Source organism: Photorhabdus sp. RM71S, from assembly GCF_042879355.1.
Classification (GTDB): Bacteria; Pseudomonadota; Gammaproteobacteria; order Enterobacterales; family Enterobacteriaceae; genus Photorhabdus; species Photorhabdus kayaii.
Map to the genome: position 1 here is coordinate 1 of NZ_JBHFKV010000011.1, position 57,671 is coordinate 57,671.

Sequence of the window (57,671 nt, forward strand, 5' to 3'; positions counted from 1 at the left end):
AAGCGTCGCGGCGACGTTTGAGCAAGCCATTTTCAATTAACTGTTGATGCCAGAGAGGAATAAATTTTTGGCAAAAGTCATCGACGCAGCAGTAAAGTTCTTCTAAATTAGACATGCCTGAGGAGCTCCACGATTTTGTTTTCTTTGACAAAAACTTTGATCGTGCCTCAGGCACTTAGTTCCCTTCTTAAGCAAATCTCAGGTTTATTAGGGTCAAGGAATGTAATAACCGGAGTAAATACACAATATTTATCACCATTGATATCAACTACCGGCGTAATACGTTTACGAGTTAGCTCCATTTCTCCTGTTGAAGTCAGTGGAACAATTAATTTTGTTGAAAAGTTACGATAAACATCAAAGGCCCCCAAAAAATTCATCATCCGTAATTATCCCTGCACGCTCCAAAAATGCGTTGATTGCCTGCATATCTTGTTTATCTTCTTTCTGACCGCGCTTTTTAGCTTCTACAGCCTGTGTCAGAAGCCCATCCAACATAGACGATAAGTTCATATTTAAGCTACGAGCCGCATCCACCAGATCAGCAGTGAGGTATACATTAGTATTTTTCTTGGTTCCAGCCCGTGTAGCAATTGTAGACCTCATAGTATTACACCCTATACGCAAAATTATGAGCGTAATTATAATCTAATGAACCTGCAAGAGATAAGAGATTCTCAATATAGAATTGAACTTCTTTCTCCAATAGAGCAAATTTATCTTATACAATTCTTTTATCGTTCATACCTACTTACCAAAATCAATAATCATTAAAATTACTCTTAACTCATTATCTTAAATACTTATATTTACAAAAATATTACTATTTTTACAAAATTATGCTTTTAAAAATGTTTATTAAGTTTAAAGTTAAATTTCTTAATATTTACTAATGGAAACAAGTATGACGTGGAAATATTCACAAAGCACTGGCGAGCTAACACATAACGGCTCTTTTATTGCAAAAGGTTATAGCGGTCACGGAACAGGGATAAATAACCCATCTATGGAACAGGTTGAAGGTGAAGGACCAATTCCCCGCGGTTATTACAGAATCAACGGTTACTCTAACTCAATAACCAGGGTCACCGTAATATTAGACCCTATTATGGGAACTAATACGTTTGGACGCTCTCTTTTCAGAATACATGGTGATAGACGGGATGGCACATACCGGCAAGCATCACATGGTTGCATCATTATAAATGGCTCTAATCTCAGAAAAGAGATAGCCAACTCTAGCGATACAATCCTGGTGGTCGAATGAAAAAACTGGTTTTGCTTTTAATACTGGTATCATTTAGCTCATTGGCCGTGGATCATCATATTACGGCTAAAAATCCATATCCGAATTTAACGCCAAAGCAATTGACCCTACAAATAAAACAGCAAGGTGCAAGAGCAGTAATTGCAAATATGCCAGAAGGAGACAACGGAGAATGGGATTATATAACAGATCATATTGCAAGTGGAGATATAGCGTGGCTCAAAGTAGCTCCTTTACTTGCAAAGGGAAGTGATGCCCATTCATCAGAAATGCTATCAACAGCGTTAGCTACTGCATTACCGAAAAACGTAAACGGAGTATTATCTATTCTTGATGATTCCAATGTTTCAATTAGCACTGACTCTGTCTGCTCACTGCCTTTTTATCAAGGAACAGAAGCAGAATTAAATCAGTATGTTGTTGATAGTATTCGTGTACTGTACAAAAGTAAAAGTGGTGAAAAATGCTTACAAAAGCTTATTTCTGCCACCGGTAATTCAAAATCGTTTTCTGAAGGAGATTAATAATGGCTATTCCTCTATATATGTATATAAAAGACGACGGTGGAGCAGATATTAAAGGTTCCGTTGATATCTATGGTAGAGAAGGCAGTATTGAGATTTTAGGTCTTCATCATAGCGTCAGTACCGCCACTGATGATAATACAGGAAAATTAACTGGAACGAGGAAACACCTTCCATTTATGATTGAGAAAGAAATTGATTCGTCATCCCCATATCTTTATAAGGCATTAACTACGGGGCAAACACTAAAATCAGCAGAGCTTAAATGGTATAAAATAGACGATCATGGTCAAGAAAAGGAATATTTTAATACCTTAATGGAAAATGTGAAAATAGTGAATATTGTTCCCGTTATGCTGGATATCAAGGATACATCAAAAGAGAAATTCAATCATATGGAAATCATTGAGCTTCGCTACGAAAAAATTACCTGGAAAAACAATGATGGAAATATAGTCCATTCTGATAGTTGGAATGAAAGGATATAACTACTTATCCCTATAACCGATAACATTAACAGGCTTGTATAATACAGGAAATCAGGGTATTGGAATTCCCAAATATCATTCTTGAAATGATATTTTTCGAAGGGTATCTTTACAATGATCAGAACAAAGATGATTATATTAAAGAATCCAGAGTATGAAGATTTAGGAGGAGGCGATTATGTTGTTAAAACGTGCTACAGCAACCAAGAAGAAGGCAACTCAGGCTGACTACGCTCGTAACCGCAAAAATAAAACCGCTATGGTTAATGCTTTCGTTGAGGCTAACAAAACCAAACATACGGAAAGTACCTGCTAACCAGTTCATTCGTTTCAGTCTAAGTAAAAAGCCACCTTTAGAATAGGTGACTTTCAGTTTGACGATTTAACTGACCGATAAAAAACTGCATCACAAATGTAAAACTTGATACGCAGTTTAGAATATGCTCTTCCTCTTTAATCAAGAAGCAATTTGCTCCATCGTTTGTAAAATTCTCTTATCAGAAACTGGATATGGCGTACCCAATTGCTGAGCAAACAAGCTGATCCGCAGTTCTTCAATCATCCAACGAATCTCTTGCACCTCAGGCAACTGTTTCTGTTGCAGTGATAATTTCGCCAGCCATTGTTGCCACTGTTGCTGAACATTTTCGACTCGCCCCATTTGCGCTCTATCTCTGTGCGGATCAATCGCCAATTTTTCAAGACGGCGCTCAATGCCTTGCAGATAACGCAGGACATCCGGCAAACGTTTCCAACCATTAGTGGTGACAAATCCTTTGAAAACCAGACCAGAAAGCTGCTCTTTGATATCCGATAATGCCAAGGCAAATGAAATATCCACTCTCCCCTTGAGACGTTTATTGATAGCAAAAATAGTGGTGAGTATCTGTTCCACCTGCTTGGCTATTTCCACAACAGTATCATTCAACTCAGCCCGAACCTTGTCCTGTAGCTGAATAAAATTCTGTTCATTCCAAGCCGGCCCACCATTCCCTGCCATCAATTTATCCACACCACATGAGATACAATCGTCAATCAAATCCAATACCTTGCCATAAGGGTTAAAATAGAGTCCCAATTTGGATTTATTCGGCAATTTCTCATGTAAGTATTTAATTGGTGAAGGAATATTGAGCAACAACAGACGACGGGTACCTTCCCACATGGCAATTTGTTGCTCCGGTTCGGTTTCAAACAATTTGATACCGATACTCTCTTTTTCATCCACCAGCGCTGGAAATGCTTTAACAGAGTAACCACCACGTTTCTGTTCATACCGTCCCGGTAATTCTCCGAAACTCCAAATATGCAGCCCACTCTGTTCAATCCCATCATCGGCAACAGAGGAAAGTGTCTCCTGAACTTTCTCTTTCAAGCGTAATTTCAGCGCAGATAAATCTTTACTTTCAGCGATAGTCCGGTTCTTCTCTCCTACCACTCGAAATGTCATTTTGAGGTGATCGGGTACTTGCTCTAACTGCCAATCATCACGTGACACCGTAACACCAGTCATCCGCCGTAACTCTTTCTCAAAGCTATCTAATAAGGTCGATTGTGGTTGAGGTACCCGCTCCATAAATGCCTGAGCATAGTTTGGTGCAGGGACAAAATTACGACGAACCGGTTTCGGCAATGATTTAATCAGCGCAACAACCAGATCATAACGAATACCGGGGATCTGCCAATCAAACCCTTCATCCTTAACCTGATTCAACACCGGCAGCGGAATATGAACTGTCACACCATCAGCTTGCGTGCCCGGTTCAAACTGGTAACTAAGCCGTAATTTCAATGCCCCCTGATACCAGTAATTAGGGTAATTCAGCGCACTGATTTTATCGGCATCGCCTTTGATCAACATATTTTTTTCAAAATTAAGCAAGTCCGGTTGCTCTTTACTTGTCTTCAACCACCAGCGATCAAAATGGCGAGCAGAAACCACATTCTGAGGTATCCGTTGATCATAGAAACTAAACAAGGTTTCATCATCCACCAAAATGTCGCGACGACGGGATTTATGTTCTAGCTCCTCAATTTCCTCACGTAATTTCAGATTCGCTCGGAAAAATGCATGTCGAGTTTGCCAATCGCCTTCCACCAGCGCATGGCGGATAAACAACTCACGGCAGAGCATTGGGTCAATTTTGCTGTAATTAACCAGACGACTAGCCACAATTGACAAACCATATAAAGTGACTTTTTCCCTAGACATTACCGCACCCTGAGATTTCTGCCAGTGCGGCTCGCTATAATGATACTTCACCAGATGCCCGGCTAACGGTTCAACCCATTCAGGTTCGATTCGCGCAGCAATACGCCCCCACAAGCGACTGGTTTCAACCAATTCCGCCGCCATTGACCATTTAGGTGGCTTCTTGAATAAACCAGAACCAGGAAAAATAGCAAAACGGGCATTACGCGCACCGGTATATTCCTGTTTATCTGTATCTTTTTGGCCGATATGAGATAACAGCCCAGAAAGTAACGCAGTATGAATACCACGGTAATCTGCATCCTGACTATTTACCGACAGACCAATTTCTTTCACAACTTGTCGTAACTGGGTATATATATCCTGCCACTCTCTGACTCTCAGGTAGTTAAGATAATCTTGACGGCAAAGTTTGCGAAATTGCGAAGAGGAGAGTGCCTTTTGATGCTCTTTCAAAAAATCCCATAATTTCAGAAATGCAATAAAATCGGAGTCTTTATCAGCAAATCGACGGTGTTTCTCATCAGAAGCCTGCTGTTTCTCCAGTGGCCTCTCTCTTGGGTCCTGAATAGATAGCGCAGAAGTGATAACCATCACTTCACGTACACAACCATGATGACGAGCTTCCAATACCATACGCGCCAGCCGAGGATCAACCGGGAGCTGAGCAAGCTGTCGCCCTATTGATGTAAGACAGTAATTAGCCTTAACCGTTGTGCTCTGGTCAATAGCCCCAAGCTCTTCCAAAAGCCGAACACCATCCTGAATATTACGTTTATCAGGCGGTTGCACAAATGGAAATGCACTGACATCCCCAAGACCAATTGCCGTCATTTGCAGAATGACCGATGCCAAGTTAGTACGCAGGATTTCTGGATCAGTAAACTCTGGCCGAGAAAGGAAATCGTCTTCTGAATACAGCCGGATACAGATCCCGTCAGATACACGTCCGCAACGCCCTTTCCGCTGATTAGCCGACGCCTGTGATATGGGTTCAATCGGTAATCTCTGTACTTTCGTGCGATAACTGTAACGGCTGATACGTGCATACCCGGTATCAATCACATATTTAATTCCCGGTACCGTCAACGAGGTTTCTGCCACGTTAGTTGCCAGCACAATTCTCCGCCCCGTATGTGATTGGAAAATTCGATTCTGATCGCTGTTAGAAAGACGCGCAAATAATGGCAGTACGTCGGTATGACGCAGATTCTGTTTATTCAGCGCATCTGCTGTATCACGAATCTCCCTCTCTCCACTCATAAAGATCAGGATATCTCCAGGCCCTTCACGGTTGAGCTCATCAACAGCATCAATAATTGCCTCAAGCTGATCCCGCTCTCCATCATTATCTTCCCCCATGACAGGACGATAACGCACTTCTACCGGATAGGTTCGACCAGAAACTTCGATAATTGGCGCATGATTAAAATGACGAGAAAAGCGCTCAGGATCGATAGTCGCGGAGGTAATGATCACTTTCAAATCGGGACGTTTTGGCAGTAATTGGCGCAAATAACCCAGAATAAAATCAATATTCAGACTACGTTCATGCGCCTCATCGATAATAAGCGTGTCATACTGTTTAAGTAACCTGTCATTTTGCAGTTCCGCCAGCAAAATACCATCGGTCATCAGTTTAACTAACGTGTTATCGCCCACATGATCACTAAAACGGACTTTATAACCAACAGCAGAACCCACTGAGGTTTCCAATTCTTCCGCCAGACGATTGGCAACCGCACGAGCAGCCAATCGACGGGGTTGAGTATGACCGATAAAGCCTTTTATTCCCCGGCCTAGTTCAAGACAAATTTTCGGTATCTGTGTTGTTTTACCCGAACCGGTTTCACCAGCAATAATGACAACCTGATGGTCACGAATAGCTTTGTAGATATCATCTTTCTTCTGGCTGACGGGCAAGTTTTCTGGATATTTGATCGTTGGACAAGCAGCCTGACGGTTAATGATTTTCTGAGACTCTTTCACTTATATTGATCCTTGTAACTTCTTAACTTTACTGATTAGCCAGCTTTTATTGATGACATGGTTCTTATTGGCAACACATTTTTATTAACAACATATAGTAGCACATCCCATCTATTGGCAATAATTTCGGCGGATATTTCCCCGCTACGCTATATCAACATAGGTAAAAGTTTTTCAATAAATTTGAATGCTAAGCTCTAAATATTGCTCTATTACCAGAAGATAATAACTCATAGAATCACTATACCCGTTATCTTTCAAGTTGCCTCTTTGTTGGCTGCACTCGCTCACCCCGGTCACATAGTTACCTATGCTCCCGGGGATTCGCTCCTTTGCCGTCGCGATGCATCTTGAAATCCATAGGGTATATATCGTGATTAACAAGTAAATTACCAAGAGTTAATTTAAGGAATAAACATGAGTAAAGTTCTGGTTCTTAAATCCAGCATTATGGCGCAGCATTCACATACTAACCAAATGGCAGATTTCTTCATTAAAAAGTGGCAAACCAATCATGCTGATGACCGCATTAAGATACGTGATCTGGCCGCGCAACCCATTCCTGTTCTGGATAATGAACTGGTTCATGCATTACGCCCAAGTGGCAATGAAATGACTGTTCGCCAAAAAGAGGCGTTAGCATTATCTGACGAACTGATTGCGGAATTGCAGAATAATGACATTATTGTTATCACTGCGCCTATGTACAACTTCCACATTCCAACCCAACTGAAAAACTATTTTGACCTGATAGCCCGTGCTGGAGTGACTTTCCGTTATACCGAGAATGGCCCTGAAGGTCTGCTAAAAGGCAAACGAGTAATCATCCTGACCAGCCGGGGCGGCATCCATAAAGACGGCTCCAGTGATCTGTTAGTGCCTTATTTGCGTCTGTTCCTGAGTTTCATTGGGCTCACTGATATAGAGTTCGTATTTACCGAAGGTGTAGCATTAGGCCCTGATGCCGCAAATCAAGCGCAACAAACCGCCCGTGAAGTTTTGCAAGCAATAGCTTCCTGATAGCCACGTTTTTGTCCATAATTCATACATTGCCTATATTTTTATATTGTTGTCTTTTGCGCGTCATTCGACGCGCTTTTATTTCTTCAACCACTTACCATTAATACCAAGCACATACTCACCAAGTTCAGCTCTGTTCACCAATTTTTCGCCAGTAAGTTTAGCCACTTGCTTTGTAGAAATATTATTGCCAGCCGCAATTTCTGCGTATTTTTTCTCACGGGCTCGATTAATTTCTGCCACCAAAGCTTGTGCCTGACTATCTGTTTTCACTATAGCCAGATAACCACTGAAAGTTTCACCGACCAACCCTTTCTGCTTTGCCTCATTCAGGGTCATTCCTACAACGGAAGAGCTGAACAATACACTAGCCAATAACAATATTCCCGTACCTGTTCTCTTCATAATGCCCCCCTAGAATAAACCCGTGTTATTCTTAAGCATCTCTTCAACTTGCCTGTCTACTTTTATCTGAATTTCATGCTCAATTTTGACATTCATATTAATATTAATGGGCTTCTCCGGTGTTGCTACTTCAAGGCGTATACAACCTGACAGCATTAAAGACCCCATTGATAGTAAGAACAGCTTCATTCCAGTTTGTTTTGTCATTTATCACTCCCATTTAATACAGATATATTCTGCTGTAGCCAATCTTCAAGATTGTTGCCAAACCGTAAGCTACGCCATAAGTGAAAGATATTTTCTTCATGATGGTAATTCAGCTTGACTTGCCGTCTTTTATCCCTTAATGAATTAACACCTTGAATTTCAGCATTTAGTGTCAAAATCCCTAAATTATCAAGACTGACTTGCGCCCGTAAGCGACTGATTTCTAAATAGCGTAACCAATCCATAGCGGCACCGGCGGAAATATTATCTTTGTTAATGGAATCTATCGTGTCTTTATCCAGACGTAAGGTCATATGGTCGATATTGGTAATCTGACCTTGCTGAACTATCCAACGCTCATTATTAATAAACAACGGTAATTTTCCGCTGATTTTGCCAGACATCGCAAATTGTTTAACTTTCAACACGGTCAAAAAGCGACTTAGCTCCAATTTATCAAGCGTTAAAATGGCAGGATGCTGCTGAGGAAACCTTAATCTATCTAGGTTAATATGCCCATCCAACATACCTACATTCACATTAATCAGTTCCAGCGGTTTTTGTTCCGATGGCGGATAAAATCCCTGCAAATCCGCCGTTAAGTTACGCATTTCAAACAGGTTATTTATTGTTTTCACTCGTAACTGAACCGGCGATTTAATACCAAATTGCCAGATACTATCTCTCAGTCGCCACGGTAAGATAAAATCAAGTCCACTGATTTCACCATCTTTAAGCCACATGCTGCCATTTTTTACCGCCCAGTGACCACCCGCAACAAAACCTTGCCCTTGTGTGGCAGAAAAAGCAGCCTGTGCATAAAGCTCACCTGCACGCAAGTTTATCCCTAAATCTTTAGGTATCAACGGCTGAAATGCGAGTAAGGATTGAATAGGCCAACGCGCTTCACCACGCAATCTGACGCCATCCCAACGACTGTAAAAAGGGATAGGACCAATATTTCTTGATGAAAGATCACCATTAACAATAAAGTTGTTCGGGCTTTCCCCTATCAATTTTGCTGTCAGTTCAGTGGGAGGCAAAAAGCCACCAGACCGAAACGATATTTTCTTCGTTGCCAGTCGTAACTCACCATTAAAGGCGAGAGATTTCTCTGAACGTTGCCATTCCAATGACTTTGTTAATTGTAAACGCGGCGTATCTACCCGGATCATGCCGTGTTTAATAACATTAAAGCCGGTAGTCATTTCGTTGACGCTGATCAATGTGTCACGCCAGCATCCTTTTCCGGCAATATCCCATTTAGCCTGTAGCGGCGGCAAATAACCATTCCCCCAATAGTTCCAACGCCAATAGCCTTTATCCGGCATAAAATCCTCAGCATGACCATCAAGATGCAAACGGAATTTTCCCCAGTCACGATGTTGTGCGTTAACAATTGCCTGTAACCGGCCAGTAAAACCTTCACGTGTCAGATAAGCTCCCGCTAACGGTGACCGGGCATCTTTAACAATAAACTCATCAGACAAACGCCCCCAAGCCCGAAACAACGAACCTGACTGGAAAGTCATTTTCAGATTAACCAACGGACCATTAATTATCGCAGGCAATGACATAGCCATAATCATATCCTGCACATTAATCTGACCTGTTAATTGAAAAGGAAGTTGCGTATTTAATGAGTTTATCCGGCCCGGTTTTATCGTTAATACAATATTCGCTTTACCACGTTCACCCTGAGTGACCAAATTTATACGGCCACTAATTAGCAGGTTATCCAACCCTTGTTGCCAATGAGCAATCTTAATATTCACGCCACCCGCAAGAGGTTGCCCCGCCCCAGTCCACCGCCATTTACCATCAGTAATATCAAGCTGTTCTTGGTTAAACTGCCAAGGTAATTCAGCCAAAGATAGTGTCGCCCCCTCTTCTCTGATAATAAGCTTGCCGGATTTCCCTCGCCAACCTAACTTGATATTTAGCGGGTGCGCATATTGCCTGGCAATAATTTTACCTTTTACTTCACCATGAGGAGGTAGTTTGTCCACATTAAGAGGTAAAGTCATTTCACCATTAAGGCTGATTTCCTGTTCTGGTAATTTAATTGCCAGTTGGTCAATAACTAGCGATTCCTTACCATAAATATGCGCTGACAATTTAACCTTCTTCCCCTGATAACTTAGTTTTTGCCCCTGAGAAGAGGAATTGAATTTTAGTCTTCCAGCAAAATCTTGCCAGGGATGAAAAGAAAGATTTTCCACGGACAAACTTCCTTGTGGAATATGAGCTAAAATATCAGCAACAGACAATGGAGCAAGACCTTGTGTAGATTCAGGTAACTGATTTAGGCAATTGATATCCCCACTAATATCTGCGGCATTTAATTGCCAATGATAACTGTTATCTATCTCTGAATATGGGTAACTAACAGATAATCGCGATACACGAATAAGCCTGCAATCCTTCACCTGCAATGAAATATCAGCCAGTTGCAAAACTCCATTTTTCCATTCTGGTTGTTTCAATGAAACCGTCATACCTGGAGGTAACCAATGACCGGTAACCTTAGGTAACCAATGAGGAATCGAAAACCATCCCGCCGCCATCAGTAATACCAACAGAATAGGTATGGTAATGAATATTTTTAACCCTTTGGTTATCAAATCCTTGCCTCTCCTTATTAAGCCTTAGATCGGTTACTTCTATACCCGTTATCTTTCAAGTTGCCTCTTTGTTGGCTGCGCTCGCTCACCCCGGTCACATAGTTACCTATGCTCCCGGGGATTCTCTCCCTTGCCGTCGCGATCCATCTTGAAATCCATAGGGTATATTGTTATTCCATAATTTAGCAGACACACCTTAAACTAAGACATTGATTATTAAGAAAATTATGTTGAACATATAGGGGAACAACAAGCAATACACTTATAGAGTTAATTAATTTATTGTTTATTTAACCCTTTACGTCAGCAATAATTTAAGCCCAAAACAATTTATTAGCTACTTAAATTATAGCGGAGATAATTCCATGAAATTAGTCGTTTACAGTACCAAACAGTATGACCATAAACATCTGGAGCAGGTCAATAAAAAGCTCGGATTTGGTTATGATTTCGAGTTTTTCGATTTCCCTCTTAGTTCAAAAACTGCCAAAAATGCTATTGGTGCAGATGCTGTTTGTATTTTCGTCAACGATAATGCTGACCGTAAAGTGCTCGAAGAATTGGCTGAAATGGATATAAAAATCCTCGCATTACGTTGCGCAGGTTTTAATAATGTCGATCTAGATGCAGCTGAAGAATTGGGTATTCAGGTTGTACGGGTTCCAGCCTATTCCCCTGAAGCTGTTGCTGAACATACCGTCGGATTAATGTTGTGCTTAAACCGCCGTATCCACCGAGCTTATCAACGTACCCGTGACGCCAATTTCTCTCTTGAAGGCTTAATTGGCTTCAATATGCACAACCGCACAGCAGGAATTATCGGAACCGGCAAGATTGGTATTGCTACCCTACGTATTCTTAAGGGATTTGGTATGCGTCTGCTAGCTCATGATCCCTACCCCAATCAAGCTGTTTTGAATCTCGGTGCTCAATATGTCGATCTGGATACACTGTATGCTCAATCCGACGTCATATCTCTTCATTGCCCGTTAACACCAGAAAACCATCATCTGCTGAATGAAGTTGCTTTCAGCAAAATGAAAAACGGCGTAATGATCATCAATACCAGCCGAGGGGCTCTAATTGATTCCATCGCAGCCATTGGCGCATTAAAACAACAAAAAATTGGCGCTCTGGGTATGGACGTTTACGAGAATGAACGCGATCTCTTCTTTGAAGATAAATCTAATGACGTAATTCAGGATGATATTTTTCGTCGCTTGTCTTCATGTCATAACGTGCTGTTTACCGGTCATCAGGCATTTCTGACAGAAGAAGCCTTAACCAGTATCAGTGAAACTACGCTGAGAAATATCCAGCAATTAATCAACGGGAAAAATTGCCCAAATATTGTTAGTAAGTACCCTTAAAATAATATATAGGAGATAAACATGAAAAAAATACTACCTTTGGCAACAGCAACTTTATTGTTAGCCACATTCCAAGCGTCTGCGGTAGAAAACGTGTCAGTTGATGATTTACAACGTCACAAATTTGTTCTGGTGAGCGTTAATGGCGAAGGCGTGAAAAATCAAGATGGTCGCGTACCAACCATTCAATTCGGGGAAAAAATGCACGTTTCTGGTTCCATGTGTAATCTCTTTATGGGTCAAGGTAAACTGAAAAATGGTGTACTGACCGTTAAAAACCTGGCCAGCACTCAGATGCTTTGCTCTGATGAAAAATTGAATAGATGGGATTACCTAATTGGTCAAGTGTTAGAAGATGGCGTTAAAGTGAAGTTGAAAGATCAAAAATTGACACTATCTCACCCCGACAATACATTGGTTTATAAAGTTCAGTAATCAAAAAAATCATTTATAAAGTTAGCATTAAACATTTAGCAGAGTGAAATTTCTTGAATGGACTCAAGATTAAACTCTGTTTATCCAAATGTTTTATGTTTTAGGTGCCGGAAATTATTCTCCGGCACTTCCAGATATAATACCTAAGCAATAAATTTACCGCCGACATTAAACTTTTAAACATTATAGGAGAACCAAAATCGACATAAATAAATATAGATAACATCACTTATTTTTAACTTATTCCCTCCAACTTAAATAAAGAGTTTTACACTTTTTACATTTAATAGATAGTTTACTAACTAAATAAAAGGAAATAATTTATGTCCAATATTGTACTGACTGATATTCAATTTATCGACCTCATGAACGAAATGCGCCAACACGCAAAACGGATGTTAAATGATTCTAAAATTGAACCATTTATGCCATCGACACCTGAACTCCAAGCATATGCAAATACGCTTGGGGAACAATATGAAAGTATAGATATTACCGAAAATAAGGAAATAGATGGTATTATTAATGAATTGAAAGATTCTGTGAAATCTGGTGCTAATTCAACAACAAACGTTTCTAAGGCAAGTGTAACTGATAGCACACAGAAATATCAGAAAGCGATTACCGCTGATCCAGACAACGCAGACCAAGACTGGATCGATAACATGAACAAATCTCGTCAAAGAACCAAAGATGAGAACAACAGACAAATTGATACAAGTTACGATAAAGCCATTCAATTCGGGTTACAATTTCCTAACTCTAGAGCAGCAATACAAAGTTTTATGGAAAAAACTAATGCATTCTTCTCCAGTTTATTTGGCAGACTTTCAAATTTTATACTTGATGCAGCCAGGCAACTCTCTGAATGGATAAGCAGAGCGTGGGAATCAATTAAATCGTTCTATGATAAAATTAATGTTTGGATTTCCGGTGCTTTGTAATTAATTGATAATGGTTCGAGTTAGTTCGAACCATTATATTCACCTCAGATATAACATGGAAAAATTAATTACTTATTAGGCAGTTTGATCCTGGAAATAATTGCCAGTCTATCCATATAATATTCCACATTACCCCACAACCAACTCTGCTCTTTACTAACATCATCTTCAGCTAAAATATTTCTTAATTCACAAGTCATAACGTCATAGCCGTAAACATGAAGCCCAAACTGTAACGCCTCATACATTCTGGCTTGCCAAAAAGAGGTGCCTTCTATTATTTGACTCATATTTGAAGCAACAACATCATAGGTTTTAATCAGATAGTGGAAAAAGATTTTAGCGGCCAAATCACTTAATGCCGCTTTATGTTGTGGCTTCCTCGTTCGCCACACAAGTATCTGCGAAGCGAGGCGACAGTTAAGCACCAAGTCACTTAATATAATAACTTTGTTGTAATAAACTACTTCTTTTGTTTCGTCACTAAGTAGCGCTAATTCAAAATAGGGCTCATCTATATCATCCAAATCTAGCCTGTTATCAACCCTGATCAACCGGTAACCAGGTGGAAAAATGAGTTCATCCACATCATGCACAATATTAGTACCAGAGGAATCAAGAGCATCATACAGAACACGATTGAACTCTAACTCACTCAATTGGATGAAATCATTGGTAATCTTTTCTATGTTTCCCACATGTATTGGCATACTTTATGCCTCCTATAATAGACCACAGGTTCAATTACCTAATGGTAATAGTATAGATGCAATTATATACAATCAACCTTTAGTTCATTTTTGGTGGATATACCCACTGGTTAACTTAGCTCTAGAGCAAGCTCCCAACTTGGGAAACACAGAAAATAACTTATTAAATTACAGTTAGTTAAATCATTATCAAGGTTTATTAATAATATGGTCTTCCCATTCCACAACATCAATTTCCCGTACAGCGATATGCCTAACAGAAATTCTTTCGCTATGCATTGCTGATTTCGAACCTTTAATCAGAGGATGCCACGGTAATAATGGCTTCCCTTCTTCAAGCAAACGATATGCACAAGTTATTGGTAACCATGCAAAAGTCGGCAAATTATGACGGGTTAATTTGATACAATCCGGTTCATATCTGAAACGATCTTCGTAATTTTTGCATTGGCACGTTTTTATATTGAGTTGATTGCAAGCAACATTAGTAAAATAAATTTCATCGGTATCATCATCCATCAATTTATGTAAGCAACACTGCCCACAACCATCACATAATGACTCCCATTCTTCATCCGTCATCTGATCTAAGGTTTTTACCTGCCAGAAAGGCTGAGACATAACTCTACTATTCCTTATATTATTCAAATCACCCTGGTAGTGAGTGAATTATCATTCAGAGTAACCTTTAACACATCACCGGGTTTCAGTGCTCCAACACCTTCCGGTGTACCAGTGAGAATGACATCTCCCGGCCGCAAAGTGAAAAAGTGCGACATATGGCTGATCAGGGGAACAATGGGTGTCAACATATCGTTACTATTACCGTTCTGCCGTAGCTCATTATTGACTGTCAGTGAAAACTGGACATTCCGCGGATCACCAAAATGACTTATTCGAATAAACCCAGATATCGGGCAAGAGCCATCGAACGCCTTACTTTTTTCCCACGGTTGACCCGCTTTCTTGAATTTAGATTGCAAATCACGCAAGGTGAGATCCAATGCAACAGCAAAACCCGCGATAGCGGCGCCAACTCGCTCTTCATTTGCTTGTTTCAACGGCGTACCAATCAGTACAGCCAGTTCAACTTCATGATGAACAACACCAAAATCCTTTGGAATTGCAATTGGCTGATGTATATCACACAGTGCAGTTTCCGGCTTAATAAAAATGACTGGCTCTTCCGCTGGCTGAGACCCCATCTCTTTAATATGTTTAGCGTAATTACTACCAACGCAAACCACTTTATTGACAGGAAGATCCAGTAATGCCCCCAGCCAGTCTCTGTGTTGATACATATTCGTTTCTCACTCTGGTTTATTAGGCAACATACCCATAATTATAGCACTTATTGCCCATCTTATCGGCCACCACGCCAAAACTGATCGCAAAATAAGGAAACCTTTCCTTTGAGAGGCAAACCAGATTGTTTCCCTTATAAAAGCACAACTCATTGTGAATATTGTGGTGGTTAATAAAACCGCGCCGACGGTTAATTTTGCTCATCAAGCCCCTGGATTCTTCTTATTTTTCCATCTGGTTCAGATGTGCATTCATTAAGTTTTCAACCGGAGGGGGGATTTGTAGGTAAAAACCCTGTTCAATTAACGATATTTTTACCTTTTCGATATCAGCACCAGCCAAGTTTTTTCTGTCTACCAGAGAGATCGTCATTGTATATTGGGGCTGTCCAAAACTTTTCAGTAACTCTTCGGGAACGCGAGAGAAATTATCTCTTTTTTCAACATAAAGATATGTTTGCTCCCTTTTCGGACTTCTGTAGATCGCACAAATCATTATAATAAACTCTTTTAAATTCAGGTCACAACTTGCTTGAATAATTCAGTAATTATAACATGTTTATTGTATTTCTAAATATCGTATCCCAGAGGGTATTCTGGGGGGATCTCAAATTTGCTGAATCTGAGTCAGGCAGGATAGATGTCACAGTCGCCAATTGAGCTAAAAGGCAGTAATTTTACGCTTTCGGTTGTTCATTTACACAATGACCAACCAGAAATCATTCTACAGGCCCTACAGGAAAAAGTGGAACAAGCACCGGATTTCCTGAAAAATGCGCCTGTTGTCATTAATATCTCCGCTCTGCCGGCAAGCGCTGATCTGAAAGCACTGCATTACGCTATTGATTCAGCAGGATTCCGTATTGTCGGAATAAGTGGTTGTCGTGATGAGCAACAACGCAGGGCGGTAATAAAAGCATCCTTACCACTACTAAGTGAAGGAAAAAAACAAAAAACCTCGGCAAAGGAAGATAAACCGGCCGAACCCGCAATTAAAAAAACCCGTGTAATTAATTTACCTGTTCGCTCAGGTCAAAGGATTTATGCCCAAGGCAGTGATCTTATTGTTACCAGTAATGTAAGCGCCGGTGCCGAATTGATTGCAGACGGCAATATTCACATCTACGGTATGATGCGTGGTCGAGCATTAGCCGGTGCATCCGGTGATCAGGAGTGCCTGGTTTTTTGCACCCATTTAAATGCTGAACTTGTCTCTATCGCAGGGCAATATTGGCTCGGCGATAAAATCCCAACTGAATTAGCAGGAAAAGCCGCAAAACTTAGCCTGGTAAATAATGAATTAACTATTGAACCTTTAATCTAGCCCTTTTAATAAGGAATCACTTCATGGCACGCATTATTGTTGTTACATCAGGTAAAGGTGGCGTTGGCAAAACCACTTCAAGCGCGGCCATTGCTACCGGCCTTGCTCAAAGAGGTAAAAAGACCGTCGTTATCGATTTTGACATCGGCCTGCGTAACCTCGATCTGATTATGGGATGTGAACGCCGCGTAGTTTATGACTTCGTGAACGTTATCCAAGGAGACGTCTCGCTTAATCAGGCATTAATTAAAGATAAACGTACCGAGAATCTTTATATCCTACCAGCATCGCAAACCCGCGATAAAGACGCTCTCACTACTGAAGGCGTTGAGCAAGTTTTAGTTGATCTGGATAAACAAGGTTTCGAGTTTATTATCTGCGACTCCCCAGCAGGGATTGAAAGTGGCGCGTTGATAGCACTCTATTTTGCTGACGAAGCCATTATCACAACAAATCCTGAGGTCTCTTCCGTACGTGATTCAGACCGTATTCTGGGTATCCTGGCCTCAAAATCTCGACGAGCTGAACGGGGTGAAGATCCCATTAAAGAACATCTGCTATTAACCCGCTATAACCCAGGCCGTGTAAGTCGTGGTGATATGCTAAGTATGGAAGACGTTCTGGAAATTTTATGCATTCCTTTAATCGGTGTTATTCCGGAAGATCAATCTGTACTGCGTTCATCTAACCAAGGGGAACCGGTCATTCTGGATACAGAATCTGATGCAGGAAAAGCGTATACAGATACTGTTGAACGTTTATTAGGGGAAGAACGTCCTTTCCGCTTCATTGAAGAAGAGAAAAAAGGCTTCTTAAAACGCCTGTTTGGGGGATAAAACATGGCCTTGCTAGATTTCTTTCTGTCGAGAAAAAAAACGACAGCAAATATCGCTAAAGAACGGCTGCAAATCATCGTGGCAGAGCGTCGCCGCGGTGATTCTGAACCTGCTTATCTGCCTGATATGAAACGGGATATCTTGGCAGTAATCTGTAAGTATATACAGGTCGATCCAGATATGCTCTCTGTACAATTTGAGCAGAAAGGTGATGATATTTCCGTCCTAGAGCTGAATATAACATTACCTGAGGTAGAAGAACCTCAAAAATAACGCGGGTAAACAGTGCTGTTTTATCACTACCGCCATCAAAGTAACCACAAACGAATTATGTGGCAATCTGAGATGGGGAACCCCTAACCGGGAACCCCTTCTCATGCTTTAGACTGGCGTCAGGCTAAGGCTCTGATATGGGTTAATCAGGATAGTTCGCCAGAATCTCTGAGACTGGCTCAGCCAGCAACTCTCCCCGCCACCCACTAAGCAGTTCAGGTTTGCCATTTAATTGTTTCAATTTCCAGTGAACACTGAGTAATTGATTAATCTGACGACGAGATGCCAATAATTCAGAATTAAATCTATGCTGCTCACTTACCTGATGGATCAGCGCTTTAATATCCTTAAATGCTTTACGATAACCAGGTTGATCAATCAGGTTCGTCATTGGCGGCGGGCATTCACTTTCTGGAATATTTCCACTTTCAGCAACCATTGCCAATAGGCGACGACCATGACAACGAATCTCCTGCCCACTTAGCCCTAACGCATCCAACTCTGCCAAAGAAGTTGGCATATAACGCGCTACCTGCCATAGGTTTTCTTCACGAATGACGAAGTTCACGGCTAAATCGCGTTCTCTGGCCTGACTCAAACGCCATGCGGCCAGTTTTTTCAAACACGCAAGCTGTTGGGGACGTAATTGACAGATATTACCTATCTGTTTATAAGCACATTCCGGTGCCAAGATCTCTTTACGGCGTCGACAGATAAGTTGACACTCACCCGTCGCAGCCTCCATATATCCAGCCTGCTCTGTTGCAGTCATTAGGATATCCGCTAAAGGCAACAGATAATAAACATCTGCTGCTGCATATTCGCACTGTTTTTCACTTAACGGACGGGCAAGCCAATCAGTGCGGGATTCGCTTTTATCCAGCTCGACATGGATATATTCAGCCACCAGCGCGGCAAAGCCACATGAAAGCGGGTGCCCAATAAAAGCCGCCAAGACCTGAGTATCAATCATCGGTTCCGGCAAGCATTGAAAAGCATTCAGAAAAACTTCCAAATCTTCACTGCCAGCATGTAACAGCTTCAATATTTGAGGATGAGTAATTAACTCACGGAAAGGTTGCCAGTTGGTGATATTAAGTGGATCAATCAGAGAAAGTTGTTCGCCATCATACAGTTGTATCAAACCTAATTGTGGGTAATACGTCCGTGTGCGTACAAATTCAGTATCCAATGCTACTTTTGAGTATTTTTTTGCCCCTTCGCAAACTTGTTGCAACTGAGCATCTGTGGTGATCAACTGATAATTCAAAACATAGTTCTCTTAGCCATTCATGGAATAAGCACGACAACGCCGGCTAATACCGGCGTTGTCGTGCTTATCAATATTATGAAGAGGATCTCAGGCTATAGCTACATTCCTGACCTTTTCCTCTTCATCACGCAGTTCCCTACGAAGAATCTTACCTACATTAGACTTAGGTAATTCATCCCGGAACTCAATGATCTTTGGTACTTTATACCCTGTTAGATAACGACGACAATGGGTTTTAAGTTCATCCTCGGTCAAACTAGGATCTATCCGAACCACAAATACTTTGACAGTTTCACCGGAACTTTCGCTTGATACCCCTATTGCTGCTGACTCTAGCACTTTAGGGTGAGCTGATACAACATCTTCAACTTCATTAGGATACACATTGAAACCAGAAACCAAAATCATATCTTTTTTACGATCTACGATACGAATGAAACCTTGTTCATTAACATTCGCAATATCACCCGTTGCTACCCAACCATCTTTCAACACTTCTTCTGTTGCATCAGGACGATTCCAATAACCAACCATCACCTGTGGGCCACGTATCCACAATTCTCCCTGCTGGCCCATCTCTACCTCATTACCATCATCACCCATAAGTTTGATTTCCGTTGAAGAGACCGGGAAACCAATACTGCCAGTGTAATGTTTCGAATTATAAGGATTACAGGAAACCAAAGGTGAACATTCTGTTAGACCATAACCTTCAAGCAGGTTGGTGCCTGTCACTTTTGCCCATTTCTCAGCAACCGCTTTCTGTACCGGCATACCACCACCAACAACCAGACGCAGCGTAGAAAAATCAAGCTTCTTAAATTCTTCATTATTCAACCAGGCGTTAAACAATGTATTTACCCCGGTGACAGAAGTGAACGGATAACGACCTAATTCTTTAGCTGTACCCGTAATATCACGCGGGTTAGTGATCAGAAGATTGCACCCACCCAAGTAAATAAGTAACAAGCAATTTACCATTAACGCAAATATGTGATAGAGAGGCAACGCCGTAACAATCAGCTCTTGGCCTACACGTAATAATGGAGAATAAACCGCTTTTGCCTGTTCAAGATTTGCCAAAATATTACGGTGAGTCAGCATAGCCCCCTTAGCTACGCCAGTGGTGCCACCAGTATATTGCAGAAAAGCCAAATCATTACCGTTAATTTCTGGTTTTACATATTGCATGCGATAACCTTTCTGTATCGCACAACGAAATGAAATGGCATCAGGCAGATTATACTTCGGTACCAGCCGTTTAATATATTTCACCGCAAAATCAACCAACGTACCTTTAGGACGAGATAGTTGGTCCCCCATACGCGTCAAAATAACATGCTTAACTTTAGTATTAAAAACGATCTTTTCCAATGTATGGGCAAAATTGGAGACGATCACAATAGCGGAAGTGCCGCTGTCATTAAGCTGATGTTCAAGCTCACGTGGCGTATACAGCGGGTTTACATTTACGACAATCATACCTGCACGTAGAACACCAAACAGTGCAACGGGATATTGCAGCAGGTTTGGCATCATCAGCGCAACGCGATCTCCTTTACTTAATCCCAAGCCATTTTGCAAATATGCTGCAAATGCCCGACTACGCTCTTCCAACTTACGAAAGGTCATAATCTCACCCATATTGATAAATGCAGGTTGATCCGCATAGTGCGCTACGGCATTTTCAAACATTTCAACCAATGATGCATAACGATCCGGGTCAATTTCCGCAGGAACATCCGCCGGATAATGTTTTAGCCAGACTTTCTCCAAGGTAGTACTCCTGAAATTTTAATTGCTATGTTATCACTCGCCTAATAAATAACGCACGCTTTGATTTAACAAATTATTAACTCAGCGTACCAGTTTAAAAAAGAAACATTGTTCAGGTTGAGATACACATCACTAATTTCACGTTAATCCTGATACATAAAAACAAAGAGAATTGTGTTGTCTGTAAATTATTTTTATTTATCAGTATATTATTGCCACAATTAATATTTAACTTTGTAGCTATTGACTATACATTGACCTACTTATTTTTTGCTTAAGATAGCATTTTTGAAATAGCATTTATTGCTTTCGTCTATTCCAATGCATTATTAAAAAAACAATGGTAATAAAAAATGATTATAAATAACATTACGGTCAGAAGGGCAACCTATAAAGATAGTGCTACTATCAGCGACATAGAGCGCCAAGCTGCGTCCCTTTTTCCAGAAGAACTCTTACCAAAAGTACTCGGCGATCAAACCCTACCCGCGTATGAAATTGAATCAAGTATTCAGGAACAACGGCTTTGGGTCGCTGAAAGTGATCAAAAACTGGTTGGATTTGCGCTAATCCGCCGTTTAAATCAATTGATGCTGCTAGCTGAGACTGATGTGTTGCCGAAATATCATGACCAGGGTATTGCCAGTACCCTGCTTAGCTTAATCATTGAGCAATTAGAACAAAACAAAGAAACCGCACTTTACCTCACAACTTTTCGTGATTTTCTACCAAGCCGCAAATTATATGACAAATTTGGTTTTGCCATACTGCATTCGAATGATATTCCTAATGAACTACAGAAAATTCTAGTAGAAGAGATGACTGCGGGTTTGGGTGCAAGAATTGCGATGAAATTAACGATCAATCCAAAGATAGATAGGAAATAACAGATAAATTACCGCCACATATTATTGCGGCGGCTCAAACTGGAAAGAAAGTTACAATGTCACAAAGTGTATATCGACAATCCCGATTGAAATAACTCTATCTGGTCAAAATAGTCTCAACAGGTGTGGGGGCGGGGTAATACCAATTCCATCCCCAACCTGAATAATATGGATAGCCATAATAATTCCAAGGCCCCGGGCCATAAGGCATCAATACTCGCTGAACAACTTTCCAGCGTTGATAACCCATTGCATTAATCACAACATAAGCATAATCCGCACAACCAATTTTTCCCTTTTTCAATCCCACTATCGGACCTACGACAGTGACGTAATTTCCTTTAAAATCGTCAGGATCAAGGAAATCATTAACATAAACATAGATACGGCCAAGGGAAGGCTCATCTAATTCTGGACTGGCATCCGATGCTAATGGCAATGACGATATTTCCAGACGAGTACGGTGATTTTCATTTACTACACCAAGTACCTTGCCGCCGAATCGCCCTTCCTGCCCGATAAACAGCTCAGGCGTACTCTTAACAGAAAGCAGATCTTGAACAGGCGTTGGTGACGTTCCTTTTATTGAATCAGGAACGGTGATACAGCCTGTAAGCATTACAGCACCTAATAAGATTAGCGCGTTAATACTCGTCCGGTAGTTTATTACTCTTAACATAACCACCTTCTCCTGAAAATTGTCCCAATCATGATGTTTAAAATAACTCTGTCTATTTGATACTTTCTTTTACTACAAGTTTCATCAATAGATACTTAACGGCCCGGTAATTTTTTCCAAGTAACTTCATTACGCAAGTATACCGGTTCAGCATGTTCTACGGCCGTCACTTCACCGTTTTGCCACATTTGTATCGCCAGAGGTAACATATCTTCAGCATGAGGTAATGTGATACTACTATCAGTTAACGTTAAATGACTTGCCATCAACTGAGGATAAGCCTGCCAGCCAGTACCAGCAACCACCCAATCGCCACTTAATGAAGCCATGAATGCCTGTACCTGTTCCGGTTTCAACACTGCTTCTGTTTCACTTCCTTGCCATTCACCTTGCTGATTACGGATATATTGCCCCCAATAAACTTCTCCCATCCGGGCATCAATGGCGGTTAATACCTGAGTTGCACCTAGCAGACGAAAAACACCTTGAGCCATTGCATTGAGCGTTGACACACCAATCACCGGCAGTTCAGCCCCCAAAGCCAAGCCCTGAGCAATACCAACACCAATACGCACACCAGTAAAACTCCCCGGCCCACGGCCAAAAGCTAGAGCATCAAGCTGCTGTAAACTAATCCCCGCTTCTGCCAGAACAGATTGAACCATAGGTAAAATACGTTGCGTGTGTTCACGTGGAGAGATTTCAAACTGCGCCAAAACGGCACCATCATTCCAAAGAGCAACAGAACAAGCTTCCGTTGCAGTATCAATAGCCAGAATTCGTACAGGCATGCCTTAAGCACCTCGGCAAGAAATATAATCCAAAATAAGGTGCTATTTTATCATAGCCTAGTCGATTTTACTCAGTTGGCAACCATACTCCATCACTTCCTAGCGTGATCTACTGTTACAAATATCGCGGGCAAAAACAGGCTGTGACAAATGCTCACGAAGAGAATGTATTTCCTCTGGAGATAATGATTCTATGGGAGTCAAACAAGCAGCATCAAACTCACGCATAGTTTGCTTACTGACATCCTCTATTTCGCTTAGTGCCTCCATCGTTTCGTGAATTGCAGCAAACGCATCACTACGATACTTTTTAACCATATTTAATCCCCCCGAAAAATGATCTTTTTCAATTAGCCTGGCTAATTGTTCATCCGATAACCCTAGAACGAGACCATATTTTCTACACTTAACCTTTTTTACCAGAAATGTTAGGAGATTGCCGAGCTTGAAGGAAAGCGACTGCTTTCGTTAAATCTCGGGTCCGTGGTGAAGGTGGCAAACTATTCAAAAACACTTCACCATATGGACGCATCACTAAACGATTATCACAAATGACAACGACGCCATAATCATCAATATCACGAATAAGCCGCCCGACACCTTGTTTCAGACTAATCACCGCATCCGGCAACTGAACTTCATTAAATGCATCACCACCTCTAAGTTGGCAATCTTCAATACGGGCTTTTAGCAGTGGATCATCCGGTGCCGTAAAGGGCAATTTATCGATAATGACACAGGAAAGCACCTCACCGCGCACATCGACACCTTCCCAAAAACTGCTGGTTGCCACCAATAAAGCGTTGCCGGCGGCAATAAATTGCGAAAGTAGCTGGCCTTTGCTGGTTTCACCTTGAACCAAAACCGGCAATGTCATGTTGGCACGGAACGATTCAGCCAGACTGCGCATCATCTGGTGTGAAGTACATAAAAAGAAACATCGACCTTTATTGGCTTCAATGAGTGGTTTGAGCATCTCTGCCAACCATTTTGCACTACCAAGCTGATTTGGTGATGGTAGATGACGGGGAACACAAAGTAGCGTCTGGCTTTGATAATCAAATGGACTTGGCAGTAATAACGTTTTCGCCTCTTTTAAACCTAGTCGTTCAGTGAAATGGGAAAGTTGCTCGTTAACAGAGAGTGTCGCTGAGGTGAATACCCAACAACCGGATTGCTCATTAATTATCTCATTAAATTTATCGGCAACAGACAGCGGTGTAAGTGCTAAAAGAAAATGACGACCATAACTTTCAAACCAATAGCTATAACCGGGGATAGTCACCTCTTTCAAGCGTTTAAGACGATTACGATAAATTGTTGCCCTTTCAAATGCCGCATCCAACATGACTGAACGCCCTAAAGATAATTTTATCACGTCATAACAAAGCTCAAGCGCATCATCAAGCAATACTAATGCTCGCTGGACTTGCGGATTTTGCAATAACTCCCGCAAATTACCCCGATAACCATTCTCTCCCAACGCTAGCCGGAAATCTTGTGTACTCTGACTTAGACGATCTGCGCTCTTTTGTAACTGAACTTGATCTCGGACTTCCGTGCGATACGCCATAGTGATGTCTCTTGAGAGATCCATCAGTTGGCGGCTACTTAATTGCTGACCAAAATATTGACTAGCGATATCAGGGACTTGATGTGCCTCATCAAATATCTTGACTTCTGCTTGCGGGATCAACTCACCAAATCCCGTTTCTTTCACCACCATATCCGCCATAAACAGATGATGGTTAACAACGATAACATCTGCCTCCATTGCCCGACGGCGGGCTTTGAGTACAAAGCATTCCTGATAACGTGGGCAATCACTGCCAAGGCAGTTATCGTTCGTACTGGTGACCAACGGCCAAACCTGGCTATCTTCCGCCACTTGGTGACAAGTACTGATATCACCCTCTTCAGTTTGTGACGACCAGCCTCTTAGCCGAACAATATCTGACAGAATTTCTGCTTCCAATTGCCCGTCCCCAAAAGAGTGCTGTTCCAACCGTTCCAAGCACAGATAATTCGCACGACCTTTCAACAACGCCAATTTACCGGTGAAATTAATTGCTTCAGCGACTGTCGGTAAATCACGATTATAGAGCTGATCCTGTAATGCTTTAGAACCTGTGGAAATGATAACTTTCTGTCCAGAACGCAACGCGGGTGCTAAATAGGCAAATGTCTTACCTGTTCCCGTGCCTGCTTCTACGACCAATCGTTGATGGTTTTTAATCGCACACTCAATAGCCACTGCCATTTCTCTTTGAGCATCACGGGGTTTAAAACCTGTTATTGCTTTAGCAAGGGCACCATTTTTCGCAAAATCGTCTGACACAAACCGTCTCTTTCAATAGAATGGATGGAGATTATGCCAATAGTATGTTCTGATCACCACCCAAAATCAGGCAGATAATCATTCACAGGAAGAGTATCCATGACAATTGAACGTATTGATCCACAGGATCGCTGGTCTGAAGCGGTAGTTTACAATAAAACCATTTACTACACCGCCGTACCAGAAAATCTGGATGGTGATATTACTGAGCAAACAGCGAATACGTTGGCCGCTATTGATATCATGTTACAGCGTCTCGGTTCTAATAAAAGCAAAATTATCGACGCCACTATTTTTCTGGCGGATGGAAAAGAGTTTGCTGGCATGAATGCCGCCTGGGATGCATGGGTTGTTGCAGGAAGCGCACCTGTACGCTGCACAGTTGAAGCTAAACTAATGAATCCCAAATACAAAGTCGAGATAAAAGTTATCGCAGGTATTTAATATTAATTTGGGGATATTCTCTATCGCCTGCATTTATATTTTAATTATATGGAGGTTATTAAGAATATCCCAATAGGTGTTATTAATGTAAATAAGATATAATTTTATCCGTTAATTTAGTTGCAATAACATTTTAAAATAAAATATTAATCGATATTTTCATGAACTACATTATCCATTGTTCCAAGTGGAATATTATAAACCCAACATTTCTAACCTTCCTCCTATGCCTTGAACTATAAGATGACCATTATAATGGTCATAAGGAGGGAGTATGTTAAAACATAGAGCCTATTCAAAATTCTCTAAAGAAGCAGTCATGTTACTCGGAGAACAAATCAAGTTAGGTAGAAAACGGCGCCATTGGTCAGAAAAGAATTTGGCAGAACGTGCTGGTATATCCAGAACCACACTGCAAAAAATTGAAAGCGGAGATATGGGTTGCTCTATAGGATTAGCATTTGAGCTAGCTAACCTTGTAGGTATCAACTTGTTTGATAGTGATAAGCTTCCTATCTCAGCACGTATAGAACAAACGAGAGATAAGCTAGTTTTGTTACCACAACGTATTCAGGAAGAAGAGAGAGAAATGTACGATGATTTCTAACAACAAAGAAGCTTATGTCTGGATATGGTTACCAGAACAAACTAAGCCAGTGATCTAACAATACCTGGCTGTATCCGCGACGCTTCTCCTGATGCGTGGGGTCGCAGAGTTATAATCAACAAAAAATTAGGACTAAAAGGAGCGGATACAGAAACTACTATACCCGTCATCTTTCAAGTTGCCTCTTTGTTGGCTGCACTCACTCACCCCGGTCACATAGTTACCTATGCTCCCGGGGATTCGCTCCCTTGCCGTCGCGATGCATCTTGAAATCCATAGGGTATATATTAAATGAAATAACTTACCTTCTTGAATCAGGATCTGACCGCATAGGTGCTTTAGATTTTCAACTATCTCCATCCAAATATACTCCACGATCTATAAAAAATGTCAGTTTAGAAGAATTAGTTCAATCCGCAGAACGAGTTGAAAATGGTCTATTATTAACGCCAGAATTAGACCAAGCACTTTTTCACGGTAGTTCAATCGGCGGGGCACGGCCTAAAGCACTAATTGAGGATAAAGGAAGAAAATATGTCGCTAAATTTTCTTCAAGTAGTGATCTTTACAGTGTAGTTAAAGCAGAGTTTATTGCCATGAAACTTGCTAAGCAAGTTGGTATTGATGTTGCACCAGTAAAATTAACAACATCCTCAAATAAAAATGTACTATTAATTGAAAGATTTGATCGAGAACATACCCAAAATGGTTGGTTACGGAAATCAATGGTCTCTGCTCTAACCCTATTTAATTTGGATGATATGATGGCTAGATATGCTAGTTATGAAAAATTTGCCGAGATTATACGATATCGTTTCACTAATCCTCAAAAAACATTAGAAGAATTATTTTCACGGTTAGTTTTTAATATATTGTGTGGTAACACAGATGATCACGCTCGAAATCATGCTGCATTTTGGGATGGAAAAAATTTAAGTTTAACCCCTGCTTATGATATATGTCCTCAAGGTAGATCGGGTAATGAAGCATCTCAAGCAATGCTAATAGTCGGAAATAAAAATCTAAGTCAATTACAAATTTGTTTGGAAACTGCGCATAACTTTAATATTTCAGAGAAAAAAGCAAAAGAAATCTTTAATAAACAAATATCAATAATCCAAGATAATTGGAACAGTATCTGTGAAGAAGCTGAATTAAGTGAAATAGATAAAAAGTTGCTCTGGCATAGACAATTTTTAAATCCATTTTCTATAGCTTTTTGAGAATTTTAGGAGCCTGTATATAAACTTATTATAAATCAATCTTACAGGCTAAAACACCTACTTTAGTAATGACCCATTTTAGGAATAATTTTAAATTAGACTATTTTTAATTCGTAGATAAAACTTCGATGATTAAGTGTAATAAAATAGTTTCCAATATTGCTTATCACAAATCGCGTTAATTTCATCTGACAGAGTTAACTCACCAAATGGATTTTCGACTATTTACCTTTTCAATGTTGAATTATACTTATACGTCGTCCATACTTTCTAATAAGCACATCAGTGTCTGGCCACTGTTTAGTGAATATAAACATGGCCTAATCTTCAATAACTTTTATCACTTGGTATGGAGCATGCTATGGATGTTTGTTCAGGTTGTCATGATTCCCTTCATGATTCCGTTGTTGCGGAAGTAGAAGGCAAGATCTATAAAAGTTGCCCATGTTGTTCCGCCTCAATGGGTCAACACGTTTTTTATCGCTATGAAGACTTCGGTATGAGGGATATGGGTGATGGCCGCTATATTGTTCATTCTTGGTGTCCTGGTTGTCGTTTGAAAGATGGTAATAAACCAGACATATGTTTTACCTGCTAGAAAGTCGTTTTACTCATATCTGCTGGTGACTATGCAAAATAGTTGCATGCCAGCAGATAATGATTGGATTACGCTACGGCTTAAGCCATCTTGATTATCACCATGCCCAACAGCAACAAGGCAATTCCACCCCAACCTTTACAATTCAAACGCTGATTAAACATAATCCAACCAGCAGCAACCGTCGCGATAATACCGAAAGCGCCCCATAAGGCATAAGCAACAGAAAGCTCAATTCCCTTCACTGCCTGAGCAAGCGCACTGAACGCCCCAAGGACGGTAATAAGCGAGAGAATACCCATCCAAGGACGTCTAAAACCATTAGAAAGTTTCAGTAAAATATTCGCTAAAATATCCAAAGCGACAGCAAGGAATAAGAACGCCGCATGCCACCATTCAAATTGTTGCAACATGTTATGCCTCCTTTATTTTACTGTTTTTGGTTGTTGCGACACTGACAGCCTTATTTGCCATCTGTTTTACTACCTCTGCCGATTTTTTCACTGCCGCTTTTCTAGTGCCGGATTTAATCAACATAATTCCTGTTATCAGCAGAGCCAAACCACCTACTTTCATCAATGACAGTGATTCATCAAACCACATGACACTAAAAACAGTAATAAATAGAATGCCAACCCCTTCCCACAACGCATACGCAACGCCCAGTGCAACTTTTTTCACCGCCATTGCCAGCAAAATATAGGATGCGGCGATCATAATGTACATAACAGCCATGCCAACTACACCACCAGAAACGCTGGCATGTTTCATTGATAAGGTACCGATAACTTCGGTAACAATTGCCATTGCAAGGAATAACCAATAAATCATTTTCTTTCTCCTGACTACGCAAATACGCACATCAAGACGCAAGCTAATAAATGATCTAACCCACCTATGCATAAGATGAGAAATAATAACCTGACGTTTTGACGAAACAGAAATACCGGTTGAAAACCGGTCAACAGGAGTCAGACGCTATAATGAACTGCACCAGTAATGCTCACTGGATAAAATGGCAGAAAGGAAAAGCATGTGAGTGGAACTTTGAAACTTGACGCTTTTGGCGCTGTTCATGATATCTCATTCTTTCATCGCACCGATATTCTGCACGATATACTAAGAATCCTCATAAATAATGTTAATATTCCTATTACTTCTACCATACGAAATAATAGAAAGCAACCTCTCAATTTTACTTATTTTTTTATCTGATAAACAGAGTTGAATCAAAAAACAACATTGATATCAACACAAGCAGATACCTTGTTGATAATAACCCAAGCCGCTTACAACGCGGCTTGAGCTTCAACGGATAAGGTTTGCCAATTACTCAAACTCATTCCACGAACGACCATCGCGAGTGATCATAGCAACAGAAGCAACCGGCCCCCACGTCCCCGCCTGATAAGGCTTAGGCGCATCATTATCCGCCGCCCATGCATTCATAATAGAATCAACCCATTTCCAAGCTTCTTCCACCTCATCACGACGAACGAATAGCGCCTGAATACCCCGCATAGCTTCCAGCAACAATCTCTCATAAGCATCTGCCAATGGAATATGGTTAAACGTTTCAGAGAAACTGAGATCCAACTTAGTCGTTTGCAAACGATGCTTGTGTTCCAGCCCCGGGGCTTTGTTCAGCACTTCAATATCAATACCTTCATCCGGTTGCAGACGAATCGTCAGCTTGTTTTGTGGCAGTTGTTGATAAGATTCAGAAAACAAATTCAGCGCCGGCTTTTTGAAATAAACTACCACCTCGGAACATTTCGTTGGCAGACGTTTACCCGTTCTCAGATAGAAAGGAACCCCGGCCCAACGCCAGTCGTCAATATCGACGCGGATAGAGACAAAAGTTTCCGTCCGGCTGGACTGGTTCGCCCCCTCTTCTTCCAGATACCCCGGTACCTTATGCCCCTGAACAAAACCAGCGGTGTATTGACCACGCACTGTTTTCTCCCGCACATTCGTGTGATCAATACGGCGCAGAGAACGCAATACTTTTACTTTTTCATCTCGGATACGGTCTGTTGTCAGATCTGCCGGAGGAGACATCGCAATCATGGTCAATATTTGCAACAGATGATTCTGAATCATATCGCGCATTTGCCCAGCTTGGTCAAAATAACCCCAACGGCCTTCAATACCGACTTCTTCAGCTACCGTAATTTGCACATGATCAATTGTCCGGTGATCCCAATTATTCACAAACAGAGAATTGGCAAACCGTAGCGCTAATAGATTCAATACAGTTTCTTTACCCAGATAATGATCGATACGATAAACCTGACGCTCATTGAAATATTTTGCCACTTCATCATTAATAGCTTTAGATGATTCAAGATCGGTGCCTAAAGGTTTTTCCATCACAACCCGGTTTGGCTCTTTATTTAACCCGGCAAGGCCCAACCCATGACAAACCGAACCAAAAGTGCTCGGTGGCATTGCAAAATAATGGATTGCAGGCTGGTGTTCCTGATTAAGAATTGCCTTCAGTTTAGCAAAGTCTTCCTTTTGATTAACATCCAGATTGCAGAACGCCAAACGTTCACTCAATGTCTTCCATAACTCTGGATCTAATTTTTCCGGCAAGAACGTATTTAAAGCTTCTTCAACAACCTTGGTATACGCCTTTTTATCCCAATCAGCCCGGCCAACACCGATAATCCGGGTTTCTGGGTGGATATAACCCGCTTTCTCAAGCTGATAAAGGGAAGGCAATAATTTCCGGCGTGCCAAATCCCCTTTAGCGCCAAAAATGACTAAATCACAAGCCTGAGCTGTAGAAGTAACCGCCATATGTCTCTCCTCGTTGCGGGATATTGTAATTTTGTTACAGCATTAACCAATAATGTACTCTTTTGACCATAGCGCGTAAACAGCGATAACGAATGACCATTACTTCGCGTTAACAATATGTTTCACCACTGATAAAAATGTGATAATTTTATGTAATTTTACAACGCTTATGAAAGATAATTACCAATATGAAAGTTAGACACTAGTCATACTTTTATGAAAAACATTAAATTATTGTGACTTCCTACTGCCAGCTTCAATTTGCTAATAGTATATTTTCATAAAATTTATTATAGATTTCTCCTCTGAATGAAATCGTCAAAAATCACAGGTAACTGCGTTTTATGAATACACTGGAACGAGTCCAAAACAGTATCGAATTCTTGAGTAAGTCAGAAAAAAAAGTGGCGCAGATAATCCTGGCTTCACCGCAAACTGCGATCCATGCCAGTATCGCAACGCTGGCGAAAATGGCGGAAGTCAGTGAGCCCACGGTTAATCGTTTTTGTCGCCGTCTGGATACTAAAGGTTTTCCCGATTTCAAACTCCATCTAGCCCAAAGTCTTGCCAATGGTACGCCTTACGTAAATCGCAATGTTGAAGAGAGCGATACAGTTAGTGCCTACACCAATAAGATATTTGAATCGGTAATGGCAACTCTGGATACCGTGAAAAACAATCTGGATATTACGTCTATTAACCGAGCTGTTGACTTACTAACACAAGCCCGGAAAATCTCATTTTTTGGTTTAGGGGCTTCTGCTGCCGTCGCCCATGACGCAATGAATAAATTTTTCCGGTTCAACATTCCCGTTATCTATTTTAATGACATTGTGATGCAACGGATGAGCTGTATTAACAGTGCCGAAGGTGATGTCGTCGTACTCATCTCCCATACTGGCAGAACTAAAAGTTTGGTTGAAGCAGCACAACTTGCGCGAGAAAATGATGCGACAGTTATCGCAATTACCTCCCAAGATTCTCCCCTCGCCCACGAAGCAACGCTCGCCATTCTTCTGGACGTCCCGGAAGATACAGACATTTATATGCCAATGGTCTCAAGAATCGCTCAATTAACTGTTATTGATGTTTTAGCTACGGGTTTTACCCTGCGCCGTGGTTCAAAATTCAGAGATAACTTGAAAAGAGTCAAAGAAGCGCTGCGGAATTCACGCCTTAATAAAATTGACTTTCCCTCAACCTGAAAGTAATCCTCTTGTTGTTAGGCTGACTCGCAGCAATCGCGTAGTCAGCAATCGTTTATGGATCATTGAGTGCCAGTAAATAATCTACATTGGTCAATATATGAGAAGAATCATATAATTATGGCAAGAAAATCCTATATCACTTAGTTAACTCAATAAAATAATGATAGTTTAAAAAATCAAAAATCAAACCAGAGGGTTATTATAAATAATTCCGAAAAAATCGAAACCGGAAGAAATAGAAAACAGTAATAGCAAAATAACTTTCAGATGTTGAATATAAATTACTTAAATATTTATCCAATCACACAGTTTCGCATTTTTATTCCTATCCATTATACAAAAACAATTAACCCTTTAACTTATAAGAATACTTTATCATGCTTTTTCCGAGCTAAACTACTATTAACATATATTGCGGAAAATGAATTTTACAATAATTCAATATGCTGCTTATAAAATCACATTATTCAATTTTAGGAAAATATATGATTCCCCAGAATGATTTTAAAGCTTTTTCTATCAGTAATAATGCTAATGTAATCAGTCAAGAAGCCTATGAAGAAAACCGAAGTTTGAAAACTGGGTTTCCTCCAAGTGATATTACTATTCATTTGCTAAACAAAGTATTACGCCAATCGTCAACCATATCCTCTGTCGTCGCTAATTTTATCGCGACACAATCTGGCAATGATATTCTGGATGACGGTGATATCGCTAAACTCATTACCCAATTAAATAGCGCGTTAGAACAAAAAATTACAACAACAGTACCAAGTGCCTCACTAACACAACAAGGCGTTATTCAACTCACAGACAATACAGGTAACAGTAATACCCTTGCGGCAACGCAGAAGCTTGTTTCTGATGTTAATCAGAATGCGAATAACCGGCTGGCAAAAGACCAAAACGGTGCCGACATTCCTGATAAAGATGCTTTTGTGAGAAACCTCAGTTTGTTTGAAAAATTGATCCCGGTAGGGGTACCACTTCCCTGGCCGACTACCACCCCACCAGAAGGATGGGCACAATGTAACGGCGCTCCTTTTGATAAAACAAAATATCCGAAATTAGCGCAAGCCTACCCTAATGGGATATTACCCGATTTACGTGGTGAATTTATTCGTGGTTGGGATAGTTGGCGTGGTATTGATAACGGACGTAATATATTGAGTTTTCAATATGATGCATTCAAAAGACATAATCATAATATTAATACCACTAACAGCGATAAAACCTCTCTTGAATATACAGACCCCATGCGTGGCAGTATGACTGGTGGTTCAAACGAACGAGGTAGCTTAGGGGAAAATAAATCCATTGGGATGAATGGTGATAATGAAACACGTCCAAGAAATGTAGCATTTAATTACATTATAAGGACCGCCTAATGAGTAAATCCGTACTGGACAAAAATAATATAGCTATCAGCATTTTTTCAGATATTGAATATAAACGGCTTAGATATTTATTTGATCACACAATTTCGGATTTTTATTTCTATCCATTATACAAAAACAATTAACTTCCTAAGTCACAAGGACAATTTATCATAATTTTTCCAAGCTAAACTATCATTAAAATATATTTATGGAAATTACTTCTACAATAATCTAATACCTTGATTATAAAATAATTTAATTTTAGGTGGAAACATGAACCCAAAAAATGATTTCAAAGCTTTTTCCATTAGTAATAATGCTAATGTAGTCAGCCAAGAAGCCTATGAAGAAAGCCCAAATTTGAAGACTGGATTCCCTCCAGGTGATATTACTATTCATTTGCTAAACAAAGTATTACGTCAGTCGTCAACCATATCCTCTGTCGTCGCTAATTTTATCATGACGCAATCTGGCAATGATATTTTGGATGATGGTAATACCGCCAACCTCATAACACTATTAAATAGAGCATTAGAACAAAAAATTGCAGCAGCAGTGCCAAGCGCCTCATTAACACAACAAGGCATTATTCAACTCACCGACAAAATAGGTAACAGTAATACCCTCGCAGCAACTCAGAAGCTTGTTGCTGATGTAAACGATAACGCTAATAACCGGCTAGCAAAAAACCAAAACGGTGCCGATATTCCTGATAAAAATGCATTTGTGAAAAATCTTGGCTTAATCGAAACCATTATCAACACTCAATATCCTGTAGGCATTGTGGTTTGGTTCGCTCAAAACAAAAACCCCAATGTACTATTTCCGGACACTACCTGGGAATATATTGGTGAAAATAAAACAGTTCGGTTAGCTAGCGCCGATGGTTCCGATCTTTTATCAACCGGCGGCAACGATTCGATAAGTCTGACAGCAGCACAAATGCCAGCACATAATCATACATTTTCTGGGACAACGAGCACATTTGATTATGGCACCAAAACCACTAATACCACTGGAGCTCACCATCATGATAGCGCTTGGGGTGAAGCTTGGGGGGGACGTTACGGCTATTACGACAATTCTAGAAACAATATAGGGTCAGCAAACGTGCCAGATAATGACAACTACAAATTCAACACCAGCACTGATGGCAACCACTCTCATACGGTATCAATAGGATCACACAACCATACAATTTCAGGTAATACCGGAGATACGGGTGCCAATGCAGCGATTACAATTACCAATTCATATATTAAGTTGATGGGATGGCATCGAAAAGCATAAGAACCCTGCATCCCCCAGATCGCTGACAAACCTCACGCAAATAACTGTCTCTTAATCATAAATCTGACTTAAGAGACAGTGTCAACTCGACATACTAAAGTAAAATTTATCATTTTCGTACTTTACAGCCCCCCATCCTGAACGTTTCGTCCCTTGTGACTACTCCCCGCCGTCAACGGCGAAACTACAACTTTTCATTATCAAAATCTCCAAGGCTATTAGATTATTGATAAATCGGGAACAAATCATGATAGGATAGAAATGCGGCAATAAATATCCGTTAAAAAAGGGTTAGCTGATTCGCTAGGGCATAGCGATTGTGTAAAACGTTCCCCCTGTCGTTCCTCTATAGTTGACAACGGTCAATAGGCACTACAGCGAAAAGTATCATGATAAGTTGATACGACGGGTCACAAAAAGCCCCACGGTAGTCGCTTGCGACTTTGCAACGGGGCAAGTTACAAGAGTAATCTATAAGCAGCCTTGATAGTTGGATTGCCGAAGAGTTTTTTTACTCGTTTTATAGGATAATTAATAGATTATTGATTATTTTTATATAACCAATACCAATACTCACAGGTCAACGGAGTAACACATGTCCAGACGGCTCAGAAGAACTAAGATTGTTACTACACTTGGTCCGGCTACCGACCGCGATAATAATCTTGAAAAGATTATTGCTGCGGGTGCAAACGTAGTCCGCCTTAACTTTTCCCACGGTACCGCCGAAGATCATCTCCAGCGAGCCAACAAAGTCCGCGAGATTGCAGCCCGACTCGGGTGCCATGTCGCTATTCTTGGCGATCTTCAAGGACCTAAAATTCGCGTATCAACGTTTAAAGAGGGCAAGATTTTCCTGAATGTCGGAGATAAATTTCTGCTTGATGCCAATCTTGGTAAAGGCGAAGGCGATAAGGAGAAAGTCGGTATCGATTACAAAGGATTACCCACGGATGTTGTACCGGGTGACATTTTGTTACTAGATGATGGCCGTGTTCAACTGAAAGTATTAACAGTTCAGGGCATGAAAGTATTCACTGAAGTGACAGTGGGTGGCCCGCTATCCAACAATAAGGGCATCAACAAACTGGGCGGTGGATTATCCGCTGAAGCCCTGACCGAAAAAGATAGAGAAGACATTATTACGGCGGCCAGAATTGGCGTTGATTACCTTGCTGTCTCTTTCCCCCGCACCGGTGAAGATCTTAATTACGCTCGCCGTCTGGCGCGAGACGCAGGCTGTGAAACACAGATCGTAGCAAAAGTTGAACGCGCAGAAGCCGTTAGCAGTGATAAAACCATTGATGAAATCATTCTGGCTTCTGATGTCGTCATGGTCGCTCGTGGTGACCTTGGCGTAGAAATCGGCGATCCAGAGTTGGTTGGCGTTCAGAAAAAATTAATTCGCCGTGCCCGCCAACTGAATCGTGTAGTTATTACCGCGACTCAGATGATGGAGTCTATGATCACCAACCCAATGCCTACCCGCGCAGAAGTGATGGATGTGGCAAATGCCGTGCTTGATGGCACTGACGCCGTGATGCTCTCCGCTGAAACCGCCGCGGGCCAATACCCTGCCGAAACGGTTGCCGCAATGGCGCGAGTCTGTCTCGGAGCAGAAAAAATGCCCGGGCTAAACGTATCAAAACATCGGCTAGACACAACTTTTGACAGTATCGAAGAAGCCATTGCAATGTCTACCATGTACGCGGCAAACCACCTAAACGGGGTTAAAGCCATTATTGCAATGACCGAATCAGGCCGCACCACTCGTATCATGTCTCGCATTAGTTCTGGTCTCCCCATATTCTCTATGTCTCGTCATGAAAAAACCTTAAACCAAACGGCACTTTACCGTGGCGTTACACCGGTTTATTGCAGCAGTCATACTGACGGCATTACAGCGGCCAATGAAGCGGTTAATCGTCTACGTGACAAAGGTTATCTGGTTTCCGGCGACCTTGTTCTGGTGACTCAAGGTGATCAGATGGGGACAATTGGCAGTACTAATACCTGCCGTATTCTTGAAGTGGAATAAAACTTTATTACATTTAGCGCCAAGTTTTCGACAATCAGGTAAACCTAGAATACTGGCGCGTTTCGCTTATCCAACAACGACCCGACGGTAAAAATAGATTCTTACCGTCTCTATTTCACTCAACTAATACTGTATTTGAAAATATAGAACCACCATTCAACTAATATATCAAAGTACAAATAATATGTTTTTTCACAAAACCCCCTAACATGCCCAACATTAGGGGGACAATAAAAACTTTCAAACTGTGATTATGGTTTTCACATATATCTTGCGATTAGAATCACAGATCTTCTCTGTTATACGGCTCAATATCACCCTCTTTCCGCGTCTTAAGCAATTTAAGTATCCAGGTGTACTGCTCAGGATTTGGTCGCACTAATTGTTCTAATTCTTCATTCATCCGACGAGCAATAAAAGCATCATCTTTGCCATCAATATCATCCATTGGTGGACGAATATAAATATCAAGCTGATGGGTACGGTAATTATAAACCGGAAACAGGGGCACAATAGCGGCACGACAAACCTTCATCAATCGCCCAATGGCTGGTAATGTCGCTTTATAAGTTGCGAAAAAATCAACAAACTCACTGTGTTCTTCACCATGATCCTGATCAGGCAGATAATATCCCCAGAAACCCTGGCGAACAGTGGCGATAAAAGGTTTAATTCCAGCATCACGGGAATGTAAACGACCACCAAATTGACTGCGAGCTTTATTCCACAAATAATCTGATACTGGGTTTTTTTGATGATGAAACATAGCCGCTGCTTTTTGTCCACCCGCCGTCAGCAATATCGCAGGAATATCCACAGCCCAGCCATGAGGAACCATGAAAATAACATTCTTCCCTTGCTCTTTCAGTTGAAGAATAATCTCTTCGCCATGCCAATGAGTCCGGTTTAACGTTGATTTTGTACCACGTAAACAAAGTTCAGCCAACATAACAAAAGGTTGAGGTGCGGTAGAAAACATCTTATCAATCAATGCCTCACGCTGTTGCTCTGTTAGTTCCGGCATACAGTAACACAGATTTATTCTTGCTCTACGACGAGCCCCTTTCGCAAACTTACCCGCCAGCCAGCCTATTTTAGCCAGCAGAGGATCACGCACTTTAACCGGCAGGTAAGCCAGCCCGGCCAACACACCAATGCCCAGCCATAATCCCCAGTAACGAGGATGCAAGTAAGATTTATGAAATGTCGGCACATAACCAACTTTACTGTCTGTATCTGTTTCTTTATACATGAGCTATCTCTTTTAAAACAAAAAGATCATTGTTCATTTCACATGTACAGGGGGTTATATCAACGATATCAACACACCTTTTTCTGAACATAAATAAAACGACAGCGGATGATAGCAATCATCCGCTTTAAAGTCTGTTACTAATGAACAATTAAACTCAATCTAACAGAAGCTGAGGCGTTACCTCTTTTATCGTTGCCAGGAATTCTGTGCGTTCTTTACCACTCAAACCTCCAGAACGCGGTAATTTCGCCGTTAATGGGTTTACCGCCTGCTGATTGATCCAGAATTCATAATGCAAATGTGGGCCCGTAGAACGACCAGTGCTACCGGACAACGCAATACGATCACCCCGTTTTACCTTCTGCCCTGATTTCACCAGCAGCTTTCTCAAGTGCATATAACGCGTGGTATATTGGCGTCCATGGCGAATGGCAATAAAGTTACCTGCTGCTCCATTATATTTGGAGACAATCACCTCACCGTCACCCACCGCCAAAACAGGCGTTCCCACCGGCATGGCAAAATCCACACCTTTATGCGGCGCAACCCGACCAGTAACTGGATTCACACGCCGAGGATTAAATTGGGAAGATACCCGAAATTGCTTGGTGGTTGGAAAACGCAAAAAACCGCGCTCCAGACCGGAACCTTGACGATCATAAAAACGCCCATCTTCCGCCCGGATAGCATAATAATCTTTACCACCACTATTTAGGCGAACACCAAGTAATTGGCTCTGTTCACTGTGACCATCCAACATTTCACGGGACAGCAATACAGAGAAACGATCACCTTCATGTAATTTACGCAAATCAATTTGCCATTGCAGTGCCTTAGTGACTTCACGTGCTTCACTGCTGGTTAAGCCGGCATTTAAAGCACTGCTGGTAAAGTTACTATCAACAACACCAACGACGACGCTGTTTTTCCACTCCCCTTTCTGAAACTCTTTTGTTTCTTTAAACAGATCGCCTTCACGGGTATAAATGCGCATTTCACGGCGGGAAACACCCCAAGTCAGCGTTTGCAAGTCACCCGCTTCATTGACTGTCCATGACAATGGCTGACCAATGTTCAATCCCCGTAACGCTTTATGCTGACTCGCGAGTAACGCTACATCAGAAGAGTCGATACCAAATTGGGTCAGAATATTACTGAGGGTGTCACCGTCGGAGACAATATATTCATGCGGAGTTTGAGCCGTGACCTCTGAGTTCGTCTCTTCATCAGGAATACCCTCGTCCGGTAGCTGTTCACTGCTATCTGCAATAATTTCATCACTATCGACGGGAAGGTTGATGGCGATGCTGCCGACTGTTGTTTCTTCTTGTTCATGATGATAAGCAATAGGTTGCCACATAGTGACAACCAATGTTGCTACAGTCAGCGAACCCAACATAATTTTATGCGGTCGCGGTAACTCCTTATACACCAGAACGATAGTTTTAACTATCTGTTGCACTCATTGAATTCCTTATTACTTTAATTCAGGCAACCCGCGTACTGTTCCGACAACTGAGTTATAAATTTCATATAGCTGTCCTTATCCAATACGATGCGGCCTCCTAACGGATCTAAAGTGCCCATACGCACTCCCGTATCCTTCGCCACAGCATTAATAACGGTCGGCCTGAATTGTGGCTCAGCAAAAATACAGGTTGCTTTCTGCTCAACCAATTGTGTTCGTATATGATGTAATTTTTGTGCGCCAGGTTGTATTTCAGGATTAATCGTAAAATGTCCTAATGGCGTCAGGCCATAATGCTGCTCGAAATAGCCATAAGCATCGTGAAAAACAAAATACCCCTTACCACGCACCAGCTTAAGAATATTAGCAATATTTTTGTCAGTTTGCGCAAGCTGAGTATTGAATTTACGTAGGTTTACGTCCAGCGCTGCTTTTTTATGCGGATAACGCGCTTGTAATTGGTCATAAATCCCCTGTGCGACCTGTTTTGCTATTTCTGGTGATAACCAGATGTGCATATTATATTCACCATGAGAATGATGTTCATGACCATCTTCATGTTTATGTTGATCCGATTTGGGTAAATCTTCATTATTTTTCAGCAATAATGGCCTAATCGTTGGCAATTGCGCTAAAACTAACTGTTTATTTTGTGGAACTTTGGCTAACGGTTTAGACAAAAAGATTTCCATCTCAGGTCCAACCCACACAACTAAATCTGCCTGATTAACTTTCTTAAGATCAGACGGTTTCAATGCATAATCATGCGGTGATGCCCCATCAGGTAACAGTACCTGCGTATCAGTTACACCCTCAGTTATTGCCGCAGCAATAAAACCCAACGGACGGATTGATGTCACAACATCGGCATTAACCGATTGTATCGTTCCTGACATGAAAACAGCAGTAATCGCAGTCTTGCAGAGAAACTTGTGCGCTAGTTTATATGATTTGTGTAACATAATGTAAATATCTCGTGGACAGAAACCAGAATTGTTATATTATAACATCTCAATATTCACGCAAGATATATTTAACATGTCGACACTCATCACTTTAAAAAATATTGCTGTTAATTTCGGCGATCGTCGGGTATTAAACAATATCTCTCTACATTTGCAACGAGGAAATATTCTGACGTTGCTAGGTCCTAATGGTGCCGGTAAATCAACTTTAGTCCGCGTTGTTTTAGGGCTTATTGAGCCATCATCCGGCACTATTGAACATACCGATGGATTGAAAATCGGCTATGTTCCACAGAAGTTGCATCTTGACCCCACCCTGCCATTGACAGTTAAACGCTTCATGATGCTAAAACCCGAGGTAAAATCTGGCGATATATTGCCGGCACTTGAACGAGTAAATGCTGCTCATCTATTGCAACAGCCCATGCAAAAATTATCCGGTGGGGAAAGCCAACGGGTTTTATTAGCCAGAGCACTATTAAATCAACCTCAATTACTCGTCCTTGATGAACCAACACAAGGGGTCGATGTTAATGGTCAATTAGCACTTTATGATTTAATCAATCAAATCAGGACCGAATTACATTGCGCTGTACTGATGGTTTCCCATGATTTGCATCTGGTCATGGCGAAAACAGACGAAGTTTTATGCCTTAATCAACATATTTGTTGTTCCGGCACACCTGAAGTTGTTTCAACTCACCCTGAATTTATCGCGATGTTTGGTCATCATGGTGCTGAACAATTGGCAATATACCGCCACCAACACGACCATCACCATGATCTGAAAGGGAAAATTAGCTTGGAAAATAACAGGGAATGCCACTCATGATCGAATTATTATTCCCCGGTTGGTTGGCCGGCGTATTATTGGCTATTGCTGCCGGGCCATTAGGCTCATTTGTTGTCTGGCGCAGAATGTCCTATTTTGGCGATACTCTGGCTCATGCTTCATTACTGGGCGTTGCTTTCGGATTATTGCTAAATATTAGCCCTTTTTACACAATTATCGCCGTCACTTTGATACTGGCAATTATTTTAGTTTGGCTGGAGAAACGTCCTCAACTGGCAATCGATACTTTGTTGGGGATTATGGCTCACAGCGCATTATCATTAGGGCTAGTGGTTGTCAGTTTAATGTCTAATGTGCGAGTTGATTTGATGGCTTATCTGTTTGGTGATTTGTTATCAGTCACCTATGAAGATATTTGGTTGATTGCCATCGGTGTCACCATGGTCACCACGCTCCTGTTCTGGCAATGGAACGCCTTGCTCTCTATCACCGTCAGTCAAGAAATGGCTTTTGTGGATGGAATTAAAATACAGCGGTTAAGAGTGCTGTTAATGCTGGTAACCGCGTTGACAATCGGCTTGGCAATGAAGTTTGTCGGCGCACTGATTATCACCTCCCTGCTCATTATCCCGGCCGCCACTGCTCGCCGTTTTGCCCGTACACCGGAGCAAATGGCCGGTATTGCTATTGCGGTTGGTACGCTTGCCGTCACCGGTGGATTAGCTTTCTCCGCCGTTTACGACACACCAGCTGGGCCTTCTGTCGTGCTATGTGCTGCGGTGATGTTTATTATCAGCCTGATCAGTAAAGCAAAAAATTGATCCACTGAGTGGGGATAACCCAGTTATCAGGAGAACGGGATAGGTTTCCCTTGCAGGGAGTACCCATCCCGATTTTTCAGGTAATTAAACAAGTCATTCCTGATCTCTGACCATACCAAAATGACGATAAGCATGTTCGGTGGCAATTCGTCCACGGGAAGTGCGTTGAATAAAACCCTGTTGAATCAAAAAGGGTTCCAGCACATCTTCAATCGTTTCCCGCTCTTCACCAATAGCAGCGGCAAGATTATCTACCCCAACCGGCCCGCCCATAAATTTATCAATGATGGCAATCAGTAACTTACGATCCAGATAATCAAAACCGGCAGCATCTACGCTCAACATATCCAGCGCTCTGGTGGCAATATTGCCATCAATCGCACCATTCCCTTTTACTTGAGCAAAATCACGTACCCGGCGCAGTAAACGATTTGTAATCCGCGGCGTTCCACGAGAACGCATGGCAACTTGCCGGGCGCCCTCGTCAGTGATCGACACCCCCATAAAACGAGCGCTGCGAGAAACGATACTTTGCAAATCGTCCACGTTATAAAACTCAAGGCGCTGCACGATACCGAACCGATCACGCAGTGGAGAAGTTAAAGAGCCTGCGCGAGTAGTAGCACCAATCAAGGTAAAAGGTGGCAAATCAATTTTAATCGAACGGGCTGCCGGCCCCTCGCCAATCATAATATCCAGCTGGTAATCTTCCATTGCTGGATAAAGAATTTCTTCCACTACCGGCGATAAGCGGTGAATTTCATCGATAAACAACACATCGTGCGGTTCAAGATTGGTCAGCATTGCCGCCAAATCACCCGCTTTTTCCAACACCGGGCCTGAAGTTGTGCGAAGATTAACACCCATCTCATTGGCAACAATATTCGCCAGCGTTGTTTTCCCCAATCCCGGCGGACCAAAAATCAGTAGATGGTCAAGAGCATCACCACGCTGTCTGGCAGCCTGAATAAAAATCTCCATCTGCTCACAGACCTGCGGTTGTCCGACATATTCAGATAACAATTTAGGTCTGATGGCACGGTCAACGGCTTCATCATCTGGCAAAACTTCCGCAGAAACCAGACGGTCAGCTTCAATCATGGCTTACCCCTGTAACTTAGAGAACAGCGCGAAGCGCTTCGCGGATAAGTGTTTCACAATCCGCGCCCGGTTTAGCAACTTTACTTACCATGCGGCTAGCCTCTTGCGGTTTGTAACCCAGAGAGACTAATGCCGCAGCAGCTTCCGCTTCGCTATCAACGTCAGAAGTTGTCTGTTTGGCCGTTGCCGGCAAATTAATATCACTGCTCTGATTGAAGAGATCGCCATTCAGCCCTTTAAAGCGATCTTTCATTTCAACCACCAGCCGTTCAGCGGTTTTCTTACCCACACCCGGTAGTTTAACCAGAGAAGCGATCGCCTCTTGTTCAATAGCAGAAACAAATTGCTGCGCAGACATGCCCGAAAGAATAGCCAACGCCAATTTAGGCCCTACGCCATTCACTTTAATTAATTCTCGGAATAGTGCCCGCTCCTGCTTATCATTAAAACCATAAAGTAATTGCGCATCTTCACGCACAACAAAGTGAGTAAACAGAACAGTCTCCTGTCCGGCATCAGGCAATTCATAAAAACAGGTCATTGGCATATGGACTTCATAACCAACGCCATTCGTTTCCAGTAAAACCAAGGGTGGTTGTTTTTCCAGCACAATTCCTCTGAGACGCCCTATCACTCGTTTACCCCCTAAAAAATAAAACTGATTGTTCTACTTATGGTTATAACATAAAAAAAGCTGGATGCATATCCAGCCGTTATCTTAAACGTCCACGTGCCAAGATTAATCTGGGATCACCAACCCGCAAAAGATTCTGATTAAAGTGACAATGGGTTATCGCAACGGCCAATGCATCTGCCGCATCGGATTGCGGATTAGCAGACAATTTCAGCACCGAGCGTACCATGTGTTGAACTTGGCTTTTTTCAGCCGCCCCGGTTCCGACAACCGTTTGTTTCACCTGCCGAGCAGCATATTCAAAAACCGGTACCGATTGATTAACGGCAGCAAGAATCGCAACTCCCCGCGCTTGCCCTAATTTCAGCGCTGAATCGGCGTTTTTTGCCATAAAGACCTGCTCGATGGCAAAAGCATCTGGTTGAAACTGCGTAATAATTTCAAAGATACCCGCATAAATACGCTGTAATCGGTTAGGCAGATCATCAACTTTTGTTCGGATACAACCACTACCAAGATAGCTCAAATGACGTCCCTGCTGACGGATCACACCATAGCCAGTGACGCGGGAACCCGGGTCGATACCTAAGATAATCGCCATATTTTATTTATTCGCCTTTGATTATCACCTTTAATATAAGGAGATAAAAACGTTAGAGAAAGTGTCCTGTACCACAGCACACTTTCTCTACGCTATACAACCCGATTGAAATTACAGCAAAGCAGCAACTTCATCAGAGATTTCGCCGTTATGGTAAACCTCTTGTACGTCGTCTGAATCTTCCAACATATCAATCAAGCGCAATAATTTAGGTGCGGTTTCCGCATCCAATTCCGCTTTAGTAGAAGGGATCATCGAAACTTCCGCTGATTCAGCCACAAAACCGGCGGCATCTAACGCATCTTTCACGTCACCAAACGTTTCTGGTGTAGTGTAAACATCAATCGCGCCATCATCATAGGTTTCTACATCATCAGCGCCGGCTTCCAACGCCGCTTCCATAACCGCATCTTCATCCAATCCTGGCGCGTAAGAAATCACCCCTTTCTTGGTGAACAGATAAGCCACCGAGCCATCAGTGCCCAAATTACCACCGGTTTTAGTGAAAGCATGACGAACGTCGGAAACAGTACGATTACGGTTGTCACTCAGACACTCAACCATCACCGCCGTTCCCCCCGGACCATAACCTTCATAAATGATGGTTTCCATGTTATCCGCGTCATCGTTGCCGACACCACGAGCGATAGCACGGTTCAGAGTATCGCGGGTCATGTTGTTGGACAGTGCTTTATCAATTGCAGCGCGCAGACGTGGGTTAGATGCCGGATCTCCACCACCCAAACGGGCTGCCGTTACTAGCTCCCGGATAATTTTGGTGAAAATCTTACCGCGTTTCGCATCCTGCGCAGCTTTGCGGTGCTTGGTGTTGGCCCATTTACTATGACCTGCCATAAGGTTCTCCGATAAAACGTCTAATAAACTTATTCAATAACAAACTCTTCAATCGCCTGCCGATTGCTCCACGACTTAGTGAGCTTTACTGCTTTATCCGCATCCAGCCACTGATAAGCTTGATGTTCAGTCAACAGGCATTCTCGCTCTTCCGGCAATGCCAGACAGAACCAGTACTCTTTATTGCGGGTGACTCCTGGAGCATAGCGATGGCGCAAGTGGGTAAAAATCTCATAATAAAGAGAACGCCGGCAATCTATCAGTTCAAGATTTTCACCTATAATATCAATACCGACTTCTTCTTGCACTTCACGTAATGCTGTCTCCCACGGCGTTTCATCTCCATCAAGGCTGCCAGTGACAGACTGCCAAAAATCAGGATCGTCCCGCCGCTGTAACATTAGCACCCGTCGGCTGGAAAACGCATAAATAACCACCAGTACAGACTCGGGGCGCTTATAAGCCATTATTGACTCTCTTTTCTAGCAACAACAGAGATTGATAACTCTTCAAGGGCCGCCGAATTGGCATAACTTGGCGCTTCCGTCATTAAACAAGCGGCAGCGGTAGTTTTAGGGAATGCGATAACATCACGGATGTTATCCGTTCCTGTCAGCAACATCACCAAACGGTCAAGACCAAATGCCAAACCTGCATGGGGAGGCGTACCAAATTTCAGTGCATCCAGCAAGAAGCCAAATTTCTCCTGCTGTTCCTGCTCATTAATGCCCAAAATACGGAACACCGCTTGTTGCATTTCATTACGGTGAATACGCACTGAGCCACCACCCACTTCGTAGCCGTTAATCACCATATCGTAAGCATTAGCAATAGCCGAAACCGGATCTTGCTCCAACTCCGCCGCTGACATATTACACGGTGAAGTAAACGGATGGTGCATAGCGGTCAGGCCACCTTCCCCATCATTTTCGAACATGGGGAAGTCGATAACCCACAGTGGCCGCCAGCTATCCAATTTTGTCAGGCTCAGATCGCGCCCTAATTTCAGACGCAACGCTCCCAAAGCATCAGTGACCACTTTTACATTACCAGCACCGAAGAACAAAATATCGCCATCCTGTGCATCGGTACGGGAAAGCAGACCTTCAATCACCTCTGCATTCAGGAACTTGGCTATCGGACTTTGAACCCCTTCCAGACCGGCAGCACGCGCATTGACTTTTATCCACGCCAGCCCTTTTGCGCCATAAATCCCAACGAATTTGCCATATTCATCAATCTGCTTACGGCTCAGTTCAGAGCCACCTGGTACCCGAATTACGGCTACGCGGCCTTTACTGTCATTCGCCGGTTCAGCAAAAACACTAAATTCCACATCTTTAACCAGATCAGCAACATCAACCAACTCCAATGGGTTACGCAGATCAGGTTTATCAGAACCGAAACGACGCATCACTTCGGCAAACGTCATCACCGGGAAATGCCCCAGATCAACACCTTCAATTTCAAGCCACAATTCGCGGATCATTTTTTCCATCATTTCCCTTACCTGCTCAGCAGTCATAAAGGAAGTTTCCACATCGATCTGGGTGAATTCTGGCTGACGATCCGCACGCAAATCTTCATCACGGAAGCATTTAACAATTTGATAATAACGGTCAAAACCAGACATCATCAGCAATTGTTTAAATAACTGTGGGGATTGAGGCAGGGCATAAAATTTGCCTTTATGAACACGACTCGGCACCAAATAATCACGAGCACCTTCGGGGGTTGCTTTCGTCAGCATCGGCGTTTCAATATCCAGGAAACCCTGATTATCCATGAAACGACGAACAAAACTGGTGATTTTAGCACGTGCTTTCAGACGATTTGCCATTTCAGGCCGGCGCAGATCAATATAACGATATTTCAGACGCTGCTCTTCACTGTTCGTCTGATTGCTATCCAAAGGCAAAGGTTCGGAGCGGTTGATAATATTTAAACTTTCCGCAAAAACCTCTATTTCACCGGTAGCCATATCTTTATTGATTTGACTGTCAGGACGGGCGCGTACAGTACCGGTGATTTGAATACAGAATTCATTACGCAGTTCAGCAGCCTGAGAAAATGCGGCTTGCTGATCCGGGTCAAAAAACACCTGAACAATCCCTTCACGATCACGCATATCAATAAAAATCAAGCCACCCAGATCACGGCGGCGGTTTACCCAACCACAAAGAGTCACCTTCTGGCCTTCATGGGTCAGATTCAACTGCCCACAATAATCAGTACGCATACAATATCCTTTTACTCGGCTGTTGTGCTGTTGCTGCGGAAATTTTGGCATCGTTCTTGAACTTGAAAAATGTCATGAAGTGTCAAAAAAGGTCGCCATTATAATGGAAATTCTGCTCAGAGATAAGGGCAGGTAATATTCCGATGCTATACCATTGCTTGATGTCTGATAATCGGGCAATTTATTTTCAATTCCCATCTATTTATAGCGACAGTTTTATTTTTGGGGTTTATCATAACTTAATTGGCCAATTTCGGTTAGGCAATGGAGTTAAAAATGGTTAGCTCGCTTTATGTTGTGTTGGGCGCACTATTATTGATTAAGCTGTCTTTTGATGTGGTTAAGTTAAGAACACAATATCGTGTCTCATATGGAGACGGTGGTTTTTACGAATTACAAACAGCGATCCGCATCCACGGTAATGCTGTGGAATATATTCCTATCTCTATGTTATTGCTAGTCATGATGGAGATGAACGGCTCAAATGTCTGGATGATACATGTCTGTGGTTTGATTCTGCTCACCGGCAGAGTCTTGCATTATTATGGTCTGCACCACCGTGAACTCCGCTGGCGACGTTCAGGCATGGTAGCAACTTATCTCTCAATCGTATTAATGGTGATGACAAATATTTACTACTTGCCTTGGGAACAGATATTTTCTCTCTACTAATCTAATAGTACTAGCGCTGAAATAACAGGCAGCAAACTCTGCTGCCTGGAATTATTGCGCTGATTACCCTTGCAGCCTTTTTGTGAATTTCTGTTAGAATGCCACCTTCTATTTTTTCTGATAATTAATGCTGTTATGTCAAATCAAGATCCTTACCATCAAAGGGATAGCCTGTTTGCCACGCCCATTGCCAATCTGGGAGACTGGCGTTTCGATGAACGGGTAGCCGAAGTTTTCCCTGATATGATCCAACGCTCCGTGCCAGGTTATTCAAATATTGTTTCCATGATTGGTATGCTGGCCTGTCGTTTCGTGACATCAAACAGTCAAATTTATGACCTGGGTTGTTCTCTGGGCGCATCAACCTTGGCAATGCGCCGCAATATTGCCGCTGAAAACTGCAAAATTATCGCCGTTGATAATTCCCCGGCAATGGTGGAACGCTGTCGTCGCCATATCGATGCTTTCCGGGCGCAAACACCGGTTGAAGTCATTGAAGCCGATATTCTTAATATCGATATTCAAAATGCTTCGATGGTCGTACTGAATTTCACCTTACAATTCCTCAACCCGCAAGATCGACAAGGTTTACTTAACCGGATTTATCAGGGATTACGTCCGGGGGGTGTTTTAGTTTTATCAGAGAAATTCAGCTTTGAAGATCAACAGATTGGTGAGTTACTGTTTAATATGCACCACGATTTTAAGCGTGCTAACGGATATAGCGAACTGGAAATCAGCCAGAAACGCAGCATGCTTGAAAATGTCATGTTGACTGATTCTGTAGAAACACACAAATCCCGTCTCCACCAATCCGGTTTTAACCACGTTGAAGTCTGGTTTCAGTGTTTTAACTTTGGTTCACTGCTAGCGATAAAAGGAGCCGATAAATGATCGATTTCGGTAATTTTTATCAACTTATTGCAAAAAATAACCTCCAGCATTGGCTTAATTGCCTTCCTGCTCAACTGCAAGAATGGCAAAAAGCGGCCCTGCACGGTAATTTTAAACCATGGGTAAAAACCCTGGAAAACCTACCCGAAATTTCACCGACCCAATTAGATCTGAAAAATGGCGTGATCGCAGAACGCGATCCGCCCCTATCCGAAGGTGAAAAAATTTGCCTTACCAATATATTGCGAGTATTCATGCCGTGGCGCAAAGGCCCATTCTCTCTTTATAGCGTAAATATTGATACTGAATGGCGTTCAGATTGGAAGTGGGATCGGGTACTGCCCCATATTTCTCCATTAACCGGCCGGACAATTCTTGATGTTGGTTGCGGCAGTGGTTATCACCTGTGGCGGATGGTGGGTGAAGGGGCTGAACTTGCCGTTGGTATCGATCCAACTCAGCTCTTCCTCTGCCAATTTGAAGCTGTCAGAAAGTTACTTGGCAATGATCAACGTGCCCATCTTTTACCTCTGGGCATTGAACAATTACCGGCACTAGCCGCTTTCGATACGGTTTTCTCGATGGGCGTTCTCTATCACCGCCGCTCTCCTCTTGACCATCTCTGGCAATTGAAAAACCAACTGGTATCTGAGGGTGAGTTAGTACTGGAAAGTCTGGTTGTTGAAGGAGATAAATATACCTGTTTAATCCCCGGTGAACGTTATGCTCAAATGCGCAACGTCTATTTCATCCCTTCGGCAAAAATGTTAAAAATTTGGCTGGAGAAGTGCGGTTTTGTCGATATAAAAATTGTCGATCAGGCAGTCACAACGACGGAAGAACAACATCGTACAGATTGGATGAAAACTGAATCGCTATCTGACTTCCTCGATCCTGCGGATAGCCGTAAAACCATTGAGGGTTATCCCGCTCCTCTGCGGGCGGTACTCATCGCCCGTAAGCCCTGACTTTAAGAACTGGCCCAACAGGGCCAGTTCACAATAGATTATTCAAATAAAGTCAAACTCAGCATCCCTTTCATCACCTCTACCACGCCACCATCAACACAATAATGTGAAAACTCATCCACTTCATTATCCGCGCTCATCGTCACCCCTGCTTTGCGGTAGGTCATGGTAGAGGGCATAATCCGGCTTGCCGAACTGTGAACTTCCGTTAACCCGATATCGATAAATTTATGAATATTACTCATACGAACACCCGCACCCGCCATAATAATTGGCCCCTGACTGGCTTGATGCAGCTCTTTCAATAAGGGTAATCCCAATTCGGCATTCTGTTGCTGACCGGAAGTCAATATTCGTTTAATACCAAGTTGAGTAAGTTGATCCAATGCCACATAAGGATTAAAACACATATCAAATGCACGGTGAAAAGTGACGGCCATATTGCCAGACAGTACCATCAATTGTTGCATACGGGGCAAATCAATATGTCCTTCTTCATCTAATACACCAAAAACGACGCCCATAAATCCCATATCACGGATCTGAGCAACATCATTTTTCATCACCTCAAAATCTGAGTGACTGTAGCAAAAATCACCACCTCTTGGACGTACAATGGGATGTACAGGAATAGTTAATTGCTCAATAGCCTGCTTCAACGTACCAAAACTCGGTGTTAATCCCCCTTCCGCCTGACTGGCGCAAAGCTCTATCCGGTCAGCACCCGCCTGTTGTGCGATTAATGCGCAACCCACGCTAAAACAACAAATTTCTAACTTTGTCATCAGAAGTTCCTTGGACACCCAGTTATTAACGAGCAATCAATGAATCTACGCGATTCAGTAGTTCAACTCACTAACTATGACACCTAATTATTGCCGATGATTTGTAGGAAATCACAAGGTCAGAATTTTTATCTGGATCACAAGGACGAAAAAGTTAATTTTGCCGACTGGTGCTCATTTTTAACAATTTCACGCAATGTAAATGGGTGAAACTTGACGGTGATCTCACCATCAGTGACAGCTAAAGTAGGATTAGGCAACCGCTCTTGTTCCCCTTTGGGTTGATTCTCTTTGACAAAAAAACCTGTCGGCAAAGGTTGCGGTAATAATGCTTTTGCTGCTGTTGATAAAAGCTCAGGTGCCACGGGCAACACCAGTTCCACATGTTCCCATCCCTGATGCAAGTAAGTTTTCTTACCAGGATAGGGCAGTTCAACACAATCGATTTGCCAATTAAGCACTATGATTGGTTGTTCTAAATCAAACAAACAGATTGGACGCCCATTAATGAGACTTTCTGACATCAAACTGCCACATTGCAAAAAACCTTTACGCCAGCGCTCGGCTACAGCGATGTCGTGACAACGCAGGGAGATATGATCGGCTTGATATTGCTCAACATCCAAATTAAGCCGCTGTTTGAACTGTGCCAATTTTTGCACAAACATTGCCAAATCAGCCACTAGATCCTGTAATTCAATAATAGAAGAAAAATGTGCCATATTATCCCAGTTAAGATGCGAAGATTAATATTCCCTTTGGCTCCTAACAGCCTAAGCGTTTTAAAGGTTTGCCGCCGTTTCAAACCTCGAATGATACTCTCGATTTGTAATAATTGAAATTTTATAGCACCAACACAAGCACTTTTTCAATAACCTTCATGAATTTTCATTACCCTATTTCACTCACAAAAAACCGCAATTAAGCGAAAAAACTTCTCTTGAAACGAGGTTTAATACCTTAACAAACAATTTATTATCCGTCTTTACCACCTCACATTTAGATCTCTCAGGATTTTCTTCTCTAATTCACTCAGAGCGTCCTGTATACCTTTTTTATAAATCAACAATAATCTGATGTGTGAAACGTACACTTTGTAGTAATAAATAACTGCTCCATGCAAAAAATACTATCTATCAATAAATTACTGTAACCATTCTATTTTAACGATTCAGGACAACTATTTAAAATAAAAAACAATTATAACATTAAATTAATCATCGCTCTAAAAATTGTTATTAACGCAAGTCACAACCTATGATGTTTTTCATTGTTCCTGACATCATAAAAATATAAATTTTCTTTCAGTCAAATATGTAAACATCTTTGACAAAACTATTTCTATAAAACATAATTTCAGAGGTAATACTATGTATAATTGGTCAGGAAGTGTTCCAGCTAATGCTGAAAATGGTAAACCTACAGGACTTATTCTCAAACAAGGAGATATAATCTCTGTTGTTGCACATGGATGGGTGAAATATGGCCGTGATAATGTTGAATGGGCATCACCTGATGGCCCTGTACCTAATAATCCACAGCCCCCACAAATAGCCACACTCATCGCTAAAATCGCCAACAGAAAGTTTAAAATTGGCAATGGAGGACTCCATAAAACAGTTCCTGTAGATGGAGAATTAATACTTTTATTCAATGATATACCGGGTACTTTTGGTGATAATTCACATGAATTTCTTGTCGATGTCATAATAGAATCTCGGTATTCCCCTCTAGAGGAAATAAAATAAAAACCACGTAAGCATGTATTACCAATAAAGTAATAAACATTTTCATTGATATAATGCCAAGTGAAAAATCACATCATTTCACTTGGCAGATAAGAAAAAGACCGCATTAAACAGCAGCCTCATCATCATTATTATTACTGTTCTCTACAAATGGATGCTTACTATGTCTTTCTCCAAACGATATATACCCGTCATCTTTCAAGTTGCCTCTTTGTTGGCTGCACTCTCTTACCCCGGTCACCAAAAACCACATACAATCAATCAACTGCAATAAACTGTATATAAAAACAGCACTATCCATCATACCAACTGAAAAGAAGGTTTTGCCTATCAATAAAACAGGCCACGCAATGCGCAGCCCTTAATAAATTGCACTAACGAGCTAAGTCATCAGCGTATTACTTTTCCCGAACACCTTCGATAGAAATCAATAAATCCGCTTCCTGTGATTTAGGCCCTAAATCTTTTTGGAAATTAAAGTCTTTCAGTTTGATTTTGCCGTAAGCATCAAAACCTGCGCGGTAGCCACCCCACGGATCTTTACCTTCACCCAATAGTTCTGCATTCAGTACTACTGGCTTTGTCACACCATTTAAAGTCAGATCACCTGTAACAACATATTTCTCCCCCTCTTTTTTCACTTCAGTTGACGTGAATTTTGCTTCAGGGTATTTCTCTGTATTAAAGTAATCTTTACTACGCAGGTGTTTATCACGTTCGGCGTGGTTAGTGTCCAAACTGGCTATTTTGATCGTCACATTAACTTTATTTGCAGCCGGATTTTGCTCATCAAATGTGAAAGAGCCATCAAAATCTTTAAATGTCCCATATAGCCAGCTATACCCCAAATGCTGAATGCGAAATCCAATAAAGGCGTGCTGGCCGGGTATATCAATTTTATAATTGGCAGCTAATGCAGAACTTGCATTTAGTAACAATGCACCCGCAGTCAGGCCAAGTAACGTCTTCTTCAACATATTCTTCTCCATAATCGTCTTTTATATTATTCAGGACGGAAACCCAGTATCCGCTTTAAGGTTGCATCACGGTCAATAAAATGGTGTTTTAATGCTGCAACAGCATGTAATAACGATAAAATTACCACTGCCCAAGCAAGGTAAAGATGAATCATTCCGGCAGTATCCGCCTGTTCGCCCTGACCGATTAATGTGGCCGGAACAATAAACCAGTCAAAAACAGAAATCGGCTGCCCATCAGCGGTCGAAATTAAATAACCACTAATCAAAATGCCAAACAATAAGATATACAACAAAATATGCATTAAAACAGCACTGACTCTAATCAAGCGGCTATAACTGGCTAATGGCTTGGGTGGTGGAGAAATAAAACGCCAGATAACACGCACAGCCATCATGATAAACAGCAACATCCCGATGCTTTTATGAATTTCAGGTGCTTTGTGATACCACGTATCGTAATACCCTAATGTCACCATCCACAGTCCTAGCGCAAACATGCCATATACGACCAATGCAACCAGCCAATGTAAAAGGACAGATAAGTGACCAAACTGGTTGGAAGTATTCTTCCAAAGCATAACAGTTCCTTTTTTAGGTAAATGTAGACTAGCCATTTTTTGAACTAATTCAATTATGAATGATATTAATCTCTTTTTTATTAAAAATCCCAACAAATAATTTGCAAAAGATTTTCAATTTTAATCAATGAAAACCACTTAAGGAAAAAACCATTATATAACAATAAGATAGGAATACATCACATTAATGATGATGCCGAAAAATATATAATATATATTTTTTTATTATATTTGATTTTAAATTTTAACTAATGTAAAAATCAATTATCTTATTTTCTATTATTTCTTTATAATTTTCCGCTTATAAGAATCATAACCTGATGTGCTCGTATCTGACGAGTCTAACACAAGCCTCAGTAGTCAGAAATGACGAGTCCGGCCGCCTTTATTTCGTATGTTCATTACTGGAACAATAAAAGTGAATAAAACATGAGGAACATCACTATTTACGGTAAAAAATCTTACAGCATTAATCATGCAATAGTGGTAAAAATAACATCAATAAATTATCAAAAATGAGGTTTTTTATGTCAAATAGCATTTTACAAGCGCTCACTTTATTGAAGTCAAAAAAATGGGTCGATTTGACGCATAGCTTCGATAAAGATTCTCCACATTTTTTTATGCTTGATTCAGCAGAGTTTAAAACACTTTTTGATTACAAAGATGGCTTTTTTGTTCAGCAATTTTCTTTTCCCGGCCAATATGGAACTCACATTGATGCTCCCTGCCATTTTGTTCCTAATACCCGTTATGTTGATGAACTGGAATTAAAAGAATTAGTTTTACCTTTAATCGTGCTTGATCAATCAGAAAGAGCAAAACAGGACCCCAACTTTTCACTTTCTAAAGAAGATATTCTTAAATTTGAAGAAGAATATGGAATTATTGAGGCAGGTACTTTCGTTGCGCTCAGAACTGACTGGAGTAAACGCTGGCCATCTCAGGAAAAAATGGACAATAAAGATGATTCTGGCAATAACCAAATACCTGGGTGGGGAATAGATGCCCTTAAATTTTTATTTGAGGAGCGTCATATTAAAGCCATCGGACATGAAACATTTGATACCGACGCCGCTAAAGATTTTAGAAAGAATAATGCCTTGTTGGGCGAAGATTATGTATTAAAGCAAGATACTTATCAGATAGAACTTTTGGCTAATTTGGACCAAGTACCTGTACGTGGCGCAGTTATTTTCAATATTGTAGCCAAACCTAAAAAAGCCTCTGGTTTTCCTGTTCGTTCGTTTGCCATACTGCCATGACTACTCCATCCTTGTGCCGTATATTCATTACGGCATTATATACCCGTTATCTTTCAAGCTGCCTCTTTGTTGGCTGCACTCGCTCACCCCGGTCACATAGTTACCTATGCTCCCGGGGATTCACTCCCTTGCCGTCGCGATCCATCTTGAAATCCATAGGGTATAGTCACCATCATGATTTTTCGATGAAATGCGTTTTTTATCTTCGCAACTTGGCACAAAACAACAGTAAAGTGGTATGTTATGTGTTGAATATGGTATAAAACTCGCCGTTTTTTATTATGAACCATTTTGCAAAGGATATTGTTTGCTACAATATACCTATTTCTTGTTCGTCATTTAAGGTAACCAGGTGAATATTCAGGCGATTCTTTCAGAAAAAGTCAGCCAAGCGCTGATTGCAGCAGGTGCTCCAGCCGACAGCGAAGCTCACATCCGCCAATCCGCGAAAGCGCAATTTGGCGACTATCAGGCCAATGGTGTTATGGCCGCCGCGAAAAAAGTGGGTATGCCTCCCCGACAACTGGCAGAAAAAGTTGTTAACCTGCTAAATCTGCAAGGTATCGCCAGTAAAGTTGAAATCGCTGGCCCCGGCTTTATCAATATTTTCCTTGATAAGGCGTGGATTGCAGCCAATATCGAAACTGCACTGAAAGATGAAAAGCTGGGCGTTACGCCAGCCAAACCACAAACTATTGTTGTCGATTATTCCGCCCCCAATGTTGCGAAACAGATGCACGTTGGTCATTTGCGCTCCACGATTATTGGTGATGCCGCCGTCCGTACACTTGAATTCCTCGGTCATAAGATTATCCGCGCTAACCATGTGGGTGACTGGGGAACCCAGTTCGGTATGCTAATTGCCTATTTGGAAAAAGTGCAAAACGAAAATGCCAGCGATATGGCATTGTCCGATCTGGAAGCTTTCTATCGCGAAGCCAAAAAGCATTACGATGAAGATGAAGCGTTTGCCATCCGTGCCCGTAGCTATGTCGTAAAACTACAAGGCGGTGATGAATATTGCCGTACCATGTGGCGCAAGCTAGTGGATATCACGATGGCCCAAAATCAGCAAACCTATGATCGTCTGAATGTCACGCTGACTAAAGATTCTGTCATGGGTGAAAGTCTGTACAACGATCTGCTACCCAGTATTGTCGCTGATCTGAAACAGCAAGGGCTGGCAGTAGAAAGTGATGGCGCAACCGTGGTTTACCTTGATGAGTATAAAAACAAAGAAGGTGAACCGATGGGCGTTATTATCCAGAAGAAGGATGGGGGTTATCTTTACACCACAACCGATATCGCCTGCGCAAAATACCGTTATGAAACCCTGCACGCGGACCGCGTTCTTTACTACATCGATTCCCGTCAACATCAACATTTGATGCAAGCCTGGACCATCGTTCGTAAAGCTGGTTATGTACCAGAATCCGTGTCACTGGAACACCATATGTTCGGCATGATGTTGGGCAAAGATGGCAAACCATTTAAAACTCGCGCCGGCGGTACTGTCAGATTGACCGATCTATTGGATGAAGCTATTGAACGTGCCAACACCCTTATCCGTGAAAAGAACCCGGATATGCCAGAAGATGAATTAAAAAAAGTGGTTGAAGCTGTCGGTATCGGTGCCGTGAAATACGCTGATCTCTCCAAGAGCCGTACCACAGATTACATCTTCGATTGGGATAATATGCTCGCCTTTGAAGGCAATACCGCGCCTTATATGCAATATGCTTACACCCGTGTTGCTTCCATCTTTAAACGTGCCGAAATCG

The 57,671-nt window shown here is 41.7% G+C and carries 59 protein-coding genes and 1 pseudogene (1 of these 60 running past the window's edge); 28 read left to right on the plus strand and 32 right to left on the minus strand.

Annotation, left to right across the window (positions count from 1 at the left end; translation table 11 throughout):
• Window positions 1-167: 167 nt before the first annotated feature.
• Window positions 168-383, minus strand: coding sequence for a CcdB family protein (locus ACGF5R_RS08350; RefSeq protein ID WP_387690454.1), 216 nt, complete (start codon window positions 381-383; stop codon window positions 168-170).
• Entirely contained in the window at window positions 358-606 is a 249-nt protein-coding gene (locus ACGF5R_RS08355; protein ID WP_112876017.1) for a type II toxin-antitoxin system CcdA family antitoxin, read from the minus strand. Before ACGF5R_RS08355 ends, ACGF5R_RS08350 begins: the two co-directional genes overlap by 26 nt.
• Window positions 607-904: 298 nt before the next feature.
• On the opposite strand from ACGF5R_RS08355, the gene ACGF5R_RS08360 reads away from it, so the two are divergent.
• From ACGF5R_RS08360 to ACGF5R_RS08375, 4 genes are all read left to right on the plus strand, one after another.
• The gene (locus tag ACGF5R_RS08360; RefSeq protein WP_112876018.1) at window positions 905-1,267 is read left to right on the plus strand and encodes a tlde1 domain-containing protein; all 363 of its coding nucleotides are present in this window, start codon (window positions 905-907) and stop codon (window positions 1,265-1,267) included.
• Complete coding sequence (locus ACGF5R_RS08365) at window positions 1,264-1,791, plus strand: hypothetical protein (protein ID WP_112876019.1); 528 nt, start codon at window positions 1,264-1,266, stop codon at window positions 1,789-1,791. The genes ACGF5R_RS08360 and ACGF5R_RS08365 overlap by 4 nt, the downstream gene beginning before the upstream one ends.
• A 2-nt stretch (window positions 1,792-1,793) precedes the next feature.
• On the plus strand, window positions 1,794-2,279 hold the full coding sequence (gene tssD / locus ACGF5R_RS08370) for a type VI secretion system tube protein TssD (RefSeq protein WP_112876020.1): 486 nt from the start codon (window positions 1,794-1,796) through the stop codon (window positions 2,277-2,279).
• A gap of 178 nt (window positions 2,280-2,457) precedes the next feature.
• Window positions 2,458-2,595 carry a hypothetical protein gene (locus tag ACGF5R_RS08375; protein ID WP_158537745.1) on the plus strand — a complete coding sequence of 46 codons (138 nt, stop codon included), beginning with the start codon at window positions 2,458-2,460 and terminating at the stop codon, window positions 2,593-2,595.
• A 141-nt stretch (window positions 2,596-2,736) separates the two neighbouring features.
• Here ACGF5R_RS08375 and hrpA read toward each other — a convergent pair.
• Window positions 2,737-6,468 (minus strand): annotated as a pseudogene (gene hrpA, locus ACGF5R_RS08380) (ATP-dependent RNA helicase HrpA); the annotation flags it as partial.
• Window positions 6,469-6,897: 429 nt separating this feature from the next.
• Here hrpA and ACGF5R_RS08385 point away from each other — a divergent pair.
• Window positions 6,898-7,500, plus strand: coding sequence for an FMN-dependent NADH-azoreductase (locus tag ACGF5R_RS08385; RefSeq protein ID WP_387690456.1), 603 nt, complete (start codon window positions 6,898-6,900; stop codon window positions 7,498-7,500).
• Between the two features lie 78 nt (window positions 7,501-7,578).
• Here ACGF5R_RS08385 and ACGF5R_RS08390 read toward each other — a convergent pair whose 3' ends face one another.
• The 3 genes from ACGF5R_RS08390 to ACGF5R_RS08400 are packed head-to-tail and all read right to left on the minus strand — an operon-like array spanning window position 7,579 to window position 10,736.
• On the minus strand, window positions 7,579-7,905 hold the full coding sequence (locus ACGF5R_RS08390) for a YdbL family protein (protein WP_112876023.1): 327 nt from the start codon (window positions 7,903-7,905) through the stop codon (window positions 7,579-7,581).
• A gap of 9 nt (window positions 7,906-7,914) precedes the next feature.
• Entirely contained in the window at window positions 7,915-8,112 is a 198-nt protein-coding gene (locus tag ACGF5R_RS08395) for a YnbE family lipoprotein (protein WP_112876024.1), read from the minus strand.
• Window positions 8,109-10,736: a YdbH family protein gene (locus ACGF5R_RS08400; protein WP_387690458.1), complete on the minus strand. Its 2,628-nt coding sequence runs from the start codon at window positions 10,734-10,736 to the stop codon at window positions 8,109-8,111. The genes ACGF5R_RS08395 and ACGF5R_RS08400 overlap by 4 nt, the downstream gene beginning before the upstream one ends.
• Window positions 10,737-11,101: 365 nt before the next feature.
• Between ACGF5R_RS08400 and ACGF5R_RS08405 the strand changes: the two genes are divergently transcribed.
• The 3 genes from ACGF5R_RS08405 to ACGF5R_RS08415 all read left to right on the plus strand — a co-directional run bounded on the left by ACGF5R_RS08405 (window position 11,102) and on the right by ACGF5R_RS08415 (window position 13,485).
• On the plus strand, window positions 11,102-12,106 hold the full coding sequence (locus ACGF5R_RS08405; RefSeq protein ID WP_387690460.1) for a 2-hydroxyacid dehydrogenase: 1,005 nt from the start codon (window positions 11,102-11,104) through the stop codon (window positions 12,104-12,106).
• 21 nt (window positions 12,107-12,127) lie between these two features.
• A complete protein-coding gene (gene hslJ, locus ACGF5R_RS08410; RefSeq protein WP_112876026.1) occupies window positions 12,128-12,541 on the plus strand; it encodes a heat shock protein HslJ in 414 nt (137 codons plus the stop codon).
• 323 nt (window positions 12,542-12,864) lie between these two features.
• Complete coding sequence (locus ACGF5R_RS08415; RefSeq protein ID WP_112876027.1) at window positions 12,865-13,485, plus strand: hypothetical protein; 621 nt, start codon at window positions 12,865-12,867, stop codon at window positions 13,483-13,485.
• Window positions 13,486-13,553: 68 nt separating this feature from the next.
• Here the strand turns inward: ACGF5R_RS08415 and ACGF5R_RS08420 are convergent, their stop codons facing one another.
• The 4 genes from ACGF5R_RS08420 to ACGF5R_RS08435 all read right to left on the minus strand — a co-directional run bounded on the left by ACGF5R_RS08420 (window position 13,554) and on the right by ACGF5R_RS08435 (window position 15,995).
• The gene (locus ACGF5R_RS08420; RefSeq protein ID WP_387690462.1) at window positions 13,554-14,195 is read right to left on the minus strand and encodes a hypothetical protein; all 642 of its coding nucleotides are present in this window, start codon (window positions 14,193-14,195) and stop codon (window positions 13,554-13,556) included.
• A gap of 189 nt (window positions 14,196-14,384) precedes the next feature.
• The gene (locus tag ACGF5R_RS08425) at window positions 14,385-14,816 is read right to left on the minus strand and encodes a YcgN family cysteine cluster protein (RefSeq protein WP_112876029.1); all 432 of its coding nucleotides are present in this window, start codon (window positions 14,814-14,816) and stop codon (window positions 14,385-14,387) included.
• Between the two features lie 23 nt (window positions 14,817-14,839).
• Window positions 14,840-15,496 carry a fumarylacetoacetate hydrolase family protein gene (locus tag ACGF5R_RS08430; RefSeq protein ID WP_262980105.1) on the minus strand — a complete coding sequence of 219 codons (657 nt, stop codon included), beginning with the start codon at window positions 15,494-15,496 and terminating at the stop codon, window positions 14,840-14,842.
• A 226-nt stretch (window positions 15,497-15,722) separates the two neighbouring features.
• The gene (locus tag ACGF5R_RS08435; RefSeq protein ID WP_112876032.1) at window positions 15,723-15,995 is read right to left on the minus strand and encodes a YcgL domain-containing protein; all 273 of its coding nucleotides are present in this window, start codon (window positions 15,993-15,995) and stop codon (window positions 15,723-15,725) included.
• A 144-nt stretch (window positions 15,996-16,139) separates the two neighbouring features.
• Between ACGF5R_RS08435 and minC the strand changes: the two genes are divergently transcribed.
• The 3 genes from minC to minE are packed head-to-tail and all read left to right on the plus strand — an operon-like array spanning window position 16,140 to window position 17,932.
• The gene (gene minC, locus ACGF5R_RS08440) at window positions 16,140-16,823 is read left to right on the plus strand and encodes a septum site-determining protein MinC (RefSeq protein ID WP_112876033.1); all 684 of its coding nucleotides are present in this window, start codon (window positions 16,140-16,142) and stop codon (window positions 16,821-16,823) included.
• Window positions 16,824-16,846: 23 nt separating this feature from the next.
• Entirely contained in the window at window positions 16,847-17,659 is an 813-nt protein-coding gene (gene minD, locus ACGF5R_RS08445) for a septum site-determining protein MinD (RefSeq protein ID WP_112876034.1), read from the plus strand.
• A gap of 3 nt (window positions 17,660-17,662) precedes the next feature.
• Complete coding sequence (minE, locus tag ACGF5R_RS08450) at window positions 17,663-17,932, plus strand: cell division topological specificity factor MinE (protein WP_112876035.1); 270 nt, start codon at window positions 17,663-17,665, stop codon at window positions 17,930-17,932.
• Window positions 17,933-18,074: 142 nt separating this feature from the next.
• Here minE and rnd read toward each other — a convergent pair whose 3' ends face one another.
• Together rnd and fadD are read right to left on the minus strand one after the other, a co-directional pair.
• Entirely contained in the window at window positions 18,075-19,202 is a 1,128-nt protein-coding gene (gene rnd, locus ACGF5R_RS08455) for a ribonuclease D (RefSeq protein ID WP_112876036.1), read from the minus strand.
• Window positions 19,203-19,292: 90 nt separating this feature from the next.
• Window positions 19,293-20,981, minus strand: coding sequence for a long-chain-fatty-acid--CoA ligase FadD (gene fadD, locus ACGF5R_RS08460; protein ID WP_112876037.1), 1,689 nt, complete (start codon window positions 20,979-20,981; stop codon window positions 19,293-19,295).
• Between the two features lie 353 nt (window positions 20,982-21,334).
• On the opposite strand from fadD, the gene ACGF5R_RS08465 reads away from it, so the two are divergent.
• Window positions 21,335-21,868: a GNAT family N-acetyltransferase gene (locus tag ACGF5R_RS08465; protein WP_387690464.1), complete on the plus strand. Its 534-nt coding sequence runs from the start codon at window positions 21,335-21,337 to the stop codon at window positions 21,866-21,868.
• Window positions 21,869-21,965: 97 nt separating this feature from the next.
• On the opposite strand, the gene ACGF5R_RS08470 is transcribed toward ACGF5R_RS08465, so the two are convergent.
• From ACGF5R_RS08470 to ACGF5R_RS08485, 4 genes are all read right to left on the minus strand, one after another.
• On the minus strand, window positions 21,966-22,547 hold the full coding sequence (locus ACGF5R_RS08470; RefSeq protein ID WP_387690466.1) for a Slp family lipoprotein: 582 nt from the start codon (window positions 22,545-22,547) through the stop codon (window positions 21,966-21,968).
• A 95-nt stretch (window positions 22,548-22,642) separates the two neighbouring features.
• The gene (gene tsaB / locus ACGF5R_RS08475) at window positions 22,643-23,338 is read right to left on the minus strand and encodes a tRNA (adenosine(37)-N6)-threonylcarbamoyltransferase complex dimerization subunit type 1 TsaB (protein WP_262980106.1); all 696 of its coding nucleotides are present in this window, start codon (window positions 23,336-23,338) and stop codon (window positions 22,643-22,645) included.
• 99 nt (window positions 23,339-23,437) lie between these two features.
• On the minus strand, window positions 23,438-23,656 hold the full coding sequence (locus ACGF5R_RS08480; RefSeq protein ID WP_205068642.1) for a hypothetical protein: 219 nt from the start codon (window positions 23,654-23,656) through the stop codon (window positions 23,438-23,440).
• A gap of 88 nt (window positions 23,657-23,744) precedes the next feature.
• Window positions 23,745-25,676 carry an ATP-dependent DNA helicase gene (locus ACGF5R_RS08485; protein WP_387690469.1) on the minus strand — a complete coding sequence of 644 codons (1,932 nt, stop codon included), beginning with the start codon at window positions 25,674-25,676 and terminating at the stop codon, window positions 23,745-23,747.
• A gap of 99 nt (window positions 25,677-25,775) precedes the next feature.
• Between ACGF5R_RS08485 and ACGF5R_RS08490 the strand changes: the two genes are divergently transcribed.
• The 4 genes from ACGF5R_RS08490 to ACGF5R_RS08505 all read left to right on the plus strand — a co-directional run bounded on the left by ACGF5R_RS08490 (window position 25,776) and on the right by ACGF5R_RS08505 (window position 28,548).
• Complete coding sequence (locus tag ACGF5R_RS08490; RefSeq protein ID WP_112876042.1) at window positions 25,776-26,120, plus strand: RidA family protein; 345 nt, start codon at window positions 25,776-25,778, stop codon at window positions 26,118-26,120.
• A 274-nt stretch (window positions 26,121-26,394) separates the two neighbouring features.
• Window positions 26,395-26,727 (plus strand): helix-turn-helix transcriptional regulator, encoded by a 333-nt coding sequence (locus ACGF5R_RS08495; protein WP_112876043.1) that lies wholly within the window; start codon window positions 26,395-26,397, stop codon window positions 26,725-26,727.
• A gap of 266 nt (window positions 26,728-26,993) precedes the next feature.
• A complete protein-coding gene (locus tag ACGF5R_RS08500; RefSeq protein WP_240000674.1) occupies window positions 26,994-27,950 on the plus strand; it encodes a type II toxin-antitoxin system HipA family toxin in 957 nt (318 codons plus the stop codon).
• Window positions 27,951-28,311: 361 nt separating this feature from the next.
• Complete coding sequence (locus tag ACGF5R_RS08505; RefSeq protein ID WP_112876045.1) at window positions 28,312-28,548, plus strand: hypothetical protein; 237 nt, start codon at window positions 28,312-28,314, stop codon at window positions 28,546-28,548.
• Between the two features lie 80 nt (window positions 28,549-28,628).
• Here the strand turns inward: ACGF5R_RS08505 and mdtI are convergent, their stop codons facing one another.
• The 3 genes from mdtI to zwf all read right to left on the minus strand — a co-directional run bounded on the left by mdtI (window position 28,629) and on the right by zwf (window position 31,353).
• Window positions 28,629-28,961 (minus strand): multidrug/spermidine efflux SMR transporter subunit MdtI, encoded by a 333-nt coding sequence (gene mdtI / locus ACGF5R_RS08510; RefSeq protein WP_049581746.1) that lies wholly within the window; start codon window positions 28,959-28,961, stop codon window positions 28,629-28,631.
• Window position 28,962: 1 nt separating this feature from the next.
• Window positions 28,963-29,379, minus strand: a complete 417-nt coding sequence (mdtJ, locus tag ACGF5R_RS08515; protein WP_088373063.1) for a multidrug/spermidine efflux SMR transporter subunit MdtJ — start codon at window positions 29,377-29,379, stop codon at window positions 28,963-28,965.
• A 498-nt stretch (window positions 29,380-29,877) separates the two neighbouring features.
• Window positions 29,878-31,353: a glucose-6-phosphate dehydrogenase gene (gene zwf, locus ACGF5R_RS08520; RefSeq protein ID WP_112876046.1), complete on the minus strand. Its 1,476-nt coding sequence runs from the start codon at window positions 31,351-31,353 to the stop codon at window positions 29,878-29,880.
• 344 nt (window positions 31,354-31,697) lie between these two features.
• Between zwf and ACGF5R_RS08525 the strand changes: the two genes are divergently transcribed.
• The 4 genes from ACGF5R_RS08525 (at window position 31,698) to pyk (ending at window position 37,268) form a co-directional block, all read left to right on the plus strand.
• Entirely contained in the window at window positions 31,698-32,558 is an 861-nt protein-coding gene (locus tag ACGF5R_RS08525) for a MurR/RpiR family transcriptional regulator (RefSeq protein WP_387690471.1), read from the plus strand.
• A 488-nt stretch (window positions 32,559-33,046) separates the two neighbouring features.
• Window positions 33,047-33,949, plus strand: coding sequence for a phage tail protein (locus ACGF5R_RS08530; protein ID WP_387690473.1), 903 nt, complete (start codon window positions 33,047-33,049; stop codon window positions 33,947-33,949).
• A 264-nt stretch (window positions 33,950-34,213) separates the two neighbouring features.
• Window positions 34,214-35,230, plus strand: coding sequence for a tail fiber protein (locus ACGF5R_RS08535; RefSeq protein ID WP_387690475.1), 1,017 nt, complete (start codon window positions 34,214-34,216; stop codon window positions 35,228-35,230).
• A 595-nt stretch (window positions 35,231-35,825) separates the two neighbouring features.
• Complete coding sequence (gene pyk / locus ACGF5R_RS08540; protein WP_112876050.1) at window positions 35,826-37,268, plus strand: pyruvate kinase; 1,443 nt, start codon at window positions 35,826-35,828, stop codon at window positions 37,266-37,268.
• Between the two features lie 283 nt (window positions 37,269-37,551).
• On the opposite strand, the gene lpxM is transcribed toward pyk, so the two are convergent.
• The 3 genes from lpxM to znuA all read right to left on the minus strand — a co-directional run bounded on the left by lpxM (window position 37,552) and on the right by znuA (window position 40,953).
• On the minus strand, window positions 37,552-38,520 hold the full coding sequence (lpxM, locus tag ACGF5R_RS08545) for a lauroyl-Kdo(2)-lipid IV(A) myristoyltransferase (protein WP_112876051.1): 969 nt from the start codon (window positions 38,518-38,520) through the stop codon (window positions 37,552-37,554).
• A 157-nt stretch (window positions 38,521-38,677) separates the two neighbouring features.
• Window positions 38,678-39,985: a murein DD-endopeptidase MepM gene (mepM, locus tag ACGF5R_RS08550; protein WP_112876052.1), complete on the minus strand. Its 1,308-nt coding sequence runs from the start codon at window positions 39,983-39,985 to the stop codon at window positions 38,678-38,680.
• Between the two features lie 20 nt (window positions 39,986-40,005).
• On the minus strand, window positions 40,006-40,953 hold the full coding sequence (gene znuA / locus ACGF5R_RS08555; RefSeq protein ID WP_112876053.1) for a zinc ABC transporter substrate-binding protein ZnuA: 948 nt from the start codon (window positions 40,951-40,953) through the stop codon (window positions 40,006-40,008).
• Between the two features lie 76 nt (window positions 40,954-41,029).
• On the opposite strand from znuA, the gene znuC reads away from it, so the two are divergent.
• Together znuC and znuB are read left to right on the plus strand one after the other, a co-directional pair.
• Window positions 41,030-41,788 carry a zinc ABC transporter ATP-binding protein ZnuC gene (gene znuC, locus ACGF5R_RS08560; protein ID WP_262980115.1) on the plus strand — a complete coding sequence of 253 codons (759 nt, stop codon included), beginning with the start codon at window positions 41,030-41,032 and terminating at the stop codon, window positions 41,786-41,788.
• On the plus strand, window positions 41,785-42,570 hold the full coding sequence (gene znuB / locus ACGF5R_RS08565) for a zinc ABC transporter permease subunit ZnuB (RefSeq protein ID WP_112876055.1): 786 nt from the start codon (window positions 41,785-41,787) through the stop codon (window positions 42,568-42,570). The genes znuC and znuB overlap by 4 nt, the downstream gene beginning before the upstream one ends.
• 93 nt (window positions 42,571-42,663) lie before the next feature.
• Here the strand turns inward: znuB and ruvB are convergent, their stop codons facing one another.
• From ruvB to aspS, 6 genes are all read right to left on the minus strand, one after another.
• The gene (gene ruvB / locus ACGF5R_RS08570; RefSeq protein ID WP_387690477.1) at window positions 42,664-43,671 is read right to left on the minus strand and encodes a Holliday junction branch migration DNA helicase RuvB; all 1,008 of its coding nucleotides are present in this window, start codon (window positions 43,669-43,671) and stop codon (window positions 42,664-42,666) included.
• Between the two features lie 16 nt (window positions 43,672-43,687).
• Complete coding sequence (gene ruvA, locus ACGF5R_RS08575; RefSeq protein WP_112876057.1) at window positions 43,688-44,305, minus strand: Holliday junction branch migration protein RuvA; 618 nt, start codon at window positions 44,303-44,305, stop codon at window positions 43,688-43,690.
• A 79-nt stretch (window positions 44,306-44,384) separates the two neighbouring features.
• Window positions 44,385-44,906, minus strand: coding sequence for a crossover junction endodeoxyribonuclease RuvC (gene ruvC / locus ACGF5R_RS08580; RefSeq protein ID WP_112876058.1), 522 nt, complete (start codon window positions 44,904-44,906; stop codon window positions 44,385-44,387).
• 111 nt (window positions 44,907-45,017) lie between these two features.
• Complete coding sequence (locus ACGF5R_RS08585; RefSeq protein ID WP_036806426.1) at window positions 45,018-45,761, minus strand: YebC/PmpR family DNA-binding transcriptional regulator; 744 nt, start codon at window positions 45,759-45,761, stop codon at window positions 45,018-45,020.
• A 29-nt stretch (window positions 45,762-45,790) separates the two neighbouring features.
• A complete protein-coding gene (gene nudB, locus ACGF5R_RS08590) occupies window positions 45,791-46,228 on the minus strand; it encodes a dihydroneopterin triphosphate diphosphatase (RefSeq protein WP_112876059.1) in 438 nt (145 codons plus the stop codon).
• Window positions 46,228-48,000: an aspartate--tRNA ligase gene (gene aspS, locus ACGF5R_RS08595; RefSeq protein WP_262980116.1), complete on the minus strand. Its 1,773-nt coding sequence runs from the start codon at window positions 47,998-48,000 to the stop codon at window positions 46,228-46,230. Before aspS ends, nudB begins: the two co-directional genes overlap by 1 nt.
• Window positions 48,001-48,276: 276 nt before the next feature.
• On the opposite strand from aspS, the gene ACGF5R_RS08600 reads away from it, so the two are divergent.
• From ACGF5R_RS08600 to cmoB, 3 genes are all read left to right on the plus strand, one after another.
• Window positions 48,277-48,672, plus strand: coding sequence for an MAPEG family protein (locus tag ACGF5R_RS08600; RefSeq protein ID WP_112876061.1), 396 nt, complete (start codon window positions 48,277-48,279; stop codon window positions 48,670-48,672).
• A 135-nt stretch (window positions 48,673-48,807) separates the two neighbouring features.
• Window positions 48,808-49,566: a carboxy-S-adenosyl-L-methionine synthase CmoA gene (cmoA, locus tag ACGF5R_RS08605; RefSeq protein ID WP_112876062.1), complete on the plus strand. Its 759-nt coding sequence runs from the start codon at window positions 48,808-48,810 to the stop codon at window positions 49,564-49,566.
• Window positions 49,563-50,534 (plus strand): tRNA 5-methoxyuridine(34)/uridine 5-oxyacetic acid(34) synthase CmoB, encoded by a 972-nt coding sequence (gene cmoB, locus ACGF5R_RS08610; RefSeq protein ID WP_387690480.1) that lies wholly within the window; start codon window positions 49,563-49,565, stop codon window positions 50,532-50,534. The genes cmoA and cmoB overlap by 4 nt, the downstream gene beginning before the upstream one ends.
• Window positions 50,535-50,572: 38 nt before the next feature.
• Here the strand turns inward: cmoB and cutC are convergent, their stop codons facing one another.
• Together cutC and ACGF5R_RS08620 are read right to left on the minus strand one after the other, a co-directional pair.
• On the minus strand, window positions 50,573-51,319 hold the full coding sequence (gene cutC / locus ACGF5R_RS08615; RefSeq protein ID WP_262980117.1) for a copper homeostasis protein CutC: 747 nt from the start codon (window positions 51,317-51,319) through the stop codon (window positions 50,573-50,575).
• Window positions 51,320-51,456: 137 nt separating this feature from the next.
• The gene (locus ACGF5R_RS08620; RefSeq protein ID WP_112876065.1) at window positions 51,457-52,041 is read right to left on the minus strand and encodes a VOC family protein; all 585 of its coding nucleotides are present in this window, start codon (window positions 52,039-52,041) and stop codon (window positions 51,457-51,459) included.
• Between the two features lie 648 nt (window positions 52,042-52,689).
• Between ACGF5R_RS08620 and ACGF5R_RS08625 the strand changes: the two genes are divergently transcribed.
• Entirely contained in the window at window positions 52,690-53,067 is a 378-nt protein-coding gene (locus ACGF5R_RS08625) for a LecA/PA-IL family lectin (RefSeq protein WP_112876066.1), read from the plus strand.
• A gap of 398 nt (window positions 53,068-53,465) precedes the next feature.
• Here ACGF5R_RS08625 and ACGF5R_RS08630 read toward each other — a convergent pair whose 3' ends face one another.
• Together ACGF5R_RS08630 and ACGF5R_RS08635 are read right to left on the minus strand one after the other, a co-directional pair.
• On the minus strand, window positions 53,466-54,044 hold the full coding sequence (locus ACGF5R_RS08630) for a YceI family protein (RefSeq protein ID WP_112876067.1): 579 nt from the start codon (window positions 54,042-54,044) through the stop codon (window positions 53,466-53,468).
• Window positions 54,045-54,070: 26 nt separating this feature from the next.
• Window positions 54,071-54,625, minus strand: a complete 555-nt coding sequence (locus tag ACGF5R_RS08635) for a cytochrome b (RefSeq protein ID WP_112876068.1) — start codon at window positions 54,623-54,625, stop codon at window positions 54,071-54,073.
• A 527-nt stretch (window positions 54,626-55,152) separates the two neighbouring features.
• On the opposite strand from ACGF5R_RS08635, the gene ACGF5R_RS08640 reads away from it, so the two are divergent.
• Window positions 55,153-55,890 (plus strand): cyclase family protein, encoded by a 738-nt coding sequence (locus ACGF5R_RS08640; protein ID WP_112876069.1) that lies wholly within the window; start codon window positions 55,153-55,155, stop codon window positions 55,888-55,890.
• A gap of 352 nt (window positions 55,891-56,242) precedes the next feature.
• Window positions 56,243-57,671, plus strand: the 5' portion of a protein-coding gene (argS, locus tag ACGF5R_RS08645; RefSeq protein WP_387690482.1) for an arginine--tRNA ligase. It continues 302 nt past the right edge of the window; only the first 1,429 of its 1,731 coding nucleotides appear in the window; it begins with the start codon at window positions 56,243-56,245; its stop codon lies off the right edge, out of view.

Bases quoted from the DNA above. Each gene is read 5' to 3' on its own strand.
- zwf (WP_112876046.1), bottom strand. From the start codon at position 31,353: ATGGCGGTTACTTCTACAGCTCAGGCTTGTGATTTAGTCATTTTTGGC.
- ACGF5R_RS08600 (WP_112876061.1), top strand. From the start codon at position 48,277: ATGGTTAGCTCGCTTTATGTTGTGTTGGGCGCACTATTATTGATTAAG.
- minC (WP_112876033.1), top strand. From the start codon at position 16,140: ATGTCACAGTCGCCAATTGAGCTAAAAGGCAGTAATTTTACGCTTTCG.
- tsaB (WP_262980106.1), bottom strand. From the start codon at position 23,338: ATGCCTGTACGAATTCTGGCTATTGATACTGCAACGGAAGCTTGTTCT.
- minE (WP_112876035.1), top strand. From the start codon at position 17,663: ATGGCCTTGCTAGATTTCTTTCTGTCGAGAAAAAAAACGACAGCAAAT.
- ACGF5R_RS08350 (WP_387690454.1), bottom strand. From the start codon at position 383: ATGATGAATTTTTTGGGGGCCTTTGATGTTTATCGTAACTTTTCAACA.
- ACGF5R_RS08525 (WP_387690471.1), top strand. From the start codon at position 31,698: ATGAATACACTGGAACGAGTCCAAAACAGTATCGAATTCTTGAGTAAG.
- mdtJ (WP_088373063.1), bottom strand. From the start codon at position 29,379: ATGATTTATTGGTTATTCCTTGCAATGGCAATTGTTACCGAAGTTATC.
- ACGF5R_RS08425 (WP_112876029.1), bottom strand. From the start codon at position 14,816: ATGTCTCAGCCTTTCTGGCAGGTAAAAACCTTAGATCAGATGACGGAT.
- ACGF5R_RS08530 (WP_387690473.1), top strand. From the start codon at position 33,047: ATGATTCCCCAGAATGATTTTAAAGCTTTTTCTATCAGTAATAATGCT.
- ACGF5R_RS08495 (WP_112876043.1), top strand. From the start codon at position 26,395: ATGTTAAAACATAGAGCCTATTCAAAATTCTCTAAAGAAGCAGTCATG.
- ACGF5R_RS08390 (WP_112876023.1), bottom strand. From the start codon at position 7,905: ATGAAGAGAACAGGTACGGGAATATTGTTATTGGCTAGTGTATTGTTC.
- ACGF5R_RS08630 (WP_112876067.1), bottom strand. From the start codon at position 54,044: ATGTTGAAGAAGACGTTACTTGGCCTGACTGCGGGTGCATTGTTACTA.
- ACGF5R_RS08635 (WP_112876068.1), bottom strand. From the start codon at position 54,625: ATGCTTTGGAAGAATACTTCCAACCAGTTTGGTCACTTATCTGTCCTT.
- ACGF5R_RS08585 (WP_036806426.1), bottom strand. From the start codon at position 45,761: ATGGCAGGTCATAGTAAATGGGCCAACACCAAGCACCGCAAAGCTGCG.
- nudB (WP_112876059.1), bottom strand. From the start codon at position 46,228: ATGGCTTATAAGCGCCCCGAGTCTGTACTGGTGGTTATTTATGCGTTT.
- ACGF5R_RS08415 (WP_112876027.1), top strand. From the start codon at position 12,865: ATGTCCAATATTGTACTGACTGATATTCAATTTATCGACCTCATGAAC.
- hslJ (WP_112876026.1), top strand. From the start codon at position 12,128: ATGAAAAAAATACTACCTTTGGCAACAGCAACTTTATTGTTAGCCACA.
- ACGF5R_RS08365 (WP_112876019.1), top strand. From the start codon at position 1,264: ATGAAAAAACTGGTTTTGCTTTTAATACTGGTATCATTTAGCTCATTG.
- ACGF5R_RS08535 (WP_387690475.1), top strand. From the start codon at position 34,214: ATGAACCCAAAAAATGATTTCAAAGCTTTTTCCATTAGTAATAATGCT.
- znuC (WP_262980115.1), top strand. From the start codon at position 41,030: ATGTCGACACTCATCACTTTAAAAAATATTGCTGTTAATTTCGGCGAT.
- znuB (WP_112876055.1), top strand. From the start codon at position 41,785: ATGATCGAATTATTATTCCCCGGTTGGTTGGCCGGCGTATTATTGGCT.
- pyk (WP_112876050.1), top strand. From the start codon at position 35,826: ATGTCCAGACGGCTCAGAAGAACTAAGATTGTTACTACACTTGGTCCG.
- znuA (WP_112876053.1), bottom strand. From the start codon at position 40,953: ATGTTACACAAATCATATAAACTAGCGCACAAGTTTCTCTGCAAGACT.
- minD (WP_112876034.1), top strand. From the start codon at position 16,847: ATGGCACGCATTATTGTTGTTACATCAGGTAAAGGTGGCGTTGGCAAA.
- ACGF5R_RS08625 (WP_112876066.1), top strand. From the start codon at position 52,690: ATGTATAATTGGTCAGGAAGTGTTCCAGCTAATGCTGAAAATGGTAAA.
- ACGF5R_RS08395 (WP_112876024.1), bottom strand. From the start codon at position 8,112: ATGACAAAACAAACTGGAATGAAGCTGTTCTTACTATCAATGGGGTCT.
- cmoA (WP_112876062.1), top strand. From the start codon at position 48,808: ATGTCAAATCAAGATCCTTACCATCAAAGGGATAGCCTGTTTGCCACG.
- cmoB (WP_387690480.1), top strand. From the start codon at position 49,563: ATGATCGATTTCGGTAATTTTTATCAACTTATTGCAAAAAATAACCTC.
- ACGF5R_RS08420 (WP_387690462.1), bottom strand. From the start codon at position 14,195: ATGCCAATACATGTGGGAAACATAGAAAAGATTACCAATGATTTCATC.
- ACGF5R_RS08505 (WP_112876045.1), top strand. From the start codon at position 28,312: ATGGATGTTTGTTCAGGTTGTCATGATTCCCTTCATGATTCCGTTGTT.
- ACGF5R_RS08620 (WP_112876065.1), bottom strand. From the start codon at position 52,041: ATGGCACATTTTTCTTCTATTATTGAATTACAGGATCTAGTGGCTGAT.
- mdtI (WP_049581746.1), bottom strand. From the start codon at position 28,961: ATGTTGCAACAATTTGAATGGTGGCATGCGGCGTTCTTATTCCTTGCT.
- cutC (WP_262980117.1), bottom strand. From the start codon at position 51,319: ATGACAAAGTTAGAAATTTGTTGTTTTAGCGTGGGTTGCGCATTAATC.
- ACGF5R_RS08405 (WP_387690460.1), top strand. From the start codon at position 11,102: ATGAAATTAGTCGTTTACAGTACCAAACAGTATGACCATAAACATCTG.
- aspS (WP_262980116.1), bottom strand. From the start codon at position 48,000: ATGCGTACTGATTATTGTGGGCAGTTGAATCTGACCCATGAAGGCCAG.
- ruvB (WP_387690477.1), bottom strand. From the start codon at position 43,671: ATGATTGAAGCTGACCGTCTGGTTTCTGCGGAAGTTTTGCCAGATGAT.
- ACGF5R_RS08355 (WP_112876017.1), bottom strand. From the start codon at position 606: ATGAGGTCTACAATTGCTACACGGGCTGGAACCAAGAAAAATACTAAT.
- ACGF5R_RS08480 (WP_205068642.1), bottom strand. From the start codon at position 23,656: ATGGTTAAAAAGTATCGTAGTGATGCGTTTGCTGCAATTCACGAAACG.
- ruvC (WP_112876058.1), bottom strand. From the start codon at position 44,906: ATGGCGATTATCTTAGGTATCGACCCGGGTTCCCGCGTCACTGGCTAT.
- lpxM (WP_112876051.1), bottom strand. From the start codon at position 38,520: ATGTATAAAGAAACAGATACAGACAGTAAAGTTGGTTATGTGCCGACA.
- ACGF5R_RS08640 (WP_112876069.1), top strand. From the start codon at position 55,153: ATGTCAAATAGCATTTTACAAGCGCTCACTTTATTGAAGTCAAAAAAA.
- ACGF5R_RS08435 (WP_112876032.1), bottom strand. From the start codon at position 15,995: ATGATTTGTGCGATCTACAGAAGTCCGAAAAGGGAGCAAACATATCTT.
- ACGF5R_RS08375 (WP_158537745.1), top strand. From the start codon at position 2,458: ATGTTGTTAAAACGTGCTACAGCAACCAAGAAGAAGGCAACTCAGGCT.
- tssD (WP_112876020.1), top strand. From the start codon at position 1,794: ATGGCTATTCCTCTATATATGTATATAAAAGACGACGGTGGAGCAGAT.
- ACGF5R_RS08470 (WP_387690466.1), bottom strand. From the start codon at position 22,547: ATGTTAAGAGTAATAAACTACCGGACGAGTATTAACGCGCTAATCTTA.
- ACGF5R_RS08465 (WP_387690464.1), top strand. From the start codon at position 21,335: ATGATTATAAATAACATTACGGTCAGAAGGGCAACCTATAAAGATAGT.
- ACGF5R_RS08430 (WP_262980105.1), bottom strand. From the start codon at position 15,496: ATGTATCAACACAGAGACTGGCTGGGGGCATTACTGGATCTTCCTGTC.
- ACGF5R_RS08385 (WP_387690456.1), top strand. From the start codon at position 6,898: ATGAGTAAAGTTCTGGTTCTTAAATCCAGCATTATGGCGCAGCATTCA.
- ACGF5R_RS08360 (WP_112876018.1), top strand. From the start codon at position 905: ATGACGTGGAAATATTCACAAAGCACTGGCGAGCTAACACATAACGGC.
- ACGF5R_RS08490 (WP_112876042.1), top strand. From the start codon at position 25,776: ATGACAATTGAACGTATTGATCCACAGGATCGCTGGTCTGAAGCGGTA.